Consider the following 57,671-nt stretch of genomic DNA (forward strand, 5'->3'; position numbering starts at 1 on the left):
TGACCCCGGATTAACTTCTTCACGCGCCACCCCGCTCATTGGGCCGAGCCTCCCTTCGCTGCCAGTTGTATGAGATTTCTCCCCGCCCACTTGCTCTGGAGGAATGGCAGGATCAGGGCATTTTATCTGCGCAACGCAAGTTATTTTTGCCTGGCCGATGCTGCGACAGAACCGAATGCTTCCTCTGGCGCGATCGTTCCGCTATGCGTGACGAGACCGGTTCGATCCTGTCGTTGTCGATCCCCGACCACGTTACAAGAATCGTCAGTTTGACGATCCTTGGCGTCTCCAACCAAGCCACGTCCTGGGCATCGACTTCCCTTCTGGTGACCACGAGCTCTCGCGCATTGAACCGCCTCGCCAAGGTGGATCAGTAGTCTATCTTTGGCGTAGGTATTCAGCAGCTTGCTAGGCGCCCGCCGCCACGTGCGGGAGACGCCGGTATTAACCGGGGGGCAGATGCGCCGAGGGCAGCAAGCGCGCCTGACGCAACGCCGCCAGATCAGCCGAGCCGGTGCAGAAGCAAGCGACGGCCAACTGGCGGATGACGATCTCGAAATGCGCCACAACCGCCTCGGTGGACACCGTCGCCGCGCGCAGCACGCCGGCCGCCTGCCCGGCGATGTCCGCGCCCAGGCGGATGGCCTTGGCCACGTCGACGCCGTCGCGGATCCCGCCCGACGCGATCAGCTTCACAGTTGGCAGCGCCCGACGTACCGCCTGCACGCTGGCCGGGGTCGGAATCCCCCAGTCGGCGAACGCCATCGCCACTGCACGGTCAGCGGCATCGCGGGCTCGCTCGCCCTCCACCGCGGCCCAACTGGTGCCGCCGGCGCCGGCGACATCGATGACCGCCACGCCCGCCTTGACGAGCGCGCAGGCCACCGAGGCGGACAGGCCCGACCCCACTTCCTTGGCCACAATCGGCACGTCCACGCTGCGCGCGGCGCGAGCGATCTGCGCCAGGACGCCGCGCCAGTCGCGGTCGCCCTCCGGCTGTACCGCTTCCTGCAGCGGATTGAGATGGACGATGAGTCCATCGGCCTCCAGCGCATCCACCGCCCGGCGCGCCAGGTCCAGGCCGTCGGCCTCGCGCAGTTGCGCGGCGCCGATATTGGCCAGCAAGGGAATGTCTGGGGCCATGCGGCGCAGAGCGCGCGTCAGCCCCTGGGAGTTGCGGGATTGCAGGCTCACGCGCTGCGAACCGACGCACATGGCGATCCCCAAGGCTTGTGCTGCCTCGCTCAGATGCCGGTTGATGGCCTCGGCGCGTGGCACGCCGCCGGTCATGGAGCTGATCAGCAGCGGCGCGCGCATGGTCTTGCCCAGCAGCGAGGCGCGCAGGTCGATCTGCGTCAGGTCCAACTCGGGCAATGCGCAGTGTTCGAAACGGATATACTCCCAGCCGGCGGCGACCGTGGCCGGCGCCGTTCGCCGATCCAGCACGATGTCCAGATGGTCGTCCTTGCGCCGGCTCGGGACGTTGTCGCTATCGCTCATGCTCGCTCCATCCGTCGCATCGGGGGACGGCGTTGCGTCGGATCGGACCGACGGCAGCGGTGCGCACGCAGCCACATCACGCCGTTCAGGCGGGCGCACGCTGGCCTCCCCCCGCAGCGTCGCTGCGGTAGCGGCTGGTCGAGGTCTGGTAGTACTGCGCGCGGATGGCCGCCATGGCCTCGATCAACGGTCCCCACGGCGCGGGAAAGCGTTCTTCCGCCATCACCCGGTGCAGCATGCGCGTATGGCCGGCCAGCTCGTCGTTGAGGAACTCCACCACAGGCATAGCCGGATAGCGCTGCCGCAGCAGGATCGCCGCGTTGTCGGCCTCGCCGGCCGACCTGTCCTTGTCGCGTCCATGCAGATCGTTCTGCAGGCGCCCTATCGCGGAGATGAGCCGCAGGGCCCGGCGAAACGCCGGACGCGCACGCAAGGTCGCCATGTCCAACCCCCACAGCAACGAAAGGCAACAGAACACGTTCGTGTAGGCGATCGAATCGATGCCATTGTGCAGGTACTCGGCGTAGGACCAGCGTTCCGCCCCTGCCGCCTGCGCGTGTCCGGCGCGCAGCGCCCCGCAGTAGCACCGGGTATCGTCGAGAAGCTGAGCATAGTCGCGACGATCGTAGGCGAGCGCGGCCAGCGAAGCGCGCAGCACAGCGCAGCCCTCGAATCCGGGGAGCGCGCACGGCACGCCCTGCCCCAGCGCCTGCTCCACCGCAGCGAGTTCCTCCGGCGCGATCAGGCCAAGATCGTTGCAATCGTCGAGCCAGAAAAGCAGCGCCAGTTCGCGATAGAACGCCACGATCAGCGTTTCGTCCTGCGGATCGCGGCCAGTGCGGGCGCAGGTGTCGTGCAGGCTCGGGTGGATGCGCTGTAGGATGTACTGGCCGCCCCTGACCGCTTCCACGGCATGCTCGTCGGCGAACCCTGTCAGGGAACGCCCCCACTCCAGCACCTGCTGCAGCGCGCTTTCGGTCTGGATCATAGCGCCGCTCCTGCTTCCTCGGCCAGGACGCGCCGCCCCCAACGAAGCGCCAGCCACAACCCGGCGAGTTCGGCCACGCGCACGACCCGGGTGGGGCAATACAGTTCCTTGCCGATCCACAGCGGCGTCTGCGGCAATGCATGCGCCACATGGCGAGCGAGCATCCACTCCAGCGCACGCGCCACCGCCTGCGCGATGCGCCGGCGCCCTGTCGGCTCTTCGCTCCCGTCCATCACGTGCAACGCGAACAGCGCATAGGCGGTTTCCTCAAATGAGGACGCGCAACCGGCGCCCCAGCCGCCGTCATCGCGCTGCGCCTGCAGCAGCGCCGCCAGCGCGCGCTCGTCGCGCCAATGGGGCTTGCCTTGCGCCAGTGCAGCGACCGCATGCGCGGTGGGATACAGCCACGAAACGTGCCATTTTTCGTTGTCCCATAGACCGTGCGGGTTGCGATTGGCCTCGACGTAGGCGCTGGTGCCGGCGGCGGGCTTTCCCAACAGTCGCAACGCATGCAGGGCATGGATGTTGGTCGACACCGAGGCATTGCGCTCGCCGGGGAAGGTGACGAATAGCTCGCCGATTTCGAAATCGCGCAACGCATCGACCGGCGGGTCGCGCCCTGCAAGGCGCAGGACGCACAACGCAACGGAGGTGTCGTCGGCATCGGCTGCGAAGTGCAAGGCCGGGCCCAGACCGCGCACGCCCATGCGGGCGTCGAGCTGCGCGACGATCACGCGCACGGCATCGGCGACCGCGGGATGCGCGAACAGCCCGGCCAGATGCAGGGTGTACAGCGACCAGCATGGCTCGAACACATTGATCGGCCAGACGTTGGGAACGACACCTTCGATGCCGCTGCGCGTCGCCCGCGATGCCGCCTGCAGATACCCGTCGGTGCGCCCGACCTGCGGCGTGCTCCCATGTGTTACGGCGTGCGCACGCCACGAGGCGGTGGCCGCCGGACTGATGCCAATGCTGCCGTCGTCGTCCGGGCATGCGGTGGTCGGCGACGTTCCCCAGGCTTCCCAGGAGTGCAGCAACGGATGGCCGCTCGGCAACGTCGCCACCGCCCCCAACTTGACAAGGCACGCCTGCCGCAACGGCAACAGCGCCGGGTGGCGCGGAAACGCCACGCCGCCCAGCAAGGATGCGGCCTCGCCACACAACTGCGGCAGGATCAGCTCCGCGCCGATCGGCGCGTCTTCCGGCACCGAATGCGCGTAGGGATCGGGCTGGCGCTCGAGGAACCGGGTTGCAGCCTGGACTGCGTCGGCCGCGCCGGGAAGAGGATCGGCACGCTGCAATGTCAGCAACGCCGCCCAGGTGGGCGCATGGCGGAACAGCGGGAAGTCCGCGCTTCCCCATCCACCATCGGCCTGTTGCTGCGCGATGAGCCACGCGTATGCGTCCTGCCGACCGGTGACGTTGCCGTGGAACTGCAGAGCTCGCGCCGTGTCGTAGACGGACGGACCGACGCTGCCCCCGTCGCTCATCTCGCTCAGCAGGTAGCGCAATTCGGAAAGGATCTGTTCGGACAGCGCGTTCACGCGGTATGTTCCTTCTGCAGACAGTTGACGAGAACCAGGATCGGGCAGACGCCCGCACGTCGCCGCAGGCCCGTCCTGGCCCGGCGCATGGGCAGCGCCGGACGGCCGCCCTGCTCCGGCGCGGCGACGCACCCCGATGCTGGCGCCGATCCGCCGCATAGGCTTGCGCGCAGCGCGCCGCGTGTGCCGCGGCCGTGCTGGGCAACCGCTGCGATCGGTGCCGCGGATTCGGACACAGTCCAGCATGCACCGCTACCGCCGGCCGATCGCAGCGGCAAAGGGGCGACTCCATGCGGACGGGCGCGCTCATGCGCATGGCGCGTGCTTTAACAGATACGCGTTGGCCCGCTGCAGCATCTGCGCCAACCGTTCCGCACGCGGCCCCAGCGGGGCGATGGCCTCCCCGGCGTCGCGCAACAGCTCCAGCGCGAACTGGCGCGCTGCCTGCAGCCCCATGATCGACGCACAGGTCGGCTTCTGCGCCGCCGCGTCCTTGCCGGGGGTCTTGCCCAACGTCGCGGTATCCGCTGTTGCGTCGAGAATGTCGTCGACCACCTGCAACGCCAGCCCGAAACAGGCGGAGTAGCGATCGAGCGCACAGTACAGCGCAGCGTGGGCGGCATCCTCCGCGATGGCGCATAGCGCGCCCATGCGAACGGACGCGCGCACTAGCGCTCCGCTCTTCATCCGGTGCATCGCCACGATCCTGTCCAGCTCGACGTGCTTTCCGACCAGCGACAGATCCATGGCCTGCCCGCCTGCGGCACCCTCGGCGGACACCGCCTGCGCCAGTTCGCGCACGAGCGCGATACGGTTGTCGCCCGGCGCATCCAGGTTCGCCAGGGTCAGGAAGGCGTGCGCCTGCAGCGCATCGCCGACCAGGATCGCAGTGGCTTCGCCGAACTTGACGTGCACGGTCGGAAGGCCGCGGCGAAGCACGTCATCGTCCATTGCGGGCAGGTCGTCGTGGACCAGGGTACAGGCGTGCATCATCTCGATGGCGGCGCCGACATCGTCGAGCATGTGCGTCGGCGTGTCGGCCAGTGCGCCGGTAGCCAGACAGAGCAAGGCCCGGGTGCGCTTTCCGCCATGCAAGCTGGCGTAGCGCATCGCAGCCATCAGCTCGGTCTCACCGTCGTCTTCGGCGCAGAGAAGACGCGCCAGCGCCTGTTCGACCCGCTTTGCGCCGTCCTGCATCCAGATCTCCGGCGGCAGCCTGCCGGATGCGCCGCGCGCCTGCGCGCCCAATCCGCCGAGCGCGGAAACGCCAGTTCGGTCGTCGTGTCGCGTGGAACCGGTCTGGATGTTTTTCATGTCCTTGTACCTGACAGGAGACGGCCACGGCGAGCGGCGAGCCGCCGCGGCGTTGCCGGCGTCGCACCGAGCGCGCGCGCCGAGTGGAGCAATGCTGCGGGTCGCCGGCGCCGCTGCCTCGCCACACGGGGCATGCGATGCCAGCTCATGAGAATCCGATGCGGATTTTCATGGACGGATGTGCGGTCGGGAAATAGCGCCGACCTTTTTCGACGGCGCTCAGCAACCGCGGCCGCACCCCGGCCTTGTGCATGGTCAGTGCCAAGGCGATGCAGAACTGCACCATTTCCAGCCATACCAGGTGGTAACCGATGCAGACGTGTGGGCCGGTACCGAACTGCAGCATGTCCACCGGCCGGATCGGCTCCGTGCGTTGCAGCCACCGTGCCAGGCGGAACTGATCAGGCGCCTCGTGCAGCAGCGCAGAGGTCGAGAAATGCAGCAGCGGGATGCACAGAGGGGTGCCCGCGGGAATGCGCCGTTGGCCGAGTTGCAATTCCTGCAGCGCGCGACGCGGCAGGAGCGTGGTCGCCGGATGCACGCGCAGCGTCTCGCGGAACAGCGCCTCGGCGACCGGACACTGCGCCAGGTCCGCGTGCCGGGTCGGCACCGCGCCCACGCGTTGCGCCTCCTCGACCAGGGCGTCCCATAGCCCAGGCTGCCGCGCCAGCTCGATCACCATCCAGGCCATCGTCGAGGCGGTGGTGTCGTGACCGGCAAGCAGCAGCAGGCGGATATTGGCGACCAGGACGTCGTCGGAGAGCGCATCGTTGCCGCGATCGAAGGCGCTCACCATGTCATTGATCAACCCAGTGCGCGCGGCATGCGCGCGCGCGTCGCGGACGAACTGGCGCAACTGCGCGTCGATCCAGTCGCGGGCGGCGCGGCCGCGCCGCAAGGGCAGTCCGGGCAGGTCGACCGGGGGCGCGACGATCAACTGCAGCAGTTGCCGGTATTTGCGATGCCATCCCGGCAAGTCCTGCGCTGGGATTCCCATGAGGCTGAAGATGAGCTTGAGCATCAGGTCGCCGGTCTCGCGCAGAATGGTCACGTCGCCGCGGTCGCGCCACGCCTGCACCCGCGCCTGGATGACGGGCGCGAACAGGTTGCCGATGCCGGCCTGGGTCAGCCCCTTGGGCAGGAACGCCGCCTTGATCGCGTCGCGCGCCTGCCGGTGCGCGCCGCCGTCCTGGGCGACCAACGTTCCGCCAAGCAATTCGGGCGCGATCTCTTCGATCAGAGCCGAGGACACGTCCTTGTGCCGGAGCAGTGCGAACGCATCTGGATCCACGCAGGTCATCAGGTGTCCGGCAGGGCCGAAATCCAGCCAGAAGTGGCTGCCCAGCGTCCGTTCCGCGCGCCGCAGCAGGCGCGGCAGGTCGCAGACGATGGCGGGAAGATGCCCGACCAGGGGGAAAGCGCCGGGCACGAACGGGATGTCGTCCCGCAGCCGGTGCCGACGGTCCAGCGGGTTGAGCAGCATGTCCATCAGCAGCGCGGCGCCGCGGCCGCTTCGGCGGTGTCGCCGGCAGGCCGCGCGGCGCGGCTGTTGCCACCGTCGGCGTACGTCGGCACATGCGCCAGCATGCCGCCGTCGATGCACAGGACCTGGCCGGTGATGAACGCAGCATCGTCGGAGAGCAGGAACGCCACCAGCGCGGCCACGTCCTCGGGGCGGCCGACGCGCTGCAGGAGTTGGTGCCGGCTCAGATGCCGTTGCATGCACTCGTCCAGCTTGGCGAGGAGACGCTCGGTCATGATGAGACCCGGCGCAACCGCATTGCAGCGGATCTGCGCATGACCGTACTGGGTGGCGAGCGAGGCCGACAGCATGTTCATCGCCGCCTTCGACGCGGCGTAGGACGTCTGCGCGGTGTCACCGCTGAGCCCCTGGCACGACGACATGTTGACGATCGCGCCACCGCCGCGGGCGATCATTCGTGGGATGGCCTGCCGGCAGCAGAGCAGCGTGCCGCGCAGATTGGTCGCCATGGTCTGATCCCAGACCGCCAGGTCCAGGTCGAGGATCGTGCGGTCGCGCGTTGTCAGATGCATGGCGCTCGCGTTGTTCACCAGCAGGTCGACCCCACCGAAGTGCCGCTCCGCCGTCTCGAACAGCGCTGCCACCGCCTGCGCATCGGCGATGTCCATGGCCAGGGCCAGCGCGTGGCCCGCTTCGGCCGTGATCTGCGCGGTGCAGGCGACGGCCGCCGAGCCATCAATGTCGGCCACCACCACTCTGCCGCCCTCGCGCGCGATGGCGAGGGCGCATGCCTTGCCGATGCCGGCGCCGGCGCCGGTCACCACGGCCACCTTGCCTTCAAACCGTCCTGCTGGGTTGGGTTGGTCTTTCGCGGCATGCCGCTCAGCCTGCGCCGGAGAAGGCGCAGGGTCGGCGCTGGCGCGCTCGCCAGCGTCGCTTTCGATGACCCGAATGGCGGCGACGGGGCACTGGCTGGCCGCGAGCCGCGCGGCGGCGTGCAGCGCCTGCGGGACCGTCGCCACGCACACTTCGGCCACGCCGTCCGGTTCGCGCTGGCGAAAGGTGCCCGGCAGCGTCAGCACGCACTGCCCGGTGGTTCCACACAGATCCTGGTCGACCACGACGCGCATCTCAGCCCTCCTGCGCATGCAGGCGCACCGGCAGCGCGCGGAACGTCCTAAGGAACGCGGAGGGTTCCCGGGTCGGCTGCTCGGCCAATGCCAGCGTGGGGAAGCGCGCCTGGATGCGCGGCAGGCTCTCGGCCAACTGCACCCGGGCCAGTTGCGCACCGAGGCAGAAGTGGATGCCGTGGCCGAAGCTCAGCATGATCTTCCCGTCGGTCGACATGCCAGGAGTGGTGCCGTAGAACCGCGCGGGATTGAAGCGGTCGGGATCGGCGAAGGCGTCCGGGTCGCGATTGCCGGCCGCGATGAGCACGCGCACGTCCGCGTTCTTCGGGATCACCACGCCGCCCAGTTCGATGTCGCGCTGGGCGATACGCGGAATGGAGCTGAACATGGCAGGCGCGTCGCAGCGCAGGACTTCTTCGACGAATGCCTTCACCCCCACGGCGTCTCCCTGCAGCCAGTGCCGCTGTTCGGGATACGCGAGCATCGCCAGGACCGCATGGTCGATGGTCGCAGCAGTGGTGGCGAAGCCGCCCAGCAGCATGCCCCACAGCATGCTGATCAACTCCGCATCCGACAGCGTGTCGGCATCGTCGTCGTGTGCGCCGACCACCATCGACACGATGTCGTTGCGGGGATCGGTGCGCTTGCGCTGTATGAGATCGCCGAAGTAGGCCTGCACCCTGGCGCTGGCCGCGTCCGCCGCGGCGAGCTGGGGATCGCTGGCGTGTGGGCTCAAACCTTCCAGAATGGCGCCGATGCCGGCCGCGAGCCCGAACATGTCGTCCTGGGGCATGCCGAACATTTCGGCGAAGACCAGCATTGGCAAGGCCAGCGCGAATTCCCAATGCAGGTCCACCGCCTCCCCGCGCTCAAGCGCGGGCGCCATGCCGTCCAGGCGCGCCGCGACGATGCGCGCGATGCTCGGCCGCAGGTTGTCGATCTGGCGCATGGTGAAATCGCGCGAGATCAGCCGGCGCAGACGCGTATGCGTCGGTGGTTCCTTCATGGCTAGCGTCGACGCCAGGAGATTGAGTGACAGGCTGGTCGCCGCACGCGGGAAATAGCGCGCCAGTTCGCCCGGCGCCGGTCCCCGAAACGCGTCGCCCGTGGCCTTGAGCGCCCAGAAGATGTCGGCGTGGCGGCTCAACAGAAAGAGGCCCGACGCCGCGCGATGCACCGGATCGTGCTCGCGCAACCACCGCATGAACGGATACGGGTCGTGGATGCACGCTGGCGACGCAAGTTCGGCGAAGGCGTCCCGGCATGCTGCCTTGGTTTCTTGCACGTCCATCTTGGTTACCTGTTGGCTGGCTGATCTGACCGGCGCGTGCTAGGCGCGCCGGCAAATTGCGGATAAGATCGCGATTCCGGGCGGCGTCCGCGCGTCACCAGAGCACCGGGAACTCCTCGAACCCGCCAGTGATGATCTCCTTGCGCAACTTCAGTTCTTCGGGCGCCACGGCCAGGCGCAGCGCGGGAAAGCGCTGGAAGATCGAGCCGACCACCACCTTGAGTTCCAGCCTGGCCAGCGCCATGCCGATGCAGTAGTGCGGCCCGTGCGAAAACGTCAGGTGCGGATTTTCGTCGCGTCCGATGTCGAAGATTTCCGGGTCGTCGAAATGGCGCGGATCGAACGACGTCGCCGGCAGGCCGACCAGCACCTTGCTCTCCGCGGGAATATGCACGCCCGCGATAGTCACGTCGGTCCTCGGATAGCGCATGATGCCGTCCCAGCCCGCGCCCGGCGGGTACATGCGCAGGATTTCCTCCACCGCCTTGTCCACCAGGGATGGATCGCCGACTAGGCGTTCGCGCTGTTGCGGATGGCGGAACATGGCCAGCAGGCCGAATTCGATCTGCGCGACGGTGCTCTCGTGCCCCGCCACCAGCATGCCCGCCGCCAGGCCGATCGCCTCTTCCTCGGTCGCATTGCCCTGCTCGACCGCCGCGAGCAGATCCGTCAGCAGGTTGTCGCCCGGATCTTGGCGCTTGTCCCACATCTTGCCGCGAATGTAGGCGCGCAGTTCTTCCCAGGCCAGGCGCGACGCGCTGCGCGGGCCGCTTTCATGCTGGTGCGTCATCACTTCGTCGGACAGCCCGGCGAAAAAGGCGTGATCCTCGTAGAGCACGCCCATCAGCGCGCTGATGACCATGGCCGGCAGCGGAAAGGAGAGGTGGCGCCTCAGGTCGGCGGGCTGGGGCTGGGCCGCCAGCGTCTCGAACAACTGCGCGGCGATCGCCTCGACCTGCTGCGCGAGCAGCTTCACCCTGCGGTTGCTGAAGGCCGGCGCCACGATCGTGCGTAACCGGGCATGCTCGCCCCCCTCGTGCGAGACCAGCCACCCCGGCGAACCGAGAATCACCGAATCCGGGGTGAATGCCGCCGGCGGCATTCCCGCCGGCCGGAACGCCGCGTCGGACAGCGCCGCCTTGGCCTCGTCGTAGCCTGTCACCCACCAGCCTTCGTGCCCGGAGGGGAAGCGCACGCGGTGGATCGGACCGTTGGCGCTTAGCGCCAACATCTCGGGCGAGGGCTCGATGTGGTCGACGCGCCACATCGGCAGCGTCGGCAAGGGTTGTTCGGACATGGTGGCACTTCACTCTCTAGCGATGGAAGGGCGGAAGGCGCTGCGGGCAGCGAATGACGATGGCATGTAGACGTCCTCCGCAGCGTAGCCAGACTCGATTATCAAGATCGGCCAACGTGTAACTGCCTAGGCATACCGCGTGGCGAGATGCAGAACTTTATCCTGCGCCTTCAGGATAAGACGAGTGTGGTGGGCCTTTGAGTCGCAGCCGGCCATCAAGATTTCCTGCGCAAGGGTCAACAAGGGCGGCAGCCTGTTTGGGTACGGGGCGGTTTCGCCGAGGCCCCCTTGCATAGAATGTCATCTGATGCGGATTTGACATTTTGCTTTTCTTTCTCCGTTTCATCGATCGCGGTGTCATCCACGAAATGGAGGTCGGTCGGCGGCTCCCGGCTCCCAACGAAGGAGTTTCAAAACTCGTGCCAATTTGGCCGACCCAGCGAAGAAAAACATTGTGATTACTTTTCAGCGGATTAGCCTGAGGCCGGACAAGAGCTCGGCGAAATAGGCCGGTGGCGCGGACCCGACAAAGACGACAGAAGAGTGTCGGATAGGCGACACCTTCTTTGTCAGTTGTCCTGTTCTGGAATGATGGCAGGCCACCTGGCCCTATTGACCCATAGGAGGTTGGCTCAGGGGTTCACGTGCTTGCTAAGGGCGCGCTCGAGGCGGCTTGCGGGCGCGTTGCCAATGCAACACTGGCTATCCGCAACACCCCCATCTGGGGCGAATCCGGGACGGCCTGCGCGTCGGAGTCCAAGAAGTTAGGCGCTTGGGACGGCAACCTGATGACGGAATGGCATGTCCGCTATGGCGGTCGCGGCGTGATGACCTACTGGCATGTCGAAAAGGGCTCGACCTGTATTTTCTCGCAACTCAAGCGCTGTTCGTCTTCGGAGGTCGCCGCGATGATCAAGGGTGTGCTGCGACACTGCACCAACGTGGAGATTCAGGGCCAATATTCGACACCCATGCCCAGAGCGCCGTCGGCGCCGCTTTTCGCCGCCTGCTCGGGTTCACCTGCCGCCACGTCTGATGGCGGTCGCCCGGCAGAAGCTGGCGCCGTCAGGCCTGCGCGCTGAATTTCCCAATCTGCTTCCCATTCTTTCCAACGTCATCAACTGAGAGGAGGTTGAGCAGCAGTATGGCCACAGTCTGGGCCGGCATCGATCTGACTGCCATCCCGAAATATCACCGTCGCAGCGGTGGCCAGAACGACCATCGGAATAACCTCCGGCCTTCGTTCATCCCGAAGAAGGGATGACCGACCAGTCCGTTTTTCGCGCGCGAATGCGGCAGCTCCATTGCGATCGCGGCAATTCGGATTGGCGCGGGCGCCATGTGCTCCGACCCTGAGGGCTGTCCCGGTCGGCACGAGCTATCGCTCAGCGGCGATCAAGTCATCGGTTTTCGGAATGACCGGCGACGCTTGGTCTCAACGATTATGCCGGTCGGGCTGTCGGCCGTATTCTTCGCCTTGAACACGGCGGTTCGCTTCGGTTTTGGTTTGGGCGGCGCTTGAGGCTCTACCCTTGGCTCCGGCGTTTGCTTGCACTTTTGTTTGTCCTTGCGGGAGCAAAGCAAAGCCTTGGCGGTCACCGCGTCCGCATCCGAGACCACGCCGGCCGGCTTGCCATCGAGATTGACCCGTGCGGCGCCGGCATCCAGTCTCGCCAAGTATTTGGCCATCTTGGTATACGCCAGCAGGGCTCTCCTCAATTCATCATCGGACAGTTCGCCGTCGAGCACCCGAATGTCATGATGGATGCCGATCTTCAGCGGTCTGGGCGCTTTCGGATTGAAGGCCGCCGGCCACTTGGCCGACAGATAGCGGAAAAGCTGTGCAGGCGATTTGCCTTGGCTACGGCTCAACATCATAAGCCTCGCCCCATTGTTTTCGTTTCCAATTCGGACCTTCCTAGCACTGATATATGCAATGATTATGGAAAAATGGGCATTCGCCCCGCAGCGCAAAGCAGCGGTCTCATTCGGACAGACGAAGTGCCTGGTGGACCGAGCAGGATCGGCAGCAACCCACGCCGAGCCGTCCCGATAGAGTTCACAGCCATACATCAGGGTCGGTGGAATGCTGTTTCCCCATATCTCAGCCAGCCCATTGACCCTTGGCAGCGCATCTGAAACGCCGGCAGCGACAACTCGACGGCTCTCCGCGGAGGCCGTCGGGTAGTAGGAGCCGAAACCGTCGCGGCTCTTCACCCGTTCGGCCGTTCCGTCGTACAAGGGCGTCGCGTAGCGCGAAAGCTAATCAGGCGACCGTTCCTGATCTCGGCCGGATCGACGCCGTCCTGGGACAGGAAGGCAGGCGAATGGCTGGCAAAAAGCGTTCGGCCGCAACCCGGCGTCGATCACCAGGAACCTGGCGCGGACGCGGCGGAACTGCCGGGCGGCGGCCATTCCGGAATAGCTGCCGCCGATGACAATAGGCGCAGCGAAATTCAGAAGGTTGTGGGCGACAGGCTTCGGACTCCCATTCGATTGCCGACTCGGCTCATGCCTTGACGGGCAATATTCTGAGGATGTTTGCACCTCACGTTCATGGTTGCCACCATGGAGATCGCCTCAGAAGCGGCGCCCAATCGGAAACATTAGCACCTCCGCGTTTTGGCTCGGCTGCTTGAACTCCTCGACGGCAACTGCCTCAATTAGCAGATCCAAGGCTTCGCGCCCCTTCTGGCTCATCGGATCATCGCCTCGCAGGTAATGATATGCTCGATCTAGATGCACTCGCGCGGCGGAAAAATCGCTTGTCATATGACCCTCCCAGTTGCCGCCCGCGTTAGCCGTCTACGAGGTGAGGGTCACGCAATCGTCAATATCCTTAGACGTATTTGATTTAAATTGCAGATGACCCGGGAGAAACCAAACACCGGCTTGTCCTATGCGAGAGCTCCTTGATTATCTCGCCGGCGGGTCCGGTGGACTCTGCAATAGGGTTGCTTGGCAGGACGCCACTATGGCTTTTCTGCGTTCTGTCTTATCGCTGTGACATTTCCCGCACAGGATGACGTTAACGTTTCCCGCGTGAGGTGAGGTGATGAGAGCAGGTTAGAGTGACGCGCGGCAGGGAGGACAGGAGCGATGGCAAAGGTTGAAACTCGTAAGACGGCGCAGACCGTCACGCTTGCTACAAAGAGAATGTTCTTCGAAGAGTATCGTTATGATCGATACGGCGTCGCGAGGCTCGGCCGGCTGAAGGAGGACGCTGGCAATGATGCGGTCAGGGGATGGTTGGCACGATCCACGCCAGGCACCTGCACGGATCACCCCGCAAAAGTGGCGGACGGGACCTGGAATCGAGCCGACATTGCGAGATTTTCGCGGCCGTGGCGGCTTCGCTGTCTGCTGTCTGCTGTCTGCTGTCTGCTGTCTGCTGTCCGCAGGGCGAAGCGCGCATCCGCAGGGATGACGAACACGATCTTCGCCGGCTAGGACAGCGGCACTGCGAACTCAATGTTGGAGGCGCTACGCCGCTCGATCTAGCGGAGGCGTGGCGAGTCGATGCGGCCGGCCGGCAAAACCCGCGCTGCCGCTCGATTTCGGGAAGGTTCCCTTGCCGCTTAAATATGATTCACCGATGATGCTTAGGGTGTCGACCATCTCGAGGTGTTCGTCGCCAATGATTATCCGGGCGGCAACTGGACGATGCCATTTATTCGGGACATCACTCCGAATTCGATAATGCCCTTTTATGCGACTTTGGACGCACAAAGCATGAACATCGGCTATCGACTTTTTCTAAATTCGCTACGGGGGGCCTCACGCGCCGCCCAACGTTCTCTCGATCACTAGCCCGGTCGTCCAGCAACTGGGCCGTCAGCGCCATACGGCCATAGTTGCCACCAGTAAGATCGGCGACGTGTTGTCCGAACAATGGCGATGCTGAGTGCTTCACAACAATGGCCGCTCTGTCGCGAATTACTGTGGAAATAACTATAAAGGGATGACCCACGGCCCGTCAGGATATAGTGAACAGTGTGCGAAAGATTCGCCATCATGGATCGGGGAATAATTTGTCAGTCAGCGTGCACAACCCCGACCAATATATGGCCGCGCTCCGCACGATCATAGCCCAGGGACGCAAGCGCATCGGCTTGCTCGTTGGCGCAGGCGCTTCGGCCGGGATGGCCAACGCGGACGGCTCGTACCCGCTCATCCCTGCAGTGGCAGGACTGACTGAAAAGGTGCTCGGCATTCTCGAGCCAACCTACAAGGCGCAGATTGACGGCCTCAAGGCTGAGCTCTCGCAGCATGATATCGAAACGATTTTGTCGCGCATTAGGTCGTTGAGCAAAGTCATTGGCACGGCCAAGGTTCACGACCTTGATGGGCCTGGATTCGCGACGTTTGGCGAAGCCATCTGTGCCGAGATCGGTAAAATCGTCGATGTGCGTCTACCTATGCCCGGATCGGCCTATGCCAATCTGGTGAACTGGATAACGGGGACGAGCAGAGACTATCCGATCGAAGTCTTTACGACGAACTACGACCTCCTGTTCGAGGAAGCGTTTGAATCCGTTCGAGCGCCATATTTCGATGGTTTCACCGGTGGCCGTGAGCCGTTCTTCGATCCTGTTTCGGTGTCACGCAGCGACTTGCCGGCGCGCTGGACCCGATTGTGGAAACTGCATGGGTCCCTAGGCTGGAGAGCAAGCGACAAGGGCGAGGTCATTCGAACCGGCCAAAGTTCAGCCAGCCATCTCGTGTTTCCCGAACATCTGAAGTACGACCAGACGCAGAAGGCCCCGTACGCCGCACTGCTTGATCGGCTTCGCGCCTTTCTGCTGACGCCCGACACGCTTCTAATCTCGATCGGCTTTTCTTTCGCCGACGCGCATATTGCTGCTCGCTTGGATGAGGCATTGGCGGCCAATCCGGCTGCAAGCGTCTTCGCATTTCAATATAAGAATCTCGACGAAGAGCACTCAGCATGTGACCTCGCGCGGCGATTGCCGAATTTCAGCGTTTACGCACGAGACCAAGCGAAAGTGAATGGGATGCGAGGCCCGTGGAAGGCCCCGCCGGATCTGCCGAGCAAAGATTGGGGGCCGATACGCTCAACCTATCTCGACACAGACGGCAACTTCACGCTCGGTGGCATTGAGCCATTTGCTCGCTTTTTCGCGGCTTCGAAATCGATACAGGCGTTCTCAACGCCCCTCACGATGCTGCCACCTGTCGCCATGCCGCCAGCAGCATGAGTGTCTCTACGCTCCTTGGTCACGTTGGCTCGGTCGCGGGGTCCACGATCAGCGTTCGTCAATTCGAAGGCGTTGCCTCCGGCATCGCGATCATCGGCGGACGCAGCTATCGGGTGGGCCAAGTCGGTAGTTTCGTACGCATCCCTCAGGGATATCACGACCTCTATGCGATCATTTCCGAGGTCGGCGCGAGTGCGACACCCGCGGCTTTTGCGGATGCCCATGGTCGGGGTGAGCGCTGGCTGACCGTGCAATTGGTCGGCGAGATCGTAGAGGCATCGTTTGAACGCGGCATCAGCCAGTACCCTAACGTGAATGACGAGGTTCACCTGGTCACCGAGGATGATCTTTCCAAAATCTATGGCGCCGAGTTTGCGGGACAGATCGTTGTGGGCCGGTTAGCCAACGCGGAGAGCATTCCTGTCCGCCTAGACCTCGACAAGCTGGTGACACGACACAGCGCAGTGCTCGGATCGACCGGTTCCGGAAAATCCACCACCGTGGCAAGCCTCTTGCGGTCAATTTCGATGCCAGGCGGTGCTGGCTTTCCAAGCGCACGCATTCTCTTGCTTGATATTCACGGTGAGTATGCGCGAGCTCTCGGGGATAATGCAGAGATTTTTCGCATAGCGCCTGCAGAGGGCGAAAAGCCGCTCGTCATCCCGTTCTGGGCTTTGCGCCCGGGTGACATGATCAACTTCCTTTGCGGGAAAATGGACGATCGCTCGACCACCGCAATCCTCGACAAAATCTTCGCTGCGAAAAGCGCAATTGCACAAACGGATGGCCTCGCCGGCGTCGATCTCAACTCGATGACCGTCGACAGCCCAATCCCATATAGCCTCCGCCAGCTGTGGCATGAATTGATCGATCCCGAAGTTAAGACTTGGCTTGATCAGGCAAAGACGCAGCCGGCGCTGGTCACTCCCGGCGATGCCGCATCGCTTCGGCTCCCTTTATATCAGCCGCACACGACGACCAACACCGCGCCCTACCTCAACAACATCGGCGTTCTCGGAATTCGGAAGCAGCTCGACCGCATGCGTTCACGCCTGTTGGATAGGCAATTCGAATTCCTTCTTAAGCCGGGACAGTGGGAACCGGGACTAAATGGACACACCGAAAACGATCTGCCTGAGCTTCTAGAGGGCTGGATGGGACACGAGAAAGCGATCACCGTGCTCGACTTGTCGGGCATCCCCAGCTCTGTTCTCCTTGAGCTCATCGGTGCCATCCTCTCAATTATTTACGAGGCACTTTTCTGGGGGCGAGACCGCGCGGTAGGCGGGCGCAAGCGTCCGCAGCTCATCGTAATGGAGGAGGCACATCGCTATCTGGGCCGCGAGACGAGCAACCCCGCACGTGAGATGGTGCAGCGCATTGCCAAAGAGGGACGAAAATTTGGGATGGGCGCGATGATTGTTAGTCAGCGGCCCTCGGAGATCGACGACACCATACTTTCGCAGTGCGGAACCTTCGTCGCTCTCAGGCTTACGAATTCGACCGACCGCAGCAGAGTACAGGCGGCGCTTCCGGACAATCTGAGCGGGATCGCCGACAGCCTGTCTGTCCTTCGAACGGGGGAGGCAATCATCACGGGTGAAGCCGCACGATTGCCAGTTCGGTGTCGCGTGACGCTGCCGCCCAAGGATCGCAGACCTGACAGTGAGGATCCGCTCGTAGCTGAGAGATGGAAGCAGCCGCGGGGGGACGAGAGCTACGACGACCTCGTTGCATCCTGGCGAGCGCAAGATCCGAGGTGGGCACCGGCGGCTCCTGTTATCGAGGATGAGGAGGAAAACTGAAATGGAACGGCAATCGGTAACGTCGGGGAATTTGGCCGAAGTCGGCTACGATCCCTATCTCGAAACACTCGAGGTCCAATTCCGCCACGGGGGCGTGTATCAATATTACAACGTGCCCCCGTACATGAACGAGCGCCTGATGACCGCGGAATCTCTTGGCCGTTTCTTTAATACGGAAATCAAGGGACATTACCCCGAAGCCAAAATGTAATCGAGCAGCCGTCATATCGAGGCGAAACATTATCAAGGACCGCTCCCCCGAAGCGTAGATCGTCAACATCATTGCGCCCGCTTGGATGGGCTCTGCACAACCCAGATCACCAATGAAAGTCTCTATCACCTCGCTCATTGCCGGCTTCGGCTCTCAGTTCCAGGCAGTGAAGCTCGGCGCCTTCTCCATTTCACCCCAGATCGCGTGCCTGCAGGGCTACGTCAGTCTGATGTCTCGCGAATGGCACAAGGCGCACCGGTCCTCGAACGTTTCAATTAGCGGCGTGGAAGACCGGTCAGGTCGGAAATGCTGCAATTATCCGAGCTCATGGATGGCCACATTTGGAATGACCGCCTTGGCGATCTCGCACAGGTGTTGGTGATGCGTGAGGTAAACTACTTGGCCCACGCTCGCCATCTCTCCGAACAGGCGGAAAACTTCCTCCGACCTGAGATGATCGAACGTTTCCATGATGTCGTCGGCGATGAAGGGAACAGAGGGCCTGAGCTTGGCAAACTCGTAATATCCGGCGAGCCGCAGAGCCAGGTAGAGCTGGAATCGCGCACCTTTCGACAGAGCGTCTGCGACCTTGGATTGGCCATCCCGCTGTGTCGCGATGAGAACCTCGCCGCCCTTTACAGGCTGGGTCGTCAAGCCTGTGTACTGGCCGCGCGTTATCAGCGCGAAGGCGTCAGACGCCTCGCTCATCATTCCAGAGCGGTGACGTTCGCGATAAGCCCTGAGCGCGCTAGCCGCTGACATCACGCCGAGCTTCAACTCGATATAGCGGGCAGCCTTCTCCTCGATTTCGAGAAGGACGGTGCGGCGCTCGGCATCAATCCGGGCAACTTGGCTGTCGCCGCCGATCGCATCGAGCTTGTCGGTAGCCCGGGTGCGGCGGACGAGCTGCTGTTCCAGTGAGTCATCGAGGTCGGCTAGGCGCCGCTCGACTTCGGCCTTTTCAATTGCGAGCCCATCGAGATCGAGGCCTTCCAGCAATGACTGCGCCTGGACGAAGTCGCTGAGAGCGAGCTCGCTCGTCAGTCGTTCTTCAAGTGCGGCCATGGCACTCTGCACGCCGTTTCGCTCGCGAAGCTGTTCATCGCGCTCCATGACCTCCGGGAGAGTCTTCACCTCAAAGGCAGCGAGCACCTCCTGCTTGGTCGTCTGGTGTGCCGCGACCTCAGCATTCAGTGTCTCTCGAACGTCCTGCAACTTCTGAACATCAAGGAGAAGACTTGCCCGCGCCTCACGGGCGCGCTCGGCCCGCTCTAGGCGCTCTGTCAGCCTGACACTCACCTGTTCTGGCGCCTCGTCGCTTGCAAGTTCGCCAGCCAGCGCACCAAGGCGGGCAACCTCGTCAGCAAATGCAGTCCTGTCCGCCTCCATTTTGCGGATGCGGATGCGCATGGCCTCACGATCCTGTAGGGCCTTTGACAGCTCCAACAACTGATCGAGCACGCTGCCAAGCCCGGTTCCGGCGATGCCTTCTTCGAGCCACGTGCCCTGGAGTGTTTCCTTGACCTCGGCTTGCCATGCGCCCTCTCTCCGCTCGGCAATTTCAACAGCGAGCCGCCTGGCGGCTAACTCCTCTTCCTTCGCGGCGATGCTCCTCAGCGCTTCCGCTCGTTCCGCGTCGACTTTCGCCTGCCTATCCAGAAAGCGGTCGGCGGCGACCACCATTGCCTCCAGGGCCTCACCAGCTTCCGGCTGAATTCCAATGCTTTGAAGACCCGAGGCTATTCCGCGATGGATACGCTCTCCTTCGGCTGTTACGCGTTCAATCCTTGCGCGTGCGAGCAAGATCTCGTCCCAGGCGGCAAGCGCGTCAGCGCGCGCGGAAAGGTGCTCATGGAGAAGTCCGATCAGCAGTTCGAGCGACTGCGCCTGGCAATCCTTAAGCAAGGCACTAGCCATATGCTTGATTTCAGCGGTCGCCATTTCTGCGCGCTGAGCTACCACGGCGAGTTGGCAGCTTACGCGCTCTATGGCCGCTTCGGTCTCGCCCGCCTTTTGCTTGATTGCGCGCAGATCAGCGAGCTCGCCCGCATGGGCCAATCGAGCCGCGCCGACATGATCGTCCTTGACCAAAGCTGCGGCAAACACGTCTGCGGTTTCAGCCTTGAGGTCCGCCCGGTGATTTCGCCAGGCCTCGTCTCTATGACCTCGTGTGGCTGCGGCTGTGTCATCGTCGGCGAGATCGGCCGAGGCGCGGACAGCAGCCAGGCGTGACGAAGTAGTTATCCGACTTTGTTCAAGCTCAGCCAGACGCTCGGAGAAGACAGCTCTGTCCCTTTGAAGGTCTGCGGCCAGTGTTTTCCAGGCAGCCATCTGCGTCGGTGGCGGAACCGATATTTTCGAAAGTGCGTCCGCATCTCCCGACCACGGTTGGAGCCGCCGCATCGCATCCGCAAGCTTTGTTTGCCGCTCGTCCTCGAACGCGCGCGCTTCTCTTATCTCGCGTGCGTAACTACTAGCTTTCGCCTGCGACGCGGCGGCCATTAGCCTGGCTCTTGCGGGCTCGGGCACTGCCCTCTCCTCGCCAACGCGACCTCGCGCAGAGTCGAGCCCGTCGAGCGCGGCAGCGGCTTCGTCGCGGGCCATCCGCAGGCTCGTCGTGATGCCGGAGCGTTGCTCGACCATGGTGCGAAGCGTGCCGACCACAACGGCCGGCAGGATGAGCCGCGACGGATCCTGTTCGGCCGATCTTCCAAGCGCGGCGAGACAGTTCGCCACGACCTGGTCGAGCATCTGGACTTCCATCTTGCGGGTCGGCAGATCCATTCCCGCGGACACATAGCGCATCTTGCGATCGGCAAGTCCGCGCACCTGTTCGGAGACCGCCAGGACAGCGTCGTCGATAACGGTTGCTTCTATCTTTGCCTTCGCCCGATCGATCTCATCGGCATTGGCTTGAAGGCGAGTTCTCAAGCGCGCGTCCTGATCGATCAATCCCGCGACGCTGCCGCTCCAGGTCCTGGGAGGAGACGGCATGTTCGGCAGTTCGGCCAGCCTGCTCGCGTTGCGTTTTATTTCGGCGAGGAGCGGCGCGGCGCGCGCATATCGGTCGATAGTGGCGAGCCGCGCCGAAAACATCGCGCGTTCAGCCAGGCTGCGATCATACTTATCCTGGGCTTCCCCCCGTTCCGCCTCGAGCGTCTCGAATGTCGAGGCTAGCGTGTCGATCGCCTCCTTGCGCGACTTGAGCTCCGCAAACCGCTTCTTCAGCAGCGCGATTTCGGTGCTCTGGGCCTGTTTTCGGTGAAGTCCATCCGCCTCCGTCTCCAGTGCTGCCAAGACATCGCTCGCATGACCAAGCCCGGCGCTGGCGGTAAAAAGGAGCTTGCCGAGATCACCACGCGATTCAAGGATCGCCTTGCCCCCTGCTTCCAGCGTCTCGTCATCCAGTGAGAACATGCTGCTGTAGGCATCGCGGGACAATCCGGTGAGGTGAGCCGAAATGGCAATCTCGCTCAGTGGCCGACCTTCGCCATCGTGCAGCGAGTTGCTGCGACTCTTAGTGCGTGAAACGGCAAGCGTCTGCGCCTCAAATTCAAGCAGCCCGCCGATGCGCATGGAGCTATATTCGTGCAGGAAATTGTAGCGACTGCGCTCTTCGATGCCGAAGAGCAGGTCGAGATAGGCAGAAAGCGCGGTCGATTTGCCGGCTTCGTTCAAGCCAAACACTATGTGCAGATCAGGCCCTGAACTCGGCTTGGGTCCGAAGTCAATCGCCTTGTCGGTGAACTTGCCGTAACGGGTGAGATCGAGCCGCCGCAATCTCATCGCGTGCCGCCTGCCTTGAGGCGAGCCGTGACCAGGTCGACGCCACGTGCAAGCACGTCATCGAGGAATGCCTCCAACGCCGCCTCGTCCTTTCCTGCGAAGTCTCGAGCATCCGGCGGCAGGTCCGCGATGGTCTTCAACACCAATTCCCTGGCGTCCGAACGGAATGCGTCCGACGCTGCGTTGGCGCGCATTGACTCGGCTAGCTCCAGGGTCGGGTCCGCGACGTCTTCGGACTTCCCAGTTTCGGGAGCAGAGAGATTGAGTTCGACCTTCTCCACCCAGGTGTTGCCCACCTGCTCTGCCGCCTGTTCGGCCTCGGCAAGCACCAAATCCTTATCGCGGATCAAAATCCATGACAGTGCGGAAGCGCCGACCAGGCTGAGGCGGGCGATGAGGTATTGCGATCTGGCGGCAGTCCGGGATTGTTCAAGCGCAGACCGGATGCGGCCGACGGCCTCGGGCAGTTCGGATGTTCCTGCCAGGTCGATACTCACGCGCTCGAACTGCGCAACGCTGGTCAGCCTCTCCTCAATGTCGACAGACCGATCGTCGTTTATGGTCGCCAGGGTGACCGATTTCTCACCAGCCTCATTGATGTCTCTGCCCTGAGGGATACCAGGCATCACGAGCGTGCTCGCGCCGGGATAGATCTTGCGAACGTGAATATGGCCAAGGGCCCAATATTCAAAGCCGTGACCTTGCAGGTCGGCCACGCTGCAAGGCGCATAGACGTCGTGGCCGGGCGAGCCGGCCAAGCTGGTGTGCATGATGCCGATGTTCGCGGCGCCCTCTCGGGGGCCGGCATATTTGGGCAGCAGGCTTTCGGCCGCCTTGGGGCTGGCGAAGCTCAGTCCGTGAAGCACGACGTCCAGCCCGGCGACCGACTGGATCACGGAGTGCGTGCGGCCACTGAAAATCGTCACCGTGTCCGGCAGGACGAGCTGTTTAGAGATTCGAGACATGGCGTCGTGGTTGCCGCGGATCATGTAGACCCTGACACCGGCTTGGTGCAGACGCATCATTTGCGAGGCCAGGAAGCGCGCCGTCTTCATCGATGTCTGATCGCCATCGTAAAGATCGCCCGCGATGACAAGCGCATCGACCCGCTCCGCAAGACACAGGTCCACGATCGAGATGAAAGCCTGGCGGCTGGCATCTCCCACCAGTTCGGCGAGTTCGGGATTGCGCAACGCGAGGGAGCGCAGCGGTGAATCGAGATGGGTGTCGGCTGTATGAACAAATCGAAATGCCATCTGGCGCGCTCTCCCGGCCCGAATAGACGTTCAGGCAACATTGCCCCTCAAGTCAAATCGCCTAAAACGTCGCAGCGAGCGGCGGCGGCGTCCCCATTCCGGTTAGCAAAGTGCGCCGGCGTTCGGCAACAGTGTCTGTGAGTTGAGGCCTCGAAGTCAGGATAGGGTGTCGGCGACCTTCTTGTGAGGGAGCATTGACAGGCCTGATGCCCCTGTTGCGCGCCCCATCTATCGCGTGGATAAGCGAAGGTTTTGTATTCATCCGTCAGCCAAGAGCCTTTTATATCCGCAAGAAATTGCTTAATCTCCAGGCGGGGGTATGGGGTCAATGCAATCTGCCGATAGTTCAGAGTTAGTAATAAATGATAGTGAAGTTGCCGGTAGGCCACTTGGCTCGACCATAGTTGCCGACGTCGCGTCCAGCTTCACTTATGCATCCTATCAGAATGCGATTCCGGTTATCCGGTCCATCCGCCTCGATAACGACACCGCTCGCAGTTTTGAGAATTGCCGGCTGGAGCTTGCGTCGTCACCGTCGTTCCTGCGGCCGAAGACCTGGACGGTAGACCGCCTCATCCCAGGCGACCGGCTCCAGCTCAGTGACCGCAAGGTAGAGCTTGACGCTGGGTATCTCGCAGGCCTGAACGAGGCTGAGCGAGGTGAGATTACTTTGCGCCTGTCCGCGTCGGGTGAGGTCCTGGACGAACGGCGCCTGGCGGTCCGGCTGCTTGCGCGCGACGAGTGGGGTGGCGTCGCCGACATGGCGCAACTGCTTCCGGCGTTCGTGATGCCCAATGATCCCGGCGTTGCGCCGATCCTTAAGGCAGCGGCCGAACGGCTTGCCGCGCACGGGCATCCGAGTGGCCTTGACGGCTACCAATCGCAAAGCCCGCAACGGGCATACATGCTGGCTGCCGCAATTTATTCGGCGATGGCCGGCATGGGGCTGCACTATGCCGAGCCTCCCGCAAGCTTCGAGAGCCGTGGCCAGAAGGTCAGGCGCCCCACGACGATTGCCGAGGAGCGCCTCGCGACCTGCCTGGATACCTCGCTCCTCTTCGCGGCCGCCTTGGAGGCAGCCGGTCTCCATCCCGCCATCCTGATGTTTGATGGACATGCGGCCGTGGGGGTCTGGCTGGCCAAGCGCACTTTTGCCAATGCGGTTGAGCAGGATCAGATGGAGGTCCGCAAGGCGCTGGCCTCGCGCGAATTCATTGCATTTGAGACCACAGCCGTCACGCACCGGCCTGCGCTGACGCTAGAAGCCGCGCAGAACGCGCTCAGTGTTCGACTTGCGGTGGAGCAGGCACAAGCCTTCGTCGCAGCCATAGACGTGCGGCGATCACGCAGCGGCGGCATCACGCCACTCGCCTCGCACGAACCCGTCCGACGCAACGTCGCCGACGAAGAGACGGCAACTGCGGTCGCAGCTTTGCCGCTCCCTGCCGCGCCAGCAATCGGGGAGATGCCGGCTGAGGCCGTTGAGATCAAGCCCACCACAGCGGCAGGTCGCATCGACCGCTGGCAAAAGAAGCTGCTCGACCTGACGCTCAGGAACCGGCTGCTTAATTTCCCCGATTCGAAGAAGACAATTCCGTTCCTGTGCACCGACGTCGCCTATCTGGAAGACAGGTTGGCGAACGGGGCCGCGGTCCGTCTTATTTCGCTGCCAGAGCAAAACCCTTTGGGAGAACGCGATGCGGAGCTTTATCGGGATGTCCACGGTCGCGATCTGCAACGCGGGTTCGCGGCTGAAGCGCTGCTCAGGGATGAGCTCGCCTCCACGTTGGATGCCCGCCAGCTTGAAGCGAGGCTAATCGACCTCTACCGGCAAGTTCGCAACGACTTCGCTGAGGGCGGAGCAAATACGCTGTTCCTCGCCGTCGGTTTCCTCCGCTGGAAGAAGAAACCGGAGGATGAGCGCAGCTACCGGGCGCCGTTGCTACTGGTGCCGGTCCGGCTTGAGCGGCGCAGCGCAAGCTCGCGCTTCACGATCCGCTTCCATGAAGACGAGCCACGCTTCAATGCCACACTTCTCCAGTTCCTGGAGCGAGATTTCGAACTTGGTCTTCCCCAGTTCGCCGGCGACCTGCCACTCGACGACAGCGGGATCGACGTGCCGCGCATCCTGTCGGCGATGCGACACGCGGTGCGCGATGTTCCTGGCATGGAGGTGATCGACGAGACCGCGCTGTCGACATTCTCCTTCGCAAAGTTCCTGATGTGGAAGGACCTTGTCGAACGCACCGACGCGCTCCGTCAAAACAGGGTCGTTCGCCACCTCATCGACACGCCCGAGCAGGCTTTCGAGAGCTCAGGCGGCCAGTCGACCTTTCGCGATGAGGCGGAGCTCGATCGTGCGTATGAGCCTGCAACCATCATAAGCCTGCTTCCCCTTGATTCATCGCAAACATCGGCGAGCATGGCAGCAGCCGAGGGACGTGACTTCGTCATCGTCGGGCCGCCCGGGACTGGAAAGAGCCAGACGATCGCCAACATGATCGCCAACTGCCTCGGGGTGGGTAAAACGGTTCTCTTCGTGGCCGAAAAGACTGCCGCGCTCGATGTAGTCTACCGCCGGCTGCGCGAACACGGACTTGGAAATCACTGTATTGAGCTGCACTCGAATAAGGCCGATCGCAGGCATTTTCTCGCCCAGCTGAAGGCATCATGGGAGAACGGTGGCCGGGCGGACGCCTCACAGTGGATTGCCATCAATGAGCGGCTTCGCTCGCGCCGGGACGAGTTAAACGCCTATGTCGCGGCGCTTCACAAGCGCTACCAGAACGGTTGGACGCCCTATCTGGCATTGGGTATTGCACTCAAATGGAACGATCATCCGACACCGGCGTTCGCGTGGCAGACGCCGGACTCGCATGACGCTCAAACGCTGCTAGCGCTGGAGGATCTGGCCGCGCAGGTCGGCCTGGTCTTCGCGTCGGTTGAACGTCGGCCGGAGTTGGACCTGATCGATGTTGGAGAATGGAGCAGCGATTGGCATTTGAGGTTGCTTGCTGCCGCGACGTCTCTGCACGCCGCCATCGGCCAGTTGACTGCATCGGTACGGGGTTATCAGTCCTGTCTAGGTCTCGCCCCCAGTGAGCCATTGTCGCATGCCGAAATCCAGTCGCTCGTGGGGTTGGCGCAGATCATGGCCCAGGCCCGCAGTCGCGATATCTCGATAGCATATGACCGGGATTTCTCGACTTTCGCGGATGCGGTCACCGCCCTGGAGCGCTCGATCGAGGGATATCGAGAGACCGAGCGTACGCTCTCCGCCACCTATGAGATTGCGGCTGTCCGTGACCTCGATCTGGATGTCATGGATCGCCAATGGCGTGATGCTGAAGCGTCGTTCTGGCCAAGATCGGCGATCGGCAAAAGCAAGGTCCAGAAACTGCTTCAAAGCCGAGCACAACGTGGCACCGCCAACCCCGGCAAGGAACTTCAGCTGCTCCGTCGGATGAGAGAGTTTCTGGCTGCGGTCGACCAAAGCCCATTGGCAGGCAAGCCACTGCCGATCGAAGGTCTGGCAACGGACGTAAAGGCCATCGCCGGCACCCTCGATCTTGCTCGACGGCTTCGAGTATCACTTCGCATTCCTGGCCGCAGCCCGGACGAATTTCGGGCCGTCGTCCGTTCGGTCGCGCCAAGTCTGCGCGGCACCCTTGAAAACGACCAGCTGCGCGAGGCCGGCGATCAGCTGCTGGCGGCCGTCAAGGAACTTGAGGCCGCGCGCCTGGCATTCGGCGAGATTTCAGCACGGGACGTTGCGGATACTTCGGACGGTCCTGGCCTTGAAGCGCTTAGAGCAAAGCTGATTGCGCTAGCGGATGCTCGAAACCTGTTTCGCGATTGGACAGCCTGGTGCCAGGTGAAAAGACAGGCGATTCAACACCATCTTGCGCCTCTTGTTGGGCAAATCGAGAGGGGAACGATAGCCCCCGAACAAGCACGGTCGGCCTTTCGTGCGGGTTATGCCAGATGGTGGTTGCCGAAGGTTCTCGACGGCGATCCCGTATTGCGAAGCTTCCGCAGGTTCGAGCACGAGAACGCCATTTCGGAATTTCGCGAGATCGACGACCTGGTGCGCACTCATGCGACCCAGCGGGTCGTCAGCGCGCTTGCCCATGGACTTGCGCCGGTACAGAGCGTTTCACGCAACTCCGAACTCGGCTTGCTGCGACATCAAATGGAGCTTCAGCGACCGAGCCAGTCCATCCGTGACATGATCGGCAAGATGCCGCAGAGTTTTGCCAAGCTTGCCCCATGCATGCTGATGTCACCACTTTCCATTGCGCAATACCTTCCCCCGAACCAGGCTTTGTTCGACGTGGTGATTTTCGACGAGGCCTCGCAGATCACCACCTGGGATGCAGTCGGCGCCATAGCCAGAGCGCGGCAGACAATCATCGTGGGTGATCCCAAGCAACTGCCGCCGACCAACTTCTTCGGCCGCAATGAGGACGAAGAGGAGATTGCGGATCACGAGAAGGACTTGGAGAGCATTCTCGATGAAGCAAGGGCGTCCGGGATCCCGGTGCGCGACCTCAGATGGCACTACCGTAGCCGAAGTGAATCGCTGATCGCGTTCTCCAACTATCACTACTACCACAACCGCCTGGTCACGTTCCCCTCGCCGGCTGTCGATGACCGCGCGGTTCGCCTGCACCGGGTTCCTGATGGCGTCTATGACCGTGGCAAGAGCCGCACCAACAAGGTCGAGGCCATGGCGGTCGTGCGCGAGGCAGTCACCCGGATGGTGGGCTGGCTGGCCCTGCCGGAGAACGGTCGCCCGACTTTGGGCGTGATCACCTTCAATGCGCAACAGCAGTCACTGATCCTGGACCTGCTCGATGCCGCACGCCGAGACCATCCGGAACTCGAATGGTTTTTTGCCGAAGACCGGGTCGAGCCGACGATCGTGAAGAACCTGGAGAACGTCCAGGGCGACGAGAGAGACGTTATCCTGTTCTCGATAACATTCTACAAGGATGCCTCCGGGAGGCCGCCAGCAATGGACTTTGGGGCGTTGAACCGAGACGGTGGCGAGCGCCGCCTCAACGTCGCGGTAACACGCGCCCGCCAGGAACTGATCGTCTTCTCCGGTTTCACGGCCGACCAGATTGATCCATCGCGAAGCAAGGCGATCGCGGTCCAGCATCTGAAGACCTTCCTCGACTATGCCGAACGCGGCCCAATTGCATTGCCCGCCCAGGATCTTGGATCGGTGGGCGGCTTCGATTCCCCGTTTGAGGAAGCAGTCGCCGATCATCTTGAGCAGCGCGGCTGGACAGTCGTTCCGCAAGTCGGGATTTCCGACTTCCGGATTGATCTGGGAATTCGCCACCCGGATCTGACTGGGGCCTATCTCGCGGGCGTCGAGTGCGATGGAGCGACCTATCACCGATCGGCGACGGCAAGGGATCGCGACAAGGTTCGCGAGCAGGTTCTGACCGGGCTCGGCTGGACCATCCTTCGTGTCTGGTCGACGGATTGGTGGTTTGACGCAAAGAGCTGCGCTGATCGCCTTCACGCAAGCTTGGAGACCCTGCTTGAGGAAAGCCGGGCGCGTCATTCAACCGAGCAGACGAGGGAGGTGACAACGCGTTGGGAAATGGGTCAGCAGCTCGAGCCGACAGGAGAAGCGGAGGCCCAGACTCCGGCCCCAATCGAGGAGCCCCTGCCCCTCCCGACCACGTCCGAGGTTGAGCTGGTTTCGGCAAGGGTTGCCACAGCACCCGAGCCCTCGGGTTTTGCAGCATTTTCAGCAATGGTCGGCGAGCCAACCCAAAACCAGGGCGAGCAAAGCCGCTATCGTGTGACGGATCTAACCGACTTTCGGCCGGACCCCGAGCAATTCTTCGAGTTTAGCTACGGCACCACGCTGCGCGGGATGATCGAAGCCGTCGTTGACATGGAGAGCCCATTGCGCTCCGACGTTCTCGCCCAGCGCATTGCACGGGTTCACGGTTGGCTGCGCACGGGTGGCCGCATCCGCGAGAGGATCGACCTGCACCTGCGAGATCTGGATCGCACGCAGGAATCGAGCGGCGAATTCATTTGGAAAAAGGGCAGGCTCTCGGATCTCCTTCCCTACCGTCAGCCGGTCAACGAGGAAGCGCGACGTTCAATTGCCGACATACCGTTGGCCGAGCTTGCCTCGGTCGTGATCGACCATCCCGGACTTCTCGACATGCCCGATCCTGCACGCGACATGGCCCATCTTCTTGGAGTTGAGCGCCTTGCCGCGGTATCGCGCGCGCGGCTGGACGAGGCGATCGCCAGGGCGAGACAGCTCTTAATCCAGATCGAATAGCGATCAGCAAAACGTTGTTATCATCGAATCGCGCTCTGAAAGCGCCCACGCGAAGTTCGGCACTGACCGGCCAGCGAGAGCTAGAGCAGGCTCAACCGGTGTTTCAAATATTGGAAAAGCGTTTGGGGATTCTGCTATGGCGGTAAATATCGCGGACCTGTCTCTGGATGAGGTTGTTCAACATCTGGCGACAGGCGATGTTCTACATGTATCTGGCGGCGCCGAATTTTCACTTCCCCTGGAAGACAGTCGCACCTTGCTTGCCTTCTACAACCAGAATCGGCAGGCCTATTGGAACCCCGACAAGGACACCAATATCTTGGACGGCGAGATTGATCGCCTATTGGACGCGTTGGACAAACCCTCCAAGGTGACCGCTCCGGCGACACGGCCGGCTAGCCAACGACAACGCTGGCAGTTGGTAACGATTACGGCGCATCGTTTCCGCGGACTTCACCGCCATTGCGATGACAACGGGGCGGACCCGAAGCTCTTCACGCTTGATCTTTCCCGGCATACCACTCTCTTTCGCGGTTTCAACGGCGCGGGCAAAACTTCGCTGATCAGCGCCGTGTGCTGGTGCTTGACGGGTTATGGGCATCGCTCTCAGGGCCTTCCCTCTCCCTTGCACACGCCCATCACGGTTCAGATCGCCAACGACAGCGCCGCCCCCAACCCCTCGTTCGAACTGCCGCCGATTGTGCCGATTCCCACGGAAAAGGAGCTGCTGGCTGTTGGCGGACAGCCGCAGGTGGATACGTGGGTGCGCCTGAAGTTCCGATCGTTGGCCGACGGAACCGAAGTCGAGGTCGAACGCCGCCTCGAGCGAGACGGCAAGAAGGCCTTCAGTGCGACCGCCAGTGGGCTAGACAAGCTCGGATTGTCGGAGCTGGCGCTCCAGGTCGGCACGTTGATGCCCGGGATAGCCGCGGCGACCCGTTTCGATGACAAGACGACGCTGTCGCAGGCGGTGTCGGCCCTGACCGGGTTGCGGCCATTGGCCCATTTTGGAATCCGAAGCGGTCGCCTCCACGAGCGTTTGACAGGGAAATATCCCAAGCAAGCCACCGAGGATAAAGAGCGGTGCGAGGGCGACGCCGCCAAGCAGGTGACCACGCTGACGGATCTTCTCAAGGATGGCGAGGCACTGCCGGACCTGAACTGCGTCGCCGCCCCCAAAGATACCGCTCCGGATGAGTGGAAGGACGGACTCAAGCGAGCCGAGGAAATTCTGAAGGCGGCCGAGGATCAGGCTGCTGCAGATGCCCGATTGATTCTTGGAACCCTGCCGCCTCTCACGAATGACAACGAGATCAAGCGCTTTGACGGAGCTATCAAGGCGGCGGAGAATTGCTTCAGCAACGCGGCGCTCAAGGGCCTGCCCTCGATGCAGCTCGCGCAGAGGCTTGGCGAGCTGAGCGAGGAGGATCTAAGGGACGCCGAGACCGTACTACTGGACATCGAACGCGAGGCGGCGGCTCTCGTGGCGCAGCTTTCACACGCGGATCGCGCCGATCGGGTTCGCCTCTATGGCCTGGTGGCGAGGTGGCACGATGCGGCTCATCCGGGTCGGGCATTCGTCACCTGCCCCCTTTGCGAGCGCGGCCTCCTGCAGCCCGGCGCGATTCCCACCGACGCCCTGCTAGACAAGTCGGTGGCACAGGCGTTGGAGGACGCGCGCAAGGCCGACGCCGCGATGTTGAAGACAGCGGCAGAGTGGGAGCGCGACACGAAGAAGGGTCTACGCGATCGCCTACCCGAGAAGCTGCGCCGGTTCGTCGACGACGACGTCCCTGATGATCTGGCCACAGTATACGGCGAAGCCCTGTCGAAGGAGGTTTTCCAGCTTGCCGATTTTCCGCAGCCTCTGAAGCCAATGGCAATAGCCGTCGCCTCCCTTTGCGCTGCGGCCTGGAAGGACGCCCCCGAGCGCGAGCCGCTGCCAGGCGTCGATCTGCCGTCCGAGATTCCCGACAATGAGAACCTGCGCGCCGCGATGCGCAGCGTGCGACGGGCAATGGCGCTTTCCCGCTATCGCATCGCGCGTGCCGAGTTCGCGCAAGGCGCTGTCCTCAAAGTGGTACGGACCGAAGCGGATGAAACGGCGCTTGCAGCCAACGAGCGGACCATCCGCGGGCAATTGGGTATCCTGAAGGCTTACCTCGATGCGGCTACCGATTTCGCCGGCATTCGCCGCCAGTTAGGCCAGATCAAGGATACTTGCGAGAGGTGGGCCAAGGCTCGGGCGCGGATCGAGAAGCTAACGCGAGCGGCCAAAGCGGTCGAGCCGTTCAAGAGTTTCCCGGAACTCGTACATAATCAGGTCGCCGGCCTGATCACAGATCTTCAGGAGAAGGCGACCTCTTGGTCCCAACGTATGTACAGGGCCCATTTCGTCCAGGCGCCGGAATATGCGGGATTGGACGCCGCCAAGAGCGACGGCTTCACGTTCCTCGCGGCCCATGGCAAGCACTTGGTCGAGGCCCATTATGTGATGAACGCCTCGGCCCTGCGGGCCTTCCTCTCCGCCTTCGTGCTGGCGCTCTGGCAGCAGGTCTGGTCCCGGTCGGGCGGCATTTCCGCCATGCTCATGGACGACCCGCAGGATCTGCTCGATCCCGGGAACGTCGCCAATCTTGCCGCCACAGTGCCAGCGATGATCGCTGAGGGAATAAATCCGATCATCGTCAGCAATGATTTCGGATTTATTCCCACAATCGAGGCATTTGTGGCCGCCGACAAGCGCGTGGTGGGTCAGGCTCGGACTGAAACCTGGGAATTCTCCGCTATCTCAACCTCGAAGTGCACGGTGAGCCTTGCCCCGGTGGCCGACGAGGTCCGTGTTCGGTGCGAGCACTGGCAAAAGACGGACCCGAACAACACCGGGCTCGCCCGCGAATTCGTCTATCCTGTTCGCGTGCGTATCGAGATCAAGCTGTGGGATCTGCTTGCATCGGATCCAGCTGTTCTGCATGACCCGACAATGGGCGATCTGCTCGGTAAAATAGCTAACGCTCGCAACCGCGGCGAACCACCGTTCAACGAAGAACCGTTCCGCCGGCTGCTTGATCTGCCATCACTCAAACCAGGTGCCTCTTTTAGAGAGGTCATCAACAAGGCGCACCACGGGCGGGCCGATCAGATCACGCCAGTCGAGGCTGAGATCGTCAAGCAGGGATACGAGGACGTCTTCTCGGCAATCGACGCATGCTGGCTCGCCTATGCAAGGTTCATGGGCAGGTTGCCGCCAGAGGAGGCTGTGGCGGAAGCCCAGAAAGCTACTCCGGATATTAAGCTCGTCGCGCTGCGCAGCACGCCAATCTCTGTCGTCGGCCGATTGGCCGCCCGCGCGGCCGGTGCCCCGCTCGCGACAATCGACCAGGCGATGGAGCGATTAGACCTGGCGTCACTCGGTGACGTGTCGCTATTCACCCTGAGGGCTCCGACGCTGGGCCTGGTCGCCTTCCCGGGCCAGACCCTCATCGTATCTGCAACGGCCGAGGTGAAGAATGGTGACTTCGCGGTCGTTCGCACCCCCGGCAAGACGTACGCGAGGAGAATCGGGCTCGACAAATCGGATCGCTCGCGGATCGCGCTGGAGACTATGCCATCGACAAACCCGCGCTCCCCGCCGACTCACTTCATTCAGCGCAGCAGCGCACACCTGAGCAAAGTAATCGGCGTGCTGTTCGATGAAACCACGCTTGCCAAGTCACAGGACGAGGCCGTCGAGGCCGATCGCTCGCCGATTCTTGAGCAGGTAGTCGCTGCCGCAGGCGTTGTGGGCGATAGCGCTTTTCCCGTCGCGCTGGACGCGGGTTATGTCCTCCTAGGAGCCGCTCCGGACCTTGCGCTACTCGACGGGCGCATCTTGGCAGTCGTTACCAGAGCCGACGAGTTTTCGACCGAGCACTTTGCCTATCTCAAGCGGCTCGGAAAGGTGATGCCCGGTTCGCAGACGATCTATTATCTTGAGAATGTTGGTCAGGCTGGTGAGGGGGAATTCGTGCAGTTTCCGGTCAGTGGAGTATCGCCGAGCGCCGGTGTTCCGGTTGTCGAACAGACCTGGAAGGTTCTCGGGACGCTTTTTTAGTTATACGCCGCCGACGCGCCGAAACGTCTGGGCACTTGCTATGCGTTCAAATGTGCATATATTGTGCCTATGAGAGAGGTCGGAGATTTGTCATGACCCACGCACAGCTCGCACAATCGAAAGTGGTCTCAGGCTTCGTCGACAGCCTGCAGGAGCCGCGCACACCTTATATCTCGCCGAAGCGCTTGTCGCAGGCGCTCGGCGTGAAGGTGGCCAACCTGGCGCAGTTGACCGGTGTTCACCGCAACACGCTGCGCAACCCGTCATCGGAGCGCCTGCAGGGCCGAATGCGCGAGATGGTAAAGGTGATCTCGGCCGCAACGGAGCTCACCGGCGACGTCGACAAGGCGATCTACTGGTACCGCAACGAACCGATCGCCGACTATGGCCATCGCACGGCGGCCGAGCTCGTCGCCGACGGCCAGGTCGAAGCAGTCCTGGCCTTCATCCGGGATCTCGAGAACGGGGCGCGCGGGTGAAAATCACCCGAGTCGGGCCGGACGAGATCTTCCATCGCTATCTGACACCCAAATGGGCCTTCCTGCCCACCAGCGGTGCAGGCGCAGCGATTGACGGCGGTCGTTTCAACCGGCCCGGCCTCGAAGCACTCTATCTGTCCCGTTCGACGCAGACGGCTCTTGATGAATACAAGCAGGGCGCCAGCATCGTCCCGCCGGCAACGCTTGCCGCCTACAAGATCACGCTCGGCCAGGTGGCCGACCTTTCGCAGGGATTCGACCCGGACATCTGGGACGGTGCCTGGAAGGAATGGGATTGTGCCTGGCGCCAGATCGCTCGCATTGACAGGAAGATCCCGCCATCGTGGAAGCTTGCGGACCTGGTCATCACGGCCGGGCTTCGCGGCATCCTGTTCCCGTCGCTGCGCCACGCCGGCGGCACCAATCTGGTGGTCTTTCCGGCCAATCTTGTCGACGGCGATCATGTCGCGGTTCACGATCCCGATGACCGGCTGCCGCACAATCAGTCGTCCTGGTCCTGAGTCATCGTTGTCTCTGGGATCGCAACGCGACAACGCCCGCTCACGACACCTGGTCCTCAACGAGATCGTCCTCGCCCTCCCCGTTAGCCAACCCGGCTGGAATATCGCCGGCCAGCAGCTTTTCCTTCGACAGCAGGCCGGCATCCTCGAGCGCCTCGAAATCCGGCAGCTGGCGCAGCGTGTCGAGCCCGAACTGCGACAGGAAAGTCTTGGTCGTCACATAGGTGTAAGGCGCGCCCGGCTGCGGCGAGCGCGGCCCCGAGGCGATCAGCTCCTGCGCCCGCAGCACGCCGATCAGGTCGCGCGACCCTCCTTGCCGAAAAAGCTCGACAGTTCTGCGCGCGTGATCGGCTGGAAGTAGGCAATGCACATCAAAACCAGCGCCTCCGATTGCGTCAGCTCTTTTGGCCCCTCGCCCGCTGCCGTGCCGAAGGCGGCGCGGATGGCGTCGCCAAAAATTTTCTTGGTCCGGTGCTGCCAGCCGCCGGCGACCGCGACCAGCTCATAGGGGCGGCCGGCGAGCTCGGCGCGGATGTCGTCGATGATCAGCTCGATATTGCAGCTTCTTCCCACCACCCGCGCGAGGACACTGCGTGTCACCGGTTCATTTGCCGCAAAGATCACCGCTTCGACGCGCCCCATCCATTCGCGCCAGCGCAGTCCGGCGGCAGGTGGTCGAGCTCAGTGTCGAGCAGCACAGGCTGTTCGTTCGGGTTGCGGCGGAGAGAAGCCTCGCTCATCGCTAGAGTCCAAAAAGCCGAAACGTGGTGCGACCGGAAAGCTCGCGCACGGCATCCAATTGTTGCAGCCGGTCGAACAGGCGCCGCGCCGCAAAGCGGGACAGGTTTTTGGTCGTCAGCGAGCCCGAAACGGCGTCTTCGTCGAGCAGTCTTTGGATTACCTCGCCGGCGCCCTTGGCACGCAATTTTGGCGCCACCGCCAGGAGTTTTGCGCCGCGACGCGAACCTGGTGCTGGCAAAAAGCCTGCGCTGGCCGCTGCCGCTGCCGATGTTGATGGCGCAGGCGTTTGCTCCGGCCTTCCGCACCGACCCCGGCGGCGGCAAACGGATCCGGCCACGCAACAAGTTAGCTGGATAACATCACTCTTCGGGCACACCCGGGCGACGATTCGGTGCAGCCACTCACGTCAATCCGGACAGTCCCGTCTTCTCGTCGCGACTATCCCGGTACCCGGAGTTGGTTACGGCGACCTGCTTCCGAGCCACCTCTCGAATAGGCCGCGCTCGGATCACCAACTCTAAAGCTCCGCGTGATTGCCTATTCGATAAACCCTCCGTCAAGATTGCAGCGGCTAGAAGCCGCCGCAGCCAAACCGTCACAGCGCCCGCCCAATCGAACCTGAAATCATACCGGCCGGCGGACTTGCACGGGGGCTGTCAGTGGAGCAGGCGCGTGAAAGAGCACATGAAATAGGTGTATCGCCAATATTTTCGTATTGCTCTAATCGATTATAGTTGTGAAGCGCAATTTCAGCCCGTTTACTTGCCGCTCAAGTCACGCATAAAAGAAGGTAGCACCGATTCGGTAGCTTATCCCCTGTCTTTTGCGTACTCGCGGCCCGTGGCGCCGAGTGGACGATTGAAGATCGCCGGTCTCACTAGCAGGTGGGCACAAGCGCCTGGGGCCGGTTGGCAAGCCACAGGAGTAGGACAAATGTCGAAGGATTCGGGTAAGGGCGATCACGGCGGCGGGCCAGGCAAGATCGAGATCACGGTGGTGGTGAACGGCCAGCCCACGCAGGTCGAAGCCAATCCCAACCAGCCGCTTCACGTCGTTCGTGCCAAAGCCCTTGAGAACACGCAGAACGTCGCCCAGCCGGCCGAGAATTGGGAATTCAAGGATGAGGCCGGCAACCTGCTCGACGTTGACAAAAAAGTTGGCGATTTCGGTTTCGCGAACATTGTGACCCTGTTCCTCAGCCTGAAGGCGGGTGTAGCAGGTGCCTGAAATCCAGACTGTGGACCCTGCGGTCTCGCGAGCGAAATTCGATCGGCAGATCGGCTGGTTCCAAACACAGGCGGGCGCTTACCGGGCTCAGGGTTGTTTCCTGATCGAGGCGAGATTCCCTACTGCCTTCTTCATCTTCGCACCGCCCAAGATAAGGCCACAGATAATCGGTGCAGCTGTCGAGATCGACTTCTCCAATTACGACCTCCGACCTCCGTCGGTAGTCTTCGTCGACCCCTTTACCCGCCGGCCGGTTGCCCGCAAGGATTTACTGCTAAGTATGCTCAGACGACCGCATCTACCCGGAACCCCACCGGATATGATTTCGGTCCTCATGCAGCAGAAAGCTCTCTCGCTATCGGACTTCCTCCAGGCCAACAGTGCGGAACATACGCCATTCCTGTGCATGGCAGGCGTCCGGGAATACCACGACAATCCAGCCCATTCAGGTGACTCATGGCTTCTCCACCGGGGTTCTGGCGAAGGCTGTTTGGCCTTTATCCTGGACAAGATCATCAAGTACGGGACCGGCCCCGTGGAGCAGATACAGTATCAGTTCCAAATCTCAGTGGGAGCGATGGTAGTACCCCCATCCGCCATCCCGGAATGAGCGTTTTGATGGATGTAACGACCGTGACGCTCCCGCGCCACTGCATCTCGACTGTGCATGCGCATCTGCGCTCGGTTGGTCGCGAAGGCAATGAGGGGATGGCGCTCTGGGTCGGCGTTCAGCAAGACCAGCATTTTGCCGTAACAGAGACCGTTATCCCGGCGCAGCGTCACATTCGGACGGGCGATGGTGTTTGCGTGATGGTTCCGGCCGAGGAACTGCACCGGCTTAATGTCTGGCTCTACAATAGCGGCCTGAAACTCTTGGCCCAGATCCATAGCCATCCGGGCCGAGCCTACCATTCGACGACCGACGATGCTTATGCGGTTGCTACCACGGTTGGGTGTCTGTCGCTGGTAGTGCCGAATTTCGCCCGCGAGCCTTTCGATTTTGCTCGAGTCGCCGCCTATCGGCTCGACGGAAAAGCCAACTGGAATGCGCTCCCTTCCGCGGCACTGTCGCGAATGATCACAATAACGAGTTGAACAATGGCACTCGCTAACTTCATCGACCGCGCCGCCACGGCGGCATCTCAGGTCCTAGCCGATTTTCATCTGGAGGACTTTAAAGCAGCTCTTGAAAAGCAGGTCGTGGCCGTCGCCTTTGACGATCAAGCCGCTTCCTGCGCCGAAGGCCAGGCGACACTAGATCTAGCGGTGAGGTTGCTCGCCAGGCTCTATCCAGTTCTGGCGATACTCCCGCTGGGCAGCGCGGCAAGCTCTCAAGCCCAAGCGCTGGAGCGCTTGGCAAAGTCGATAAATCCAAAAGTTGGCATCCGGCGTTCCGGCAAGTCTGCCACCATCTGCGTAGTTGCAGGGGTGACGCGCCCACCACTCCGGTGCCCGACCTTTTTCATGGGATCGGACGGTTGGGCGGCAAAGCTGTCGCGTACGGACCCGGTGGGCTCAGGCTCGAGTTTGCTGCCCTATGGAGCTGGCGCCGCCAGTTGCTTCGGCGCCGCCAACGTCTTTCGAACCATCTTCGCCGCCCAGCTGACCGGCGCCGAGTTGGACGAAACCATCGACCTCTCGTTATACAGCTACGAAAAGACCAAAACCGGCGAGGCAGACCCGATCGACATACCTGTCGACCTTGGCGAAACGCACCTCGTTGGGCTCGGTGCGATAGGCCATGGCTCGCTTTGGGCGCTAGCGAGACAACCCGGTCTCACGGGTCGTCTGCATGTAATCGATCACGAAGCAATCGAACTCTCAAACCTGCAGCGCTACGCCTTGGCCGGCCAGGCGGAGATTGGCATGTCCAAGGCGGTTCTTGCAGCCACCGCCCTTAGATCGACGGCCCTTGGGGTCGAGGCGCACCCGCTGACGTGGGCAGAATATGTTGCGCGCCACGGCGACTGGGTCTTCGACCGAGTGGGTGTGGCGCTTGACACCGCCGCCGACCGTCTGGCGGTCCAAGGTGCTCTGCCCCGATGGATCGCGAATGCCTGGACCCAGGAGCACGACCTCGGCATCTCGCGGCACGGGTTCGATGACGGCCAAGCTTGCCTTTGTTGCATGTACCTGCCGTCCGGGAAATCCAAGGACGAGCACCAGCTGATTGCCGAGGAACTCGGAATACCGGAAGCACACGAGCAGGTGAAAACGCTCCTGCAGACCAATGCCGGAGTTCCCAACGACTTTGTAATTCGGGTGGCTACAGCGATGGCTGTGCCGTTTGAACCGCTAGCCCCGTTTGTTGGCCAGCCCCTGCGTTCCTTTTATCAGCAGGCTATCTGCGGCGGTCTGGTGTTCCAGCTCAGTGATGGAAGTCGCCGCGTTCGAACCGTGGTTCCGATGGCCTTCCAGTCAGCGCTTGCCGGGATTATGCTTGCCGCCGAGCTCGTCAAACATAGCGCGGGTTTTCCCGTGGGCCCGACGACGAGCACTCGGGTGAATCTTCTGCGCCCACTTGGCTCCCACTTGCACGATCCGAAGGCCAAGGATTCCAGCGGCCGCTGCATCTGTAGGGATGACGATTTCATTGCCGCTTACAGGCGCAAATACGGCAAGAGCGTCGTACAGCTAAGCGATGTCTCCGCCGCCTAAGCAGACGCGCGAATGTCTCCGTTGCCGCCGGGCGGCGATGTGCGCGCCACTACGAAACGCTATGTCCGCTCCTCTGCCGTCCGAGGGTCCATGAGATAGCCTCCCCACGCGCCACACCGGAAACCTCCTTTCCGATGTACCGATCAAGCACCGGCCTCCACGGCACGAGCGTGAACTCGCGCGACTTCTCGATCACGGCATATTTGCCGCTGGCAAGCTCGACCGATCGGCGCAGCGTGCCTTCTATTCGTTCTCCAGGCTGCGCTTCGGCATACGAGAGACCGAGCTGATCCGACAGCTGGCCGGCGACACGGTTCAGATCGCGCTGGCGCAGGATCGAAATCATGTTGGCACGATAGACGACCCGGTCCTGTTCTTCGTGCGCGAGGCCTTGCGCGATCAGCCTGCCGCCGACGGGCATGCGCCTCCCGCACCTCATGCCCGAAGCCTGAGTTGCGCAACGGCTCCGGTCTCTCGGCAACCAGGTTCCGGTCGAGCCAGGTGGCGCCTTCGAAGCTGACTTGGCGTTCCAGCGGCATTGATGAGAGCTTCTCGACTATCACAGGCTCGACCCTGGCCCGCAGGCGCTCGTATTCCGCGACACGATCAAGATGATCCGGCGCGATGATCCAGATGCCATTCGGCTCGCGCTCCACGCCGCCGGTGGAGCGCCGGATCGCCTCCAGCCGGCGGATATGCGTCTCGGCAAAGCTTTCGGTGGCGAACGCATCATGCTTGAGGTGCATATCGACGCTGTAACGGCCGCCGTGTGCGGTAGCGATGTCGGCGATTGTACGGTCGACTTGCCTGGGCTTGGTATCCCTCGACGTGACACGCACGATGCAGCCGTCGGGCGTCGGTTCCGTCAACTCGCCTTTGCCGATGTCTATCCAATGGCTTTTGCCGTCAACGCCGTCGACGATGAGGTAATGCCGATCGTTGATTTCGTCGGCGAGCCCGCGCGCGACGAGGCGGCCGACGACCGGTGGGGAGGGCTCTTCACGTCGATCGTGGACAAGGTAATCGGCGGCACTGCGAGCGAGCCCCTTGCCAGTCAGCTCGCGGTGCATGGTCTTGATGATGTCGCCGCGTTCGCCGGTGCGGCGCAGCGTGGCTTCCAGCTCATCATCCAGGCGCCAGCGGACCGGGTCGACCTCCTCGGCCAAGCCCAGCCGCCATGCGCCATGGTTAGCGTTGTTCGTAGCGGCGCGGCGGGCACAGCTGAGCCCGCATCCGAAGTCGACGAGGAAAGGGTATTGCTCCACCGATTTCCGAAGAAGGCCACGGGTCGCAATTGCCCCTGCGGGCCGTGGCGATCTTTTGGTCGCGCTTGCGACATTCTTGTCCGCCTTCGGGACACAACAATGTTTTCGGATAGGCGCGCACGAGGGAGCAGCCCAGCCGGACTCGATCCTCTCCGCGTGGAGACCGGCGCGCCGTGATGAAGAGCTCAAGGGTGTCAAAGACCTTCCTCGACAGGGGGAACAGCAACAGCGCGATGGTAGAGGCGCGACGGCCGCGTCTTCGCAAGTTGCCAGCCTGCGCACGCAATTACACGCTAGAGACAAAGCCTTACGCGGTCGATGCAGTGCCCGCCGGCGTGCGGCAATGCATCGGCTAGGCCCGTCGGGGAACGGTTTTCGTCTTCCCTAGCCGGTGCGGTAGTTCTGACTACTCCGACAGTACAGCACCTTTGCTCGGTCCGGATGACCAAGCGATTGTGCGGCGCGCGCGGTCTCGGTCAAGGCACCGCGCCCTGCTCAAGCCGACAGGGCTTCGGCAAAAGATAGTCCGATTCGGTGCCCCCAAGTGAAATGGCATAGCGCTTGCTGTTATCCGTTAGAGCCCACCAAAGCACGTAGAAAGCTATGAACAGAACCATGGCAAAAACGCGAAGTTCCATACAAGCGCCCCAGGAGACCAAGGCGACAATCGCCGACGAATCGCAATGCTTTCCGACGACGACATCGTCGTCCGGCCCAAGGAAAGGGCCATCGATTTGCGCGCCGCACCGTCACAAAATATCGCGAAGCGATGAACATCCCCTCGTCCGTGCAATGCCGCAGGGAATGGCGCTTCTGGCGTTAATGCGGGTCAACGCAGCCACCCGAGTTTGCAGCACATCCAAACTGGAGACCCTGTTGATGACCGAATCCGCTACGGGCTTCATGGACGGAGTTCTGCATGACCCAGAACAGCCAGATCAACGGTCTGGTCCCGCATGGGGTGCAGTCATTTCGCTTGCCTTAGGCACCTTCGGGCTTGTGACGGCAGAGTTTCTGCCTGCCAGCGTGCTGACGCCGCTCGCGCATGATCTCTCTATCACCGAGGGTGCAGTTGGACAGGCGCTGACAACGACCGCCATTGTGGGGGCGATCTCGGCGCCGACGATGGCCGTCATCACAAGGCCCCTGGACCGCAGGATCGTCATATGGGCGATGACGCTGCTGCTGATCCTGTCGAACGTTCTATCGGCCGTCGCGGGGTCGCTGCCGGTTCTCCTAGCCGCCCGCGTCGTGCTCGGCATAGCACTCGGAGGGTTCTGGTCGATTTCGGCAGCGCTGGCGATGCGGCTCGTTCCAAGTCACCTCCTGCGGCGCGCCATGTCGATCATCCTCACCGGCGTTACCTGCGCTACCGTTTGCGCGGCTCCAATCGGCGCCTATGTCGGCGATATCTGGGGATGGCGAACCGCCTTCATGATCGCTGCGGTCGTCGGCGCCGTTACGCTGGTAGTGCAACTCATAACCATTCCGAGGCTGCCTCCGATTGGAGTGGCCAGCTTCCGCAGCCTGCTGGATGTGGCCAAGAATCCGATGATCAAAGTCGCTATGTTGGTCGTCCTGCTGGTCGCTTCCGGGCACTTCGCCGGCTTCACCTATATCCGCGCCTTCCTTGAGAAGTTTCCCGCGCTTGATATCGAGACGGTCTCGCTCGTGTTGCTCGTCTTTGGCATCGGCGGCTTCTTCGGCAATTTGGCCGGCGGATTCCTGGCCGAGCACAGCCTCAAGGCAGCCGCGGCGCTGCCGCCCCTGCTCATAGCGATGGCCACTGTCTCGTTGCTGACGCTGGGAGCATCGGCTTGGGCCACGGCGATTGCGGTTACCGTATGGGGCTTTGCCTTCGGCGCGGTGCCGGTGGGACTGCAGACATGGATGGTGCTGCACGCTGCTCCCGAGCAGGCCGAAAGCGCCGGTGGGCTGATGGCCGCAACGTTCCAGGTGGCCATCGCAGCGGGCGCGATTTTCGGCGGACTACTGATGGACAATGCCGGCGTCGCCAGTGCCCTTGCCTACAGCGCCGTTGCCTCGTTCCTCGGCGCCCTTACAGTGTTCTTCCTCGGCCCGAAGCGCGAACCTCAGACCACCTGACAGACAGGCCATCAGTGCAGCGCGGGAAAGATGCAATCATCAGCCGCGCGGTGCGATCCTACGCACGATTTTTGGCGGTTGCAGGCCTCGTCTCCGGGTGATCGGACGCTGTTGTCCGGTCGATTTCGACCGGCGGGGGCGTTTCGAATGATGGTGCCGACGAGAGAAGCTAAGAGTGCCGGACCGAACCGGACCGCCTCGCCGTCGACCGCTCTGGCATGGCGACAATGTCGCTGCAGTGTGGTTATAACCACCTGAATTTTGAAAGATCCTCCAACAGGCGAGAACACGCTACGTGGCCACAAAGGCCGCCGCTAACCGTTAGAACGTGCGGTCTATGCGGCTTTGTCTTGCGGCGAGCATCGGGCGGATCGCGCGCCTGATCTCTTACATGAGGCTCGGGGCCGAACATGCCCCGCAGCTTCCGATTCGGCCCGAAATAGAGGATCGTTCGGCGATGTCGTAGTTGTATTTACCAACTGTGATCCAGCCGCGAATGAACGTGGACAGACCCGCGAGGCGGATTTCCAGCGGCGGAATCTCAAGCGCCGCCTGCCCGGCGGCTTACCGGAAGTCGGCAGGATGACGAGACGAGTTATCTCACGCTCAGGATCCCCGCAATTCGGTGCGGCGCATGGCGAAAACCTTCAGCCTCGCATAGCTTGCGGTAAAAGTACTTCTTCCACTTCATGTTTTTGGTGTTGCCGGCTGCCAGCGTGGGGAAACACGTGGCACGCCGTCATGCAAAATCATCGAATGTGCGTCAGACCCAATTTTGCACGCCGGTTCGCACCCGTATGAGGCGCTGAGTAAATCTAGACTGAGACCAGGAGTGCCCGCGACGTCACATGCGGGATGCCTCCTGCAACATTATCTGCCGCATCCAGATGCTTGCCGGATCACTGTTGTGGAGGGTGGGCCATTGGACGGCCTCGGTGAACGTGGGTAGTGGCCGCGGAAGTTCGATGATCCGCAAGGGGAAGGTTTTTTTGAAATGCTGAACCAGCCGGAAGGGCATGGTCGCTATACGAGCTGTGCCTGAGACCATCGGCGGGATCATGCTAAAGGCCTGTACGACGATCTCAACACGTCTCTTGAGACCATGCTCAAGCAAAAACTGTTCCTCGATGGATGGCATCTGGGCACCGCCGACCCTGAACGCAATGTGTTTCATCGACACGTATCTCTCGAATGTAAGCTGCCGTGGCAACTGCTTGTTCGTGGGGCAGCCCACGCACACGAATGTCTCGTCGAACAGCGCCGCTCTTGGATGGGCGCTCGACATGAAAAATTCCGGAAGAATCACAAAATCGACGTCACCGCGCCGGAGAAGCTCATCGGGGTCGTTGTCGAGCGGCCGCAATTCGAAGCTGACGGCGGGTGCTTCGCGTGCAACCCGCTCCACGACCTTTTCAAAAAACACGAGTGTGGCGAAATCGGAAAGAATGATCCTGAAGCGGCGATCGGATTGAGCCGGATTAAACGGATCCCAAGAAATAATCGAGCATTGGATGTGCAAGAGTGCGCCACGAACTGCGGGGGCGAGTGTTTCCGCACGCGGGGTTAGAACGCGTTCGCGGCCGCTCATCGTAAACAGTTCATCGTTGAAATAGTTGCGCAGCCGGGCGACGGCCGCGCTCATGGCCGGCTGACTAAGGTTGATGCTGCTTGCCGCGGCCGTGAGGTTGCGCGCGGTTAGCAGTGCGTCGAGCACGACGAGAAGGTTCAGATCAAGGCCTTTGAAACGCATGCCTCATCTGTCCGTAACGTGGTTGTTTGTCATCGTGACCATTATGGGCGCTCGTTTACGGTCCCACTCAGAGGTGTTGTGTCCCGACCTGCCGCCCGCGCGCGTGGAGGACGTGCTCGTCGTAGTTATGGGGATAGCGCGGCCGATGAGCGAATGGCCGACCGGTACAACAGTCGATCGGATAGGTCCGGAGCTATGAAACATGTCGATTACAGATGCGAATTTTTCACGTGGCTAATTGATTACAGATTGAGATTTGAGCAGACTTGGGCGTGGCGGCGCTCCGACAACGATCCGCGACACATATCCGAGGTTGCGCGCAATACTGCGAATTGCCATCGCTATGACGACAATCGCCACTCCAAGCACAGTTGCGAAGGCGATTCTGGTCGCGAGATTCCAGACTTCTCCAAACTGTATCAAATCCATGAGACGAAACACGGCACCCTGGACCAGGTAAAGCAGCAGCGTGCTCTGACCAAGCTGCACCGCGACAAAGCGAGCTACTCTAGTCGAATAGACAAGTCTCCAGCATTGGAACATAGACTGCATTGCTACCGCAGAAGCCGCCAAAGATCCAGAGAACATCAGAAAAACTTGTTTAGCTGACTGTTCATCATGAATTAAAACGAGATTGTTGTAGGCATAAGTCTCCTTGCCCCACCCGAGGAAGCATATGAAAGCCGCCATCGAAAATAAGACAACAAAAATCGATTTGTAACGCCAGATGACGCCATTCTGCCATCCGATCGGCTGGGCAAACAGGAACCCTAAACAATAAAATGGGTAAATGTATTTTAACAACGGGGTTATTGATAACGTGATGGGTGCGAATGCGACCGCAATTGCAGATGCGCTTATGATCCACATCGATAGACGGTTGGACGTTGTAAGAACTCTAATCAGAACGAACGAAATAAATGCGGCCCATATGAACCAGTAAGTTCCAATAACTTCCGTCGACAAATCTAACAGAGTATCAGTCAAACTCTTCGTGGGAAAAATAACTGCGGACTTTAACGTCCAAATCAACGTACACCAAAATAGCATTGGCAGTAGTAGCTGCATTGCCCGCTCACCGACACCCTGGGTGAACGATTTTCGCAAAATTGCCCCAGAAGAAAGGTATCCGCTTATCGCCATAAATAGAGGCATATGAAACATGTAGATCGACTTGAAATACGGCGACAGCCAGAAAGCGTCGGTGCCCTGGTAGATTAAATACTGTAACAAGTGCCCAATTATCACCAAAGTAATGAGTATGCCTTTGGCGAAATCAAAGCTTAGGTCTCGGTTGTTTGTCCCTGCTGGGCACGAGCCGTGTCCCTTCGCTCCGGCTCTTATGTGATCAAGCATCAGACTCCAGCCTATCTGTTGCAGTTGCTACTTGCCGTTTCTGGGCACGGCGAGCGCGGTGCAAAGGATCGAAAATCACGCGGATCGCGGCGTGGTATGGAGGGCCGATTGGCTGCAACCGAGCGGACAAAATCCCAGTGCCTGATCGCAAACCTCGAGCGCATTGGCGGTCGCGATCATGTGTGGCGATGCGAACGCCCGGCACTATGGTCGTCTGGCCGTCTCTGCAGAACCTCTCAAGATGGTTTCGCAGCGGGTGCCGAACCATGCCAAAAGCGAATGGAATGCCACGCTGCTGCAGCACCGGACGCATGACGCGGATAGAATGGCTCATTCCGAGTCTCTCAAGATCGGGGTGCATCCTGTACGATCCGAGTTTGCCTACCAAGAAATCAACCTCGCCAACCGTGAAGAAATGGCGCAGCAGGTCCTAGTGAGCTGCTACGCCGTGCACATCAGAGCCGATTGCGCGAACCTTCGGCCCTGCACCGGCCCAGCTACTACCGCCTGAAAGCCCCTGTCGCCCATGGGCCTTTTGGAAGAAGGCGGAGAGTTCGACATGACCGGCTACTTGCAAGTCATTTCCCAGCACACGCTGCAGAAGCAGTGGCGTGGTCGGGCGCATGCCAAGTGCGGTCATCTATGCAGCGCCCTGGAAGTTTGGTAAAATCGATTGTTTAGATCGCGAGCATCCACGCTATGGATAAGTGAAAGCCATGCGCTTCAAAGGCCTTGATCTGAATCTTCTCGTCGTGCTCGACGCACTGCTGACCGAGCGGACCCTCACGGCGGCGGCAAGCAGCATCAACCTTAGTCAGCCGGCCATGAGCGCGGCCGTCGCCCGGCTGCGCGACTATTTCAACGATGAACTGTTTACGACGAGCGGCCGCGAACGTGTTCTAACCCCGCGTGCGGAAACACTCGCCCCCGCAGTTCGCAGCGCACTCTTGCAAATCCAGTGCTCGATTATCTCTTGGGATCCGTTTAATCCGGCTCAATCCGATCGCCGTTTCAGGATCATTCTTTCCGATTTCGCCACACTCGTGTTTTTTGAAAAGGTCGTGGAGCGGGTTGCAAGCGAAGCACCCGCCGTCAGCTTCGAATTGTTGCCTATCGACGACGACCCCGATGAGCTTCTCCGGCGCGGTGACGTCGATTTTCTGATTTTTCCAGAATTGTTCATGTCAAGTGCCCATCCAAGAGCGGCGCTGTTCGACGACACGCTCGTGTGCGTGGGCTGCTCCACGAACAAGCAGCTACCACGGCAGCTTACATTCGAGAGATACATGTCGATGAGGCACGTTGCGGTCAAGTTCGGGCGGACGCTGAAGCCCTCCATCGAGGAACAGTTTTTTCTTGAGCATGGTCTCAAGAGACGTGTCGAGATCGTTGTGCAGGCCTTTAGCATGATCCCGCCGATGGTCTCAGGCACAGCTCGTATAGCGACCATGCCCTTCCGGCTGGTTCAGCATTTCAAAAAAACCTTCCCCCTGCGGATCATCGAACTTCCGCTGCCGCTTCCCGCATTCACCGAGGCCGTTCAATGGCCCGCCCTTCACAACAGTGATCCGGCAAGCATCTGGCTGCGAGAGATATTGCTACAGGAGGCGTCTCGAATGACTTCTCCGGGGGACGCCAAAAGGCGCCCTAAGCAGCCCTAATTTACTCCCGCGTCTCACGCCGGCACTCGCGTCAATAGCCCGTGTCGGAAGAGAGCGATGCTCGCGGCAAGTGCGCCTGCGAGGTCGTCCAGCGGGTGGGCTGCGTCGACAAACGGTGCAAATGAGAAGGGCCCCCCATAGCCGCCATCAAGCAGCGCCCGGATCTGGCTGCCATTGTCGGAACCGACTAGGACGCGATCCGGGTAAATCCAGTGGATCGGATCGTTCACGCTTGAAATGTGGACGAGACCGGTCAGCTCGGAGGAGAAGAACGCCTCCCCGGCAAGCGTGTGGTGGAACGTGTCGTGCACGAGGCGGAAGACGGATTGGCCATCAATGGCGGCAATGGCCTTAGCCGCTTCGTTCTTCGATCGAAGCGAGCAGGTCCGGAAGCCCAGCGGCTCGATGAGACCGATCAGACCGCGCGACTGGAGGATCGGCTTGAGCGCCTTCAAGGCGACGCGGAGATCGCCCCGGCGCTCGACATTGGCGGGCCAGGAGCCGCCGTTGACCGGCACCAGCATGAGCGCCGTGGCTCCGCAGGCCGCTGCATAATCGGCGAGCTTGCTCGCCTCGGCCCTCCGGGCGGGCGTCCACTCATTGAAGCGCTGGAGGGCATTGACGGAAATAATCCCAACGCCTGTGTCGGCGGCCGCAGACCGGACGTCCGCCGCCGGCTCGCCGCGTGCCATAGCATTGCTGCCCGGTTGGCCGCGGATCTGGACATCGGTTAGGCCCTGGTCGCGGGCAAAAGCGAAAAGTGCCCTGACGTCAAGTCCGGGCGTCGCCATATAATCGAGTGCAAAGCGGGGCGATGCTTGGCGCATGGCTTGGCTTTCCTTCCATGAAACGGGCGTCATTCTCGGCTGACTGGCTTCTACCGTGCGTTGATTAGCGAGGGCCGATATGATGGGCATGAGCGAGGCGAGGCAGTCGTACTCACGTTTCTCTCACGCTATGTTTTTCTCTCATTTATGAGCCGACGTTCACCCAAACGGCGGTGCCGCGCCTCCTGAGACATGGCTTGAATAGGTGCAATGACCGAACTGACTCGCAGCCATCCAACTGCTTCCGCAAGGTACCCGCCAACCCTGAAAGATGCCCAATCGATCAGATTCAAAGTCAAGCAGCAGGGTGTTTCGCCAGAGCGAGGCCGACGCCCAGCGCGATCATCGCGCCACCTGACGCCTCCCTCAGGCGGCGGATCAACCCGGGACGCGCTGCCGCGCCGTCTTGAATGCCGCTGGCCACGACGGCAACCACGATGTCGGCGAGCGTGTTGAGCGCAATGGACACGGAGCCAAGCACCACGAATTGCAGAGCCACGAGCCCTGCGCTCGGATTCACGAACTGCGGAATGAAGGCGAGGAAAAAGACTGCCGTCTTCGGGTTGAGCGCCTCGACCAGTACCCCCTCACGAAACGCCCGCCGGGGTCCGACTGGACCCACTGCGGCGCCGTCATCGCCGCCAGTCGCTCCCTTGAGGCGGGCGGCTTGAAAGGTGCGAAAGCCGAGCCAGACAAGGTAGACCGCGCCGAACAGCTTTAATGCGGAGAACAGTTCCGAGCTCTCGAGCACGATCGCGGAAATACCTAAGCTTGCGGCGAGGACGTGGATCATGCCCCCCAACCCCGTGCCGAAGCTGGAAGCGATACCTTCCCGACGACCACCGGCGAGAGTGCGCGCGGCAACGTAGAAGATGCCCGGACCGGGGGTGATGGCGAGCACGGAGGCCGCGGCGAGGTACAGGGCGAGAGGGGTCAGTTCTGGCATGATGGTCGATCCCGACGAAGTTCATGATTATTTTGGGATGAGAGCGGCGACGTCGCGGTCAGATGCCCGCTCGCTCGCCGCAAGGCCCGCCGCCACGCCAGCGCGGTCGGCCGCGTTCCGGTTCTGGCTCATTTTGCCCTTGCCCTCCAGCCTTGTGATTGGCATGCGCAGGCCGACGATCCCCCGGAGTTGCGCCTGTACAAAATCCGGCGGCGCGTCCGACACGGCCCAAGGCGAGGCGCGCTCGCCCTCGTGGTGGTCGGTCAGCCGATTCACGACGTCCAGCAGTCTTCCCGCATCCTCGAAGAACTCGACCGGGCCATAGGCGTGGACGGCGACGTAATTCCAGGTCGGGACGACCTTCCCGGTTTCCCGCTTGGTCGCATACCATGCCGGCGTCACGTAAGCGTCCGGCCCCATGAAGATGGCCAAGCCGTCGCCCAGCGGCGGAACACGGCACTGGGGATTGGCCTTCGCCAGGTGCCCGTAGATCACGCCGTGCTCGCCCTCGCTCTCGTCAAGGAAGAGGGGCAGTGGCGTTGCGAGCGGCCCTTCCACCGTGACGGTAACGAAGTTCGCCAGCAGCGCCGCGCGAATGGTCGCGCGCAGGCATTCCTTGTCGTCGTCGCGGAAAGCGGGAGGGATGTACATCGCGAAACTCCTTGCGTTATCAGGTCAGATACTGGCAAGCTGGCATATTGGAAACAGCCAGTCAGAAGCTTTTGAGGCGGTCCAGTTGGGGAAAGTTGGCATCACGCGCCGCATCGGAGCACCGGAATCCCCCGGTGCCGGTCACGGTATGCAAATTGCTTGGCAAACCTTTTGGACGCAGCCAGCGATCCCGCTTGGTCGCGCTATGTGAGCCTGCGGCAAGCCCAATGAAATCGATCCAACGCAAAGTGAACCACATTCAAACAATCGTCGAAAAGTGAACCTACCGGCGATGCTAGGCATGCCGAGAGCCTGCGCGGGTTTTCACTGTAGCAGGTGACAACACTACCCTTAGCCAACGGGTCGGAGCCGACCAGTTTGTCCGATGTCGACGAAGTGCTTGTTCGCAGGGCGCAAAACGGCCTGTAAGCCTTCATAAGCGAGACCACACAGGTACTGGCTGGGAAAGCAGGTCCGTGGGATCTCGCATTTCAGTGATGTTCTGGAAGCGAGCGAATTTCATATCCCCTGGCATCTAATGCAGGAATCAGATTGGACAGCGCCATAACGGTCTGGTTGCGCAGACTGGCTTGAGTGCTCCGTGTCGACTCGTCGGGAGGGCATCCGTCGTGCAAGAGCACGATTGCGCCGGGGCGTACCGAGGCGAGCACTGCATCGACGATCGCGTCGGTGCCGGGGCGCGACCAGTCTCTTGGGTCGATCGACCAATGAAGGGCCGCCAGCCCCGCGATCTCTGAGGCAGTGAACACTTCTTCGCTCCAGGCGCCGTATGGCGCGCGAATGTAGCGGATCGAGGCCTGCGGGCATGCCAGCATGATGGCCTGGTTCGCCTCAGATACCTCACGTTGCACTTCGCCCAAGCCGCATTTGGACAGGTCCGGATGAGACATCGTGTGGTTGCCTACCTCATGCCCTTCTGCGATCATTCGCTGGATGAGATCCGGGTGCTCTGCAGCGTAAGCACCAATGACGAAGAATGTCGCTGGCACCCGATTTTGCGCCAGCACATCGAGTATCTGTGGTGTGAAACATGGATTGGGACCGTCGTCAAACGTCAGATAAACGCTTCGACGCCCGGTGCCGTCAGCGCATTCACTCTGCACCTCCCATCTGTCATCGAGACGCCTCATAGCTGCGAACCCTTGCGGTCAATTGTTGTACCGGTCGGCCATTCGCAATCGGCATAACCCCGATCCTTGAGGTAGGGGCCTACGCTATCGGGGGGAGCTTGTCGCGAAGAGCCGACGCGATGCAGCTTGCGCCGATCACCGATGTACCTGGTCGAAAAGGGGATCGGCTCGCTTGATGTTCGGCGCAGACCAGGAGGGACACACCAGAAAATGCTCCTCGGAGCCAACGCATGCATCGACAATCTCCTTAGGGCTGCATCCTTGAATTCTTCCTATGGGACGTTCTGTACAATCGGCAAAATCGATTGTTTCGATGACAAGCATCCACGTTGCGGATAGATGAGACAAAGGCTTGGATCGCGCGCAACCTCACGGCGGCAGCAGCATCAACCTTAGTCAGCCGGCCATGAGCGCGGCCGTCGCCCGGCCGCGCGACTATTTCAACGATGAACTGTTTATGATGAGCGGCCGCGAATGCGTTCTAACCCGCGTGCGTAACCGTCAGCGTCTCAGAGTCGAGCGACGACGTCGCGCAGCATCTCGACGCCTTTTTCGATCTGCCGGATGCTCAGGGCGGAATAGCCCATGACAAGCCCGACGCGGTCGGCTTCGCCTGCTCCCGACTGCCGATAATAAAGCGGCGAAATCGGGTGCAGACCCAGACCCGCGTATTGGGCAGCTTCGACCAACGCCGTTTCACGCGATCGCGGCAGGTCGTTGAACCATATGACGACGTGCAGTCCAGCCTCTGCCCCCTGGACGGCGATCCGACCTTGAAAACTCCGCTTCAGGGCGGTCAGCAATGCCTCCCGGCGCTCGCCGTTGATGCGGCGCACGCGGCGCACATGGCTTTCATAGCCACCGCTCTCGATCAGAGAGGCCAATGACTCCTGCCCCGCCATCGGAGAATGCCGGTCGGCAAGCTGCTTGGCGGTTTCGAAAACCTGCAGGAATTCCGCCGGGACGACGAGATAACCGATCCGCAGCATCGGCGAGAGCGTCTTGGAGATGGTGCCGAGGTAGATGACGGCCCCATGATCCTCGAGGCTATGCAGCGGGGGAACGGGGCTGATATCGTAGCGATATTCGCTGTCGTAGTCGTCCTCGATGACATAGGCGCCCTGCTCCCGCGCCCATTCCAGAAGCTGATGCCGCCGCGGGATCGGCATGACGCCGCCGAGCGGAAACTGATGCGAGGGCGTCACATAGGCCAGCCGGGCCGCGACCCCCGCCAGTTGCTCCGTTTGCATGCCGTGATCGTCAACCTCGACGGGAACGGGCGTGGCACCTGTACTGGCAAAGACCTGGCGCGCCATCCTGTAGCAGGGGTCCTCGATGACGAAGCTGTCCCCGGGGTCGAGCAGCAGGCGCGCGCAGAGATCGAGGCCCTGCTGCGAACCATTGACGATGACGATCTGCTCGGGGTCGCAGCGCACAGTACGGGCGCGCCAGAGATAGCCCTGAAGCGCTTGGCGGAGCCGGCTCGAACCGCACGGATCGTCATAGGCGAGCCGTGCCGGCCGCTGCGCCATCGCCGCGTTCATCGCGCGCTTCCAAACCGATGCGGGGAAATCTGAGGGCGCCAGGACGCCATAGCGGAAATCAACCTTCAGCGTGTTCGGCAGGTAATCCGGCCAGCGCGGAGTACCACGCAGCCGTTCGCCATAGCTTGACAAGTGAACCGGGCCGAACCGTTTTGGGGGATTGGCGGTCAGCTCATGTCCCAGCACTGAGGATGCGACACGAGGGCGCGCGCCTTGACGGATGTCGATGAAACCTTCCGCGGCCAGCTGCTCGTAGGCGACGGTGACGGTCGTTCGCGAGACTCCAAGTTCCTCGGCGAGACCACGGGAGGACGGCAGCTGGCTGCCGGTGCCGTAAACGCCTCTGAGGATCTGCTCGCGAAGCGCTTCGTAGATCTGGCGCGCGCCCATGCCATGCGAGCGGGTTGAAGCACCGGGACCTGGAGACTGGACCATTTCTTTTCCTGCCAACTGGACATTCCATATCAACCAGTTTGCAGCCACTCCTTCCGAAAGCCAAGAGCACGTCTGAAGCCGATGCCCGAGACCGCAATCCAAGACCGGAAAGTGCCACATCTGCGAACGATGCCAAATTCGGCTTCGCTACCCGCGCAATCCATCACGGCTACGATCCGGCTGGTTTTCCCAATGCCGTTCAACCACGCGCCTTCCTGAACTCGACCGACGATTGAAAGTGTCGCGGCGAATGAGGCCGCAGCCTTGGCGGCGCAATCCTCGGCGACGCGGAACCCCTCCACACGCTGTACGAAACGGCCTTGCGCTACATCACCGGCGCGGCGCTCCCGACCATGTCGGCCTTCCTGGTTCTGCGCGGGCTGAAAAGGACTCTCACGCTTCGCATGGAATGGCACAGCACCACGGGCTTGCGATCGCGCAGGTGCGCGACGGGCATTCGGCCGTGGGCTGGGTGAGCTCCCCTTCCTCGACTCGCATCCCGATCAGGCGATGCCCGAAAGCAGATGTCGGGCATCGCCAACGCTAACCGCGCGGGTGGCCTTGACCAACAGATCTCGAGTCCTGAAGAAAGCTCCGGCGAAATCCGCAATGGCGTCATAATTGGAGGGCGAAGGGTCAAGCCGCGCTAAGACATGATCGTCGCCCCACCAACGCATTTGGCCAAAAAGCATCTCAACGACGAATATGCCGGCTTGGCGCGCCGTAAGGCGGCCGCCTTATCCCGCGAGCGGCGCAGCCCGCTCGCACGTCCCGTCCGCTATGCGGAACACCAGGCTGATGCCGGAGACCATAGGCAGTCACCGAACCGGCTCCGCCGTCGAGAAACGACAAATTGGTGCTGTTTTGGGCCACCGGCAAGCAAATCCATTACTGATCCTCGACTGCCGGTTAGATGGGTTGAACATGACTTGCTCGCGAGCAGATGCAATCGTCAGGATCCTTGCCTCAGCCGATGGATTGGGCACAGTCATATGAAGATGCTTGGACAGACCGGTGTTTCGGCAACTGCTATCTGTCGTCCAGCGATTGGCATCAGTTTTGATGGACGCGAGCAGCTTGCGAGGGACGCATGCGAACGCGGCGCTGCTCCCACAGTCGTCGCAGTTCTCCTGTGAGAGCCTCGCGCTGGGCCTGATCAAGCGTAATTGTATCGAGGAGATCCGCGAGCACGGCTTCGCCTTCGATCCGCGTCAGCAGATCGAACAAGTCATGTGAAATACGCACACCGTCACGGCTGGAGTGATCCGTTCGGATTTCGCAGACGGTCTCCTGGCGATCCAGCGCCGTGTGGGCGCGGACCTTATACAGGGATACATAAGGCGGCAATGAAACCGCGAGCGCAGTCCAATCCTCCAGCGTTGCGGCCCGTTTTTTGACGAGGAACGGCCCGACCACAAGTCCATCCAACTCTGTCGTCAGGAACGTGGCAATCGAGTCTGCAACTGAATCCACGATCGGCTCGGCATTGTTGTTAAAGGACGTGTTGAGCAGAATTGGGATGCCAGTGCGCTGCTTGAAGGCATTGATGACGTCCCAGTAGGCCGGACTGGCCTTGCGCGATACTGTTTGCAGCCGAGCCGTACCGTCGACGTGCGTGATGGCGCCGAGCAAACCACGCTTGGAGTCGCGCACACGAACCACGAAATTCATGAAGGGAAATTCGCACGCACTGCCTGGGAGGTCGAAAAATTCGCGCGCATCCTCCTCCAGCACTGATGGGGCGAACGGGCGATACCCTTCCCGCTTCTTGACCATAGCGTTGATCCGGTCCTTGTTTGTGGCGGGCCTGGGGTCGGCAAGAATGCTGCGATTTCCGAGAGCGCGCGGCCCGAACTCCGAACGACCTTGCACCCAGCCGATCACGGCGCCACCGGCCATCCACTCGGCTGCCCTATCCGCCACCGCCTCAGTGCGTTCAAACTCCAGGTGCCCCGCCCATGCCTTGAGTTCTTCTTCGACAGCATGATCGCTCGCGAGATCCGGCCCCCAATAAACCTCCTGCAATCGCGCACGCGGCGCGGGGCGGCCCAGCTCACCAGACACGATGAGTGCAGCGCCTAATGCGCAGCCAGCGTCATGCGATGCGGGCTGCACGAAGATGTCTTCGAAAAGTCCTGAATAGAGCAGCTTGCCGTTCATGGAGCAATTGTGCGCAACGCCGCCGGCCAGGCACAACCGCGTCAGCCCGGTGGCCTCACGATGATGCCGAAGAATGTGAAACACGATGCGTTCGAGTGCTTCCTGTAACGACGCACTCACATCTTTGTGCTGCTGCGTGAATGGCATTCCCTTTTGCCGGACCTGAATGGTGCGAAGCAAAGTCGGACCGATGCGGTCCAGGTGGACGCGATACTCGCCGTTTGCAGACAGTTCATAGAACTGCTCGAAAAGCTCGCGATAGGGAACGGGATCGCCGTAGGGGGCAAGCCCCATTACCTTATATTCATCGAACAAGCCGTAGCCGAGATACCGGATCACCTCGAGATAAAATAGCCCAAGGGAATTGTTCTCTGGGAAAGTCGCGAGTTGCGAAATTTCAGCACCAGATCCTACCGCCACAAGACCCGACTGGAAATCACCAGAGCCATCAATCGCGAAAATCAGACTTTGCTCGAAGCCCGACATTGCAAAAGCACTCACGGCGTGCGCCTGATGATGACTTACGAATGAGATACGCGAAGGGTCGAGCTCGCTACCGAACTCCTGCGCCAACAGCTGCTGCACCAAAAATTTGGCATCCAACGGAATGGAGGCGTCGGGCTCGGAAGCAAGCATGTTTTCGAGCATGGCGTTGCAATAGGCTTCGGTAGCGTAGTACGCCACATGATCGATTTCGCTGAGCTGAACCCCAGCGGCTGAAAGACAGTATTGAACCGAACTGATTGGGAGCTTGTTGGAGTGTTTGATCCGATTGAGGCGCTCCTCTTCTACGGCCGCGATGACGTGTCCGTCTCGGACGAGCACCGCAGCGCCATCGTGCATGAATGTATTCGCAATCTGGAATCGGTTTTCATAGACTTTGTCTAATCCGCCGCTCAATCCTAGACACAGCATCTCGCTCTCCGTTTATCGTACAGGAAGACTGAATTGGCTCGTCTCAAGGCCGTTTGATCAAAAACACAGGCTGCGTTGTCGTTCGCCGCCGCGAACGCCAGCCAGACATCACCAACCTCAAAGAAATTCTCTTACGCCTGGATCAACATGAGATCCTGTGATCGAGGTCCCGGGCGTTCCATAACGTTGAGAGATTGAGTGGATGCCACGAAGACCCTGGGTTGGATGCCGATTTGCGTTAGCGATGTCGTTTTTATTTGCAGCACGAAGTCCGTAGCGCATTGTTTATCTCACTCTCTTTCGTCAGCGCATTAGTCGGCGGCGCAACAGCGCCATCGAGAGGAAGAATGGCAACAGCGCGTACAGGCCGAGCACACCGACGTGCAGGGCGATGCCGCTGATCGGGCGATCAAGCATAACCGGACGAATGAGGTCGATCGCATGTGACAGCGGCATGCATCGCGCTATCTGCTGAAAGGCGCCAGGCAGCTGGTTCAATGGGAAAACGGCGCCCGACAGGAACAGCATAGGTGTGAGGACAAGCGTCTGGTAAAACACGAAGTAATCGTAGCTGGGCGAAAGTGCGGTGACGATCATCGCGAGGCTCGCAAATACGCACCCTGTCAGAGCAATGATTGGCAGCGCATAGAGGACGGACGGCCAGGCGGCATAGCCCAAGGTTGCGGTGACGATGGTAATAGCCGTACCGGCCATGAAGGCCTTGGTCGCTGCCCACGCCAGTTCACCCAGAACGATGTCGCCGAGGGTAACGTGCGTATACAGCATGGCTTCCCATGTGCGTTGAGAATGCATGCGAGCGAAAGCCGCGTACAATGTTTCCAGGGTAGAGGCGGTCATCGCACTTACCGCGACCATGCCGGCCGCCAAAAAGGCGATATACGACGCACCGTCGACGCGGCCGACCATTATGCCGAGGCCGGTGCCTAGGCCGAAAAGGTAGATCATAGGATCGGCGAGGTTACCGAGAAGCGACACGAGTGCGACTTTCTTCCATGCCAGATAGTTGCGTCGCCATACCGCAACCCAGTTCCACGCATTGGCCGGCAGCGCCGCCGCAAAACCTTCAATCATCGTTCACTCCTCCATCTCGCGCCCGGTCAGCCGCAAGAAAACATCCTCGAGATTGGCTGGACGCAGAAGAAGACGCAGACCTGCTCGCCCCTGCAGTTGCGTGCGCACCTGGTCAGGGTCTGGCGCATAGCAATAAAGGGTTTCGCCGCTGACCTCGATGCGCTGGGAATGTGGCTTGACCAGCGAAAGCAACTCGCGCGGATCGCCGCCATAAATCTCCATGACCTGGCATCCGATATGCTCGTCGATCAGCGCCTGCGGGCCGCCTTCGGCGATGTTGCGGCCCTTTTCGAGCACGCACAGCCGATCGCATAATCGCTCAGCCTCTTCCATGAAATGCGTCGTTAGGATAATCGTCTTGCCGCGTGCCAACAGGGCGCGCAGCCGCTCCCAGATCAGGTGGCGCGCGTGCGGATCGAGGCCGGTGGTCGGCTCGTCCATCACAATGAGCTGGGGGTCGTTGATCAACGCCCGCGCCATTGTCAGGCATCGCTTCATGCCGCCGGACAGTTCCGAGACGCGCGCATCCGCCTTGCGCTCGAGGCGAGCGAACTCGAGAAGCGACGGGATGACCGCTTCGCTCTGACGTGTGCTCATGCCGAAGTAGCGTCCGAACACCAGCAGGTTCTCGCGTACGGTGAATTCCTGGTCAAGATTGTCGAATTGCGGGACCACGCCAATGCCCCTGCGTGCCAGCCGAGCGCGCGCCGGCACCGGGACGCCGAGCACCGTGATCGTGCCCGCGTCAGGGCATGTCATGCCGAGGAGCATACGCGCGATCGTGCTTTTGCCCGCCCCGTTTGGTCCGAGGAGGCCGAAACACTCTCCCGACGCAACGGAGAACGACAGTTCGTCGACAACGATCTTGTTCCCATACGACTTGGTTACGCCGGCAAAATCGACTGCCACGGTCGACAGAGGGTCAGGCACGGAGCTTTTCGCGCTTG

The 57,671-nt window shown here is 61.6% G+C and carries 40 protein-coding genes and 9 pseudogenes (2 of these 49 running past the window's edge); 20 read left to right on the forward strand and 29 right to left on the reverse strand.

Annotation, left to right across the window (positions count from 1 at the left end; genetic code table 11):
* The 10 genes and pseudogenes from AC1RZR_RS33590 to AC1RZR_RS33635 form a co-directional block, all read right to left on the reverse strand.
* Positions 1 to 39 carry the 5' end (the start) of an MFS transporter gene (locus tag AC1RZR_RS33590; RefSeq protein ID WP_481829464.1) on the reverse strand. The gene continues 1,614 nt to the left of window position 1, outside the view, so 39 of the gene's 1,653 nt are visible here — the first part of the coding sequence; the start codon lies at positions 37 to 39; its stop codon lies beyond the left edge, outside the window.
* A 405-nt stretch (positions 40 to 444) separates the two neighbouring features.
* A complete protein-coding gene (gene fni, locus AC1RZR_RS33595) occupies positions 445 to 1,500 on the reverse strand; it encodes a type 2 isopentenyl-diphosphate Delta-isomerase (protein ID WP_481829465.1) in 1,056 nt (351 codons plus the stop codon).
* Positions 1,501 to 1,585: 85 nt separating this feature from the next.
* Entirely contained in the window at positions 1,586 to 2,488 is a 903-nt protein-coding gene (locus AC1RZR_RS33600; protein ID WP_477345664.1) for a terpene synthase family protein, read from the reverse strand.
* Positions 2,485 to 4,035, reverse strand: coding sequence for a hypothetical protein (locus AC1RZR_RS33605; RefSeq protein WP_477345666.1), 1,551 nt, complete (start codon positions 4,033 to 4,035; stop codon positions 2,485 to 2,487). The genes AC1RZR_RS33600 and AC1RZR_RS33605 overlap by 4 nt, the downstream gene beginning before the upstream one ends.
* Positions 4,036 to 4,341: 306 nt before the next feature.
* Positions 4,342 to 5,349, reverse strand: coding sequence for a polyprenyl synthetase family protein (locus tag AC1RZR_RS33610; protein WP_181956590.1), 1,008 nt, complete (start codon positions 5,347 to 5,349; stop codon positions 4,342 to 4,344).
* A 145-nt stretch (positions 5,350 to 5,494) separates the two neighbouring features.
* On the reverse strand, positions 5,495 to 6,838 hold the full coding sequence (locus AC1RZR_RS33615) for a cytochrome P450 (protein ID WP_481829466.1): 1,344 nt from the start codon (positions 6,836 to 6,838) through the stop codon (positions 5,495 to 5,497).
* Entirely contained in the window at positions 6,838 to 7,662 is an 825-nt protein-coding gene (locus AC1RZR_RS33620; protein WP_477345790.1) for an SDR family oxidoreductase, read from the reverse strand. Before AC1RZR_RS33620 ends, AC1RZR_RS33615 begins: the two co-directional genes overlap by 1 nt.
* 174 nt (positions 7,663 to 7,836) lie before the next feature.
* Positions 7,837 to 7,980 (reverse strand): annotated as a pseudogene (locus AC1RZR_RS33625) (ferredoxin); the annotation flags it as partial.
* On the reverse strand, positions 7,964 to 9,253 hold the full coding sequence (locus AC1RZR_RS33630) for a cytochrome P450 (RefSeq protein WP_481829467.1): 1,290 nt from the start codon (positions 9,251 to 9,253) through the stop codon (positions 7,964 to 7,966). The pseudogene AC1RZR_RS33625 and the gene AC1RZR_RS33630, both read right to left, overlap by 17 nt.
* Before the next feature lie 94 nt (positions 9,254 to 9,347).
* On the reverse strand, positions 9,348 to 10,550 hold the full coding sequence (locus AC1RZR_RS33635) for a cytochrome P450 (protein ID WP_481829468.1): 1,203 nt from the start codon (positions 10,548 to 10,550) through the stop codon (positions 9,348 to 9,350).
* A gap of 659 nt (positions 10,551 to 11,209) precedes the next feature.
* Between AC1RZR_RS33635 and AC1RZR_RS33640 the strand changes: the two are divergent.
* Positions 11,210 to 11,672 (forward strand): annotated as a pseudogene (locus AC1RZR_RS33640) (Tn3 family transposase); the annotation flags it as partial.
* Positions 11,673 to 11,945: 273 nt separating this feature from the next.
* Here the strand turns inward: AC1RZR_RS33640 and AC1RZR_RS33645 are convergent.
* Together AC1RZR_RS33645 and AC1RZR_RS33650 are read right to left on the reverse strand one after the other, a co-directional pair.
* The gene (locus AC1RZR_RS33645) at positions 11,946 to 12,791 is read right to left on the reverse strand and encodes a ProQ/FINO family protein (RefSeq protein ID WP_481829469.1); all 846 of its coding nucleotides are present in this window, start codon (positions 12,789 to 12,791) and stop codon (positions 11,946 to 11,948) included.
* Positions 12,792 to 13,130: 339 nt separating this feature from the next.
* The gene (locus AC1RZR_RS33650; protein ID WP_481829470.1) at positions 13,131 to 13,322 is read right to left on the reverse strand and encodes a hypothetical protein; all 192 of its coding nucleotides are present in this window, start codon (positions 13,320 to 13,322) and stop codon (positions 13,131 to 13,133) included.
* A gap of 327 nt (positions 13,323 to 13,649) precedes the next feature.
* Here AC1RZR_RS33650 and AC1RZR_RS33655 point away from each other — a divergent pair, with 327 nt between their 5' ends.
* The 4 genes from AC1RZR_RS33655 (at position 13,650) to AC1RZR_RS33670 (ending at position 17,785) form a co-directional block, all read left to right on the forward strand.
* A complete protein-coding gene (locus tag AC1RZR_RS33655) occupies positions 13,650 to 14,000 on the forward strand; it encodes a hypothetical protein (RefSeq protein WP_481829471.1) in 351 nt (116 codons plus the stop codon).
* 581 nt (positions 14,001 to 14,581) lie between these two features.
* Positions 14,582 to 15,769, forward strand: coding sequence for an SIR2 family NAD-dependent protein deacylase (locus AC1RZR_RS33660; RefSeq protein WP_481829472.1), 1,188 nt, complete (start codon positions 14,582 to 14,584; stop codon positions 15,767 to 15,769).
* The gene (locus AC1RZR_RS33665; RefSeq protein WP_481829473.1) at positions 15,766 to 17,574 is read left to right on the forward strand and encodes an ATP-binding protein; all 1,809 of its coding nucleotides are present in this window, start codon (positions 15,766 to 15,768) and stop codon (positions 17,572 to 17,574) included. The genes AC1RZR_RS33660 and AC1RZR_RS33665 overlap by 4 nt, the downstream gene beginning before the upstream one ends.
* A gap of 1 nt (position 17,575) precedes the next feature.
* Positions 17,576 to 17,785 carry a KTSC domain-containing protein gene (locus tag AC1RZR_RS33670; RefSeq protein WP_481829474.1) on the forward strand — a complete coding sequence of 70 codons (210 nt, stop codon included), beginning with the start codon at positions 17,576 to 17,578 and terminating at the stop codon, positions 17,783 to 17,785.
* A gap of 315 nt (positions 17,786 to 18,100) precedes the next feature.
* Here the strand turns inward: AC1RZR_RS33670 and AC1RZR_RS33675 are convergent, their stop codons facing one another.
* Positions 18,101 to 21,571 (reverse strand): ATP-binding protein, encoded by a 3,471-nt coding sequence (locus tag AC1RZR_RS33675; RefSeq protein WP_481829475.1) that lies wholly within the window; start codon positions 21,569 to 21,571, stop codon positions 18,101 to 18,103.
* Complete coding sequence (locus AC1RZR_RS33680; protein ID WP_481829476.1) at positions 21,568 to 22,827, reverse strand: metallophosphoesterase family protein; 1,260 nt, start codon at positions 22,825 to 22,827, stop codon at positions 21,568 to 21,570. The genes AC1RZR_RS33675 and AC1RZR_RS33680 overlap by 4 nt, the downstream gene beginning before the upstream one ends.
* A 328-nt stretch (positions 22,828 to 23,155) precedes the next feature.
* Between AC1RZR_RS33680 and proA the strand changes: the two genes are divergently transcribed.
* The 4 genes from proA (at position 23,156) to AC1RZR_RS33700 (ending at position 34,239) form a co-directional block, all read left to right on the forward strand.
* Positions 23,156 to 29,146, forward strand: a complete 5,991-nt coding sequence (proA, locus tag AC1RZR_RS33685) for an anti-phage protein ProA (protein WP_481829477.1) — start codon at positions 23,156 to 23,158, stop codon at positions 29,144 to 29,146.
* A gap of 136 nt (positions 29,147 to 29,282) precedes the next feature.
* Positions 29,283 to 33,239, forward strand: a complete 3,957-nt coding sequence (locus AC1RZR_RS33690) for an AAA family ATPase (protein WP_481829478.1) — start codon at positions 29,283 to 29,285, stop codon at positions 33,237 to 33,239.
* 92 nt (positions 33,240 to 33,331) lie between these two features.
* Entirely contained in the window at positions 33,332 to 33,718 is a 387-nt protein-coding gene (locus tag AC1RZR_RS33695; RefSeq protein ID WP_149904266.1) for a DUF2384 domain-containing protein, read from the forward strand.
* Positions 33,715 to 34,239, forward strand: coding sequence for an RES family NAD+ phosphorylase (locus AC1RZR_RS33700; RefSeq protein ID WP_481829479.1), 525 nt, complete (start codon positions 33,715 to 33,717; stop codon positions 34,237 to 34,239). Before AC1RZR_RS33695 ends, AC1RZR_RS33700 begins: the two co-directional genes overlap by 4 nt.
* A 40-nt stretch (positions 34,240 to 34,279) precedes the next feature.
* Here the strand turns inward: AC1RZR_RS33700 and scpB are convergent.
* Together scpB and AC1RZR_RS33710 are read right to left on the reverse strand one after the other, a co-directional pair.
* A pseudogene (gene scpB / locus AC1RZR_RS33705) lies at positions 34,280 to 34,979 on the reverse strand (SMC-Scp complex subunit ScpB).
* Between the two features lie 2 nt (positions 34,980 to 34,981).
* Positions 34,982 to 35,239 (reverse strand): annotated as a pseudogene (locus tag AC1RZR_RS33710) (DUF1403 family protein); the annotation flags it as partial.
* On the opposite strand from AC1RZR_RS33710, the gene AC1RZR_RS33715 reads away from it, so the two are divergent.
* The 5 genes from AC1RZR_RS33715 to AC1RZR_RS33735 all read left to right on the forward strand — a co-directional run bounded on the left by AC1RZR_RS33715 (position 35,188) and on the right by AC1RZR_RS33735 (position 38,865).
* Positions 35,188 to 35,337: a DUF1403 family protein gene (locus tag AC1RZR_RS33715; protein WP_481829628.1), complete on the forward strand. Its 150-nt coding sequence runs from the start codon at positions 35,188 to 35,190 to the stop codon at positions 35,335 to 35,337. The pseudogene AC1RZR_RS33710 and the gene AC1RZR_RS33715 sit on opposite strands and share 52 nt — an antisense overlap.
* Positions 35,338 to 35,913: 576 nt before the next feature.
* A complete protein-coding gene (locus tag AC1RZR_RS33720) occupies positions 35,914 to 36,207 on the forward strand; it encodes a DUF2604 domain-containing protein (RefSeq protein ID WP_027033387.1) in 294 nt (97 codons plus the stop codon).
* Positions 36,200 to 36,817 (forward strand): putative metal-binding protein, encoded by a 618-nt coding sequence (locus AC1RZR_RS33725; protein WP_097577013.1) that lies wholly within the window; start codon positions 36,200 to 36,202, stop codon positions 36,815 to 36,817. Before AC1RZR_RS33720 ends, AC1RZR_RS33725 begins: the two co-directional genes overlap by 8 nt.
* An 8-nt stretch (positions 36,818 to 36,825) precedes the next feature.
* Positions 36,826 to 37,302, forward strand: a complete 477-nt coding sequence (locus tag AC1RZR_RS33730) for a Mov34/MPN/PAD-1 family protein (RefSeq protein WP_224713146.1) — start codon at positions 36,826 to 36,828, stop codon at positions 37,300 to 37,302.
* Between the two features lie 3 nt (positions 37,303 to 37,305).
* Positions 37,306 to 38,865, forward strand: a complete 1,560-nt coding sequence (locus tag AC1RZR_RS33735) for an E2 ligase fold family C protein (protein WP_481829480.1) — start codon at positions 37,306 to 37,308, stop codon at positions 38,863 to 38,865.
* Between the two features lie 49 nt (positions 38,866 to 38,914).
* On the opposite strand, the pseudogene AC1RZR_RS33740 reads toward AC1RZR_RS33735, so the two are convergent.
* Positions 38,915 to 40,412, reverse strand: a pseudogene (locus AC1RZR_RS33740) (DUF3363 domain-containing protein).
* A gap of 401 nt (positions 40,413 to 40,813) precedes the next feature.
* On the opposite strand from AC1RZR_RS33740, the pseudogene AC1RZR_RS33745 reads away from it, so the two are divergent.
* Both AC1RZR_RS33745 and AC1RZR_RS33750 read left to right on the forward strand, forming a co-directional pair.
* Positions 40,814 to 40,953, forward strand: a pseudogene (locus AC1RZR_RS33745) (RNA polymerase factor sigma-54); the annotation flags it as partial.
* 56 nt (positions 40,954 to 41,009) lie between these two features.
* Positions 41,010 to 42,236, forward strand: a complete 1,227-nt coding sequence (locus AC1RZR_RS33750) for an MFS transporter (protein WP_481829620.1) — start codon at positions 41,010 to 41,012, stop codon at positions 42,234 to 42,236.
* A gap of 617 nt (positions 42,237 to 42,853) precedes the next feature.
* On the opposite strand, the pseudogene AC1RZR_RS33755 reads toward AC1RZR_RS33750, so the two are convergent.
* Positions 42,854 to 42,969, reverse strand: a pseudogene (locus AC1RZR_RS33755) (nitrogen fixation protein NifQ); the annotation flags it as partial.
* Between the two features lie 111 nt (positions 42,970 to 43,080).
* Positions 43,081 to 43,986: a LysR family transcriptional regulator gene (locus AC1RZR_RS33760; RefSeq protein WP_010913836.1), complete on the reverse strand. Its 906-nt coding sequence runs from the start codon at positions 43,984 to 43,986 to the stop codon at positions 43,081 to 43,083.
* A 43-nt stretch (positions 43,987 to 44,029) separates the two neighbouring features.
* Between AC1RZR_RS33760 and AC1RZR_RS33765 the strand changes: the two genes are divergently transcribed.
* Positions 44,030 to 44,185, forward strand: coding sequence for a GNAT family protein (locus AC1RZR_RS33765; protein WP_272481108.1), 156 nt, complete (start codon positions 44,030 to 44,032; stop codon positions 44,183 to 44,185).
* 35 nt (positions 44,186 to 44,220) lie between these two features.
* On the opposite strand, the gene nolL is transcribed toward AC1RZR_RS33765, so the two are convergent.
* Both nolL and AC1RZR_RS33775 read right to left on the reverse strand, forming a co-directional pair.
* A complete protein-coding gene (nolL, locus tag AC1RZR_RS33770; protein ID WP_481829481.1) occupies positions 44,221 to 45,342 on the reverse strand; it encodes a nodulation factor fucose acetyltransferase NolL in 1,122 nt (373 codons plus the stop codon).
* Positions 45,335 to 45,982: pseudogene (locus AC1RZR_RS33775) on the reverse strand (GNAT family protein). Before AC1RZR_RS33775 ends, nolL begins: the two are co-directional and overlap by 8 nt.
* Before the next feature lie 76 nt (positions 45,983 to 46,058).
* On the opposite strand from AC1RZR_RS33775, the gene AC1RZR_RS33780 reads away from it, so the two are divergent.
* A complete protein-coding gene (locus tag AC1RZR_RS33780) occupies positions 46,059 to 47,003 on the forward strand; it encodes a LysR family transcriptional regulator (protein ID WP_481829482.1) in 945 nt (314 codons plus the stop codon).
* A 14-nt stretch (positions 47,004 to 47,017) separates the two neighbouring features.
* Here AC1RZR_RS33780 and AC1RZR_RS33785 read toward each other — a convergent pair whose 3' ends face one another.
* From AC1RZR_RS33785 to AC1RZR_RS33795, 3 genes are all read right to left on the reverse strand, one after another.
* Positions 47,018 to 47,863: a TIM barrel protein gene (locus AC1RZR_RS33785; RefSeq protein ID WP_481829621.1), complete on the reverse strand. Its 846-nt coding sequence runs from the start codon at positions 47,861 to 47,863 to the stop codon at positions 47,018 to 47,020.
* A 262-nt stretch (positions 47,864 to 48,125) separates the two neighbouring features.
* A complete protein-coding gene (locus AC1RZR_RS33790; RefSeq protein WP_136617895.1) occupies positions 48,126 to 48,776 on the reverse strand; it encodes a LysE family translocator in 651 nt (216 codons plus the stop codon).
* Positions 48,777 to 48,803: 27 nt separating this feature from the next.
* A complete protein-coding gene (locus AC1RZR_RS33795; RefSeq protein WP_481829483.1) occupies positions 48,804 to 49,427 on the reverse strand; it encodes an FMN-binding negative transcriptional regulator in 624 nt (207 codons plus the stop codon).
* Between AC1RZR_RS33795 and AC1RZR_RS33800 the strand changes: the two genes are divergently transcribed.
* Positions 49,420 to 49,638: a hypothetical protein gene (locus tag AC1RZR_RS33800; RefSeq protein ID WP_481829484.1), complete on the forward strand. Its 219-nt coding sequence runs from the start codon at positions 49,420 to 49,422 to the stop codon at positions 49,636 to 49,638. The two genes, AC1RZR_RS33795 and AC1RZR_RS33800, sit on opposite strands and share 8 nt — an antisense overlap.
* A gap of 280 nt (positions 49,639 to 49,918) precedes the next feature.
* Here the strand turns inward: AC1RZR_RS33800 and nodB are convergent, their stop codons facing one another.
* Positions 49,919 to 50,578 carry a chitooligosaccharide deacetylase NodB gene (gene nodB / locus AC1RZR_RS33805; RefSeq protein WP_136617894.1) on the reverse strand — a complete coding sequence of 220 codons (660 nt, stop codon included), beginning with the start codon at positions 50,576 to 50,578 and terminating at the stop codon, positions 49,919 to 49,921.
* Positions 50,579 to 50,960: 382 nt separating this feature from the next.
* On the opposite strand from nodB, the pseudogene AC1RZR_RS33810 reads away from it, so the two are divergent.
* A pseudogene (locus AC1RZR_RS33810) lies at positions 50,961 to 51,065 on the forward strand (LysR family transcriptional regulator); the annotation flags it as partial.
* A gap of 22 nt (positions 51,066 to 51,087) precedes the next feature.
* Here AC1RZR_RS33810 and pdxR read toward each other — a convergent pair.
* The 4 genes from pdxR to nodI form a co-directional block, all read right to left on the reverse strand.
* Positions 51,088 to 52,557: a MocR-like pyridoxine biosynthesis transcription factor PdxR gene (gene pdxR / locus AC1RZR_RS33815; protein WP_481829622.1), complete on the reverse strand. Its 1,470-nt coding sequence runs from the start codon at positions 52,555 to 52,557 to the stop codon at positions 51,088 to 51,090.
* Between the two features lie 1,053 nt (positions 52,558 to 53,610).
* The gene (locus AC1RZR_RS33820) at positions 53,611 to 55,632 is read right to left on the reverse strand and encodes a carbamoyltransferase family protein (protein ID WP_481829485.1); all 2,022 of its coding nucleotides are present in this window, start codon (positions 55,630 to 55,632) and stop codon (positions 53,611 to 53,613) included.
* 303 nt (positions 55,633 to 55,935) lie between these two features.
* Positions 55,936 to 56,724, reverse strand: coding sequence for an ABC transporter permease (locus AC1RZR_RS33825; RefSeq protein WP_010913823.1), 789 nt, complete (start codon positions 56,722 to 56,724; stop codon positions 55,936 to 55,938).
* Positions 56,725 to 56,727: 3 nt separating this feature from the next.
* Positions 56,728 to 57,671, reverse strand: partial view of a nodulation factor ABC transporter ATP-binding protein NodI gene (gene nodI / locus AC1RZR_RS33830; protein WP_481829623.1) — the 3' portion only. 79 nt of this gene lie beyond the right edge of the window; only the last 944 of its 1,023 coding nucleotides appear in the window; the start codon falls outside the window, past its right edge — the gene reads right to left on this strand; its stop codon occupies positions 56,728 to 56,730.

It is taken from the genome of Mesorhizobium bavaricum (assembly GCF_056781655.1).

Excerpts from the sequence above, each read along its gene's own strand:
- AC1RZR_RS33750 (WP_481829620.1), top strand. The coding sequence starts at position 41,010 with ATGACCGAATCCGCTACGGGCTTCATGGACGGAGTTCTGCATGACCCA.
- AC1RZR_RS33675 (WP_481829475.1), bottom strand. The coding sequence starts at position 21,571 with ATGAGATTGCGGCGGCTCGATCTCACCCGTTACGGCAAGTTCACCGAC.
- AC1RZR_RS33665 (WP_481829473.1), top strand. The coding sequence starts at position 15,766 with ATGAGTGTCTCTACGCTCCTTGGTCACGTTGGCTCGGTCGCGGGGTCC.
- AC1RZR_RS33610 (WP_181956590.1), bottom strand. The coding sequence starts at position 5,349 with ATGAAAAACATCCAGACCGGTTCCACGCGACACGACGACCGAACTGGC.
- nodB (WP_136617894.1), bottom strand. The coding sequence starts at position 50,578 with ATGAGGCGTCTCGATGACAGATGGGAGGTGCAGAGTGAATGCGCTGAC.
- AC1RZR_RS33720 (WP_027033387.1), top strand. The coding sequence starts at position 35,914 with ATGTCGAAGGATTCGGGTAAGGGCGATCACGGCGGCGGGCCAGGCAAG.
- AC1RZR_RS33800 (WP_481829484.1), top strand. The coding sequence starts at position 49,420 with ATGTACATCGCGAAACTCCTTGCGTTATCAGGTCAGATACTGGCAAGC.
- AC1RZR_RS33630 (WP_481829467.1), bottom strand. The coding sequence starts at position 9,253 with ATGGACGTGCAAGAAACCAAGGCAGCATGCCGGGACGCCTTCGCCGAA.
- AC1RZR_RS33785 (WP_481829621.1), bottom strand. The coding sequence starts at position 47,863 with ATGACGCCCGTTTCATGGAAGGAAAGCCAAGCCATGCGCCAAGCATCG.
- AC1RZR_RS33790 (WP_136617895.1), bottom strand. The coding sequence starts at position 48,776 with ATGCCAGAACTGACCCCTCTCGCCCTGTACCTCGCCGCGGCCTCCGTG.
- AC1RZR_RS33615 (WP_481829466.1), bottom strand. The coding sequence starts at position 6,838 with ATGGACATGCTGCTCAACCCGCTGGACCGTCGGCACCGGCTGCGGGAC.
- AC1RZR_RS33680 (WP_481829476.1), bottom strand. The coding sequence starts at position 22,827 with ATGGCATTTCGATTTGTTCATACAGCCGACACCCATCTCGATTCACCG.
- AC1RZR_RS33730 (WP_224713146.1), top strand. The coding sequence starts at position 36,826 with ATGGATGTAACGACCGTGACGCTCCCGCGCCACTGCATCTCGACTGTG.
- AC1RZR_RS33695 (WP_149904266.1), top strand. The coding sequence starts at position 33,332 with ATGACCCACGCACAGCTCGCACAATCGAAAGTGGTCTCAGGCTTCGTC.
- AC1RZR_RS33825 (WP_010913823.1), bottom strand. The coding sequence starts at position 56,724 with ATGATTGAAGGTTTTGCGGCGGCGCTGCCGGCCAATGCGTGGAACTGG.
- fni (WP_481829465.1), bottom strand. The coding sequence starts at position 1,500 with ATGAGCGATAGCGACAACGTCCCGAGCCGGCGCAAGGACGACCATCTG.
- AC1RZR_RS33635 (WP_481829468.1), bottom strand. The coding sequence starts at position 10,550 with ATGTCCGAACAACCCTTGCCGACGCTGCCGATGTGGCGCGTCGACCAC.
- nolL (WP_481829481.1), bottom strand. The coding sequence starts at position 45,342 with ATGCTTGATCACATAAGAGCCGGAGCGAAGGGACACGGCTCGTGCCCA.
- AC1RZR_RS33690 (WP_481829478.1), top strand. The coding sequence starts at position 29,283 with ATGGCGGTAAATATCGCGGACCTGTCTCTGGATGAGGTTGTTCAACAT.
- AC1RZR_RS33795 (WP_481829483.1), bottom strand. The coding sequence starts at position 49,427 with ATGTACATCCCTCCCGCTTTCCGCGACGACGACAAGGAATGCCTGCGC.
- AC1RZR_RS33650 (WP_481829470.1), bottom strand. The coding sequence starts at position 13,322 with ATGACAAGCGATTTTTCCGCCGCGCGAGTGCATCTAGATCGAGCATAT.
- AC1RZR_RS33600 (WP_477345664.1), bottom strand. The coding sequence starts at position 2,488 with ATGATCCAGACCGAAAGCGCGCTGCAGCAGGTGCTGGAGTGGGGGCGT.
- AC1RZR_RS33820 (WP_481829485.1), bottom strand. The coding sequence starts at position 55,632 with ATGCTGTGTCTAGGATTGAGCGGCGGATTAGACAAAGTCTATGAAAAC.
- AC1RZR_RS33765 (WP_272481108.1), top strand. The coding sequence starts at position 44,030 with ATGGGCGCTCGTTTACGGTCCCACTCAGAGGTGTTGTGTCCCGACCTG.
- AC1RZR_RS33735 (WP_481829480.1), top strand. The coding sequence starts at position 37,306 with ATGGCACTCGCTAACTTCATCGACCGCGCCGCCACGGCGGCATCTCAG.
- proA (WP_481829477.1), top strand. The coding sequence starts at position 23,156 with ATGCAATCTGCCGATAGTTCAGAGTTAGTAATAAATGATAGTGAAGTT.
- AC1RZR_RS33670 (WP_481829474.1), top strand. The coding sequence starts at position 17,576 with ATGGAACGGCAATCGGTAACGTCGGGGAATTTGGCCGAAGTCGGCTAC.
- AC1RZR_RS33760 (WP_010913836.1), bottom strand. The coding sequence starts at position 43,986 with ATGCGTTTCAAAGGCCTTGATCTGAACCTTCTCGTCGTGCTCGACGCA.
- AC1RZR_RS33655 (WP_481829471.1), top strand. The coding sequence starts at position 13,650 with ATGGCAAAGGTTGAAACTCGTAAGACGGCGCAGACCGTCACGCTTGCT.
- AC1RZR_RS33780 (WP_481829482.1), top strand. The coding sequence starts at position 46,059 with ATGCGCTTCAAAGGCCTTGATCTGAATCTTCTCGTCGTGCTCGACGCA.
- pdxR (WP_481829622.1), bottom strand. The coding sequence starts at position 52,557 with ATGGTCCAGTCTCCAGGTCCCGGTGCTTCAACCCGCTCGCATGGCATG.